The organism is Kribbella sp. NPDC056951, assembly GCF_042674205.1.
Classification (GTDB): domain Bacteria; phylum Actinomycetota; class Actinomycetes; order Propionibacteriales; family Kribbellaceae; genus Kribbella; species Kribbella yunnanensis.
The window spans coordinates 55953-111554 of record NZ_JBHUQZ010000014.1; the positions used below are offsets into that span (position 1 = coordinate 55953).

Sequence of the window (55602 nt, forward strand, 5' to 3'; positions counted from 1 at the left end):
AGGTAGCGGTGTTCGGCCAGCTCCCAGACTGCCTCGATGTCGTTGGGGAGGAAGGCTGGTGGGGCGCCTAGTAGTTGTTCGTACCAGGCGGTTGCGGTGGCGTAGTCGCTGACGGAGATTCCGGCGAACAGGTCCATCGCTGAACGGTAGCGCGTCAGGCGGGGGCGTCGCCGTGGTCGGGGATTTCCAGTTGTACGCCGCCTTGGAGGGCGGACTGGTGGGCGTAAATGCCGGGGAGGGTGTAGCGGGCGGCGACCCAGGCGTTGACGGGTGGGAGGGTCTTGTCGGCTACGGCGCGGACGAAGTCGTCGGCGAGGAAGTGGTGGGAGCCTTCGTGGCCGTTGTGGAGGCCGTCGAATTCGGCGGGGAGGCGGGTGCGGTCGTGGACCGGGGAGAGGCCGGAGCGGAACGCGTCGCGGAGGGCCGGGTCGACGTTCGCCAGGTCCTCGTCATTCAAATCGCCCGCGGAGGTTTCCATCAGGTGGCTGACGTCTTCGACGCCCTGCTTGTTCTGCCAGACGGTGGTGGTGGCGAGCTGCTCGAAGCTGCCCTCGGTACCGAAGACGCGCAGTCGCGACTCACGGATGTGTGAGGGGTAGCCGACGCGGCGCATTTCGTTGGTGCGCATGATGCCGCCGTCAGCGAGTTTGAAGAGGGCGGTCGCGTTCGAGAAGTCGTTGTCGAACTGGCTGATCTCCTTGTCGAAGACGCCGTCGCCGCGGTCGTCCTGGACGCCGATGCAGGACACGTGGGTGGCGTGCTGGCCGGTCACCGACAGGACGTTCCCGACGGCGTGCGTCGGGTAGAGCATGGGCGGGAACGAGGCGGTCTGCTTCCAGTTCTCGCCGCCGCTGTACTGGTACGCGGCATAGAAACCGAGATCCATGTCGTGGACGTAGTCGCCCTCGGCGTAGAACACCCGGCCGAAGTCACCGGCGGCCAGGCGCTGGCGGCAGTACACCGACGACGGGTAGTAGAAGCTGGTCTCACCCATCATGTAGGTCAGGCCGGTCTCCTTGACCAGCTCGATGATGCGCGCGATCTGGTCGGCCTCGATCGCCATCGGCACGGTCGAGTAGACGTGCTTCCCGGCCTCGAGGGCCTTGATCGCCATCTCGCCGTGGAACCAGCGCTGGGTGAAGATCGCGATCGCGTCCACGTCGGACTCGAGCATGTCCTCGAACGACTGGTAGGTGACCGCGACCCCTTGTTTGGCCGCCACCTCCGCCAGCCGGTCCGGCAGGACGTCGGTCAGCCGCACACCGGACACGTCCGGGTGCGCGGACCACAGCCGCAGGAACGAAGGAGCGAACTGGCCGGCGCCGACCACACCGATGCTGATTCCCATACGACTAGGCAATCACACATTTATGTTCCACGGAAGAACATATTCAGACGTTGGAACGTGTGAGCAGGTGTGGGTTGTCGGTGGTGATGCCGTCGACGCCGAGCTCGACCGCCTGCTGCAGGGTGGCGGCGTCGGGAACCGGCCAGGCGGTGACGGACAGCCCGGCGGCGTGGAGTTCGCCGACAAACGCCGAGGTCAGGCCGGTGATCCCACACAACGCCCAGGTCGCCTCGGCTTCTCGAGTCAAAGCCAGTACGTCGGGAGTCGTGCGACCGAAGATCCGCCCGGTCGTCACCCCGGGGAACGCGCGCCGGACCGCCAGCAGGATCTCGGGGTGGAACGAGGTGACGAGCGTACGAGCGGCCAAGTCGGGGTCGGCCCGCAGCGAATCGGCAAGCAGTGGGACGGCAGCAGGCGCTTTAACCTCGGCCTGGAAACGGACCGGCCGGCGATAGCGGCCGATTTCGGGCCGATTGGTGACAACGTCCATCTCGGCCTGGTGCCGATCGACCGCCGAGACCACCTCGTCCCAGGTGGGGACGCGCTGGCCACGCCCGGCGTCGAGCCGGCGGACCTCGGCGTACGTCATGGTTGCGACTTCGCCGGTGCCGTTGGTTGTTCGGTCGACGGTGGCGTCATGGAGGACGACCAGCTGCCCGTCGGCGGTCACGCGGAGGTCGAGTTCGAGCTCGCCGCAGCCCTCCGCGACAGCGCGGCGGAAGGAGCGGAGGGTGTTCTCGGGCTCGGTTCCCAGGGCGCCTCGGTGGCCGGTGATGATCACAGGACCTTCTCCTCGTAGAGGCGGCGGACCTCGTCGCCGATTGCGTCGAGTCGGCGGGCTACCGCACTGAACACCTTGGTGGGCGAAGCGTTGTCGGCGTAGATCTGTTGGAGGCCGGTGTAGATGGCGACGTTCGCGTTGCGGCCGTAGAGGCGGATGGCGTCCTGCTGGCGGGCATTCGCCAACTGAGCGATCGCGACACCATAGTTGGGCTGCTCGGCGATGAGCTTCTGAAGCTCCGGCACCTCACGCGCCGCCTCCACGACCGGGAGGTAGCCGGTCTGGATCGTCCACCAGGCAGCGTTCTCCGGCCGCGCCAGGAAACTCAAGAACACAGCCGCCGCCTGCTTCCGCTCCGCCGAGATGTTGCGCAGCATCCCGATCCCACCACCACCGGTGGCGATCCCGGACGCGACCTCGCCAGGGATGAACCCAGCTCCGACCCGGAATTTTGCCTTGCTGGTCATGCTTTTCAGCCCACCGGTCGACTCCTGGATCGTGGCCACGAGTCCGTTCGCGAAGTCCGTGCTCGGGCTACTCGCCATATAAGCAAACTTCGACGAGTGCACCATCGAACGCTGCCACTCACCAGCCGCCACCGCCCCGGACTCGGCGATCGTCACATCCAACCCACGCGAATACGAACCACCGAACTGCCACACGTTCCCCTGGAACTGCCAGTCCCCATCAACCTTCGCGAACGCCAGCGCCCGCAACGAACGTCCACCCGACTGCACCTTGGCCAACGACGGTCCCCACGACTGCAACTCGCTCCACGTCCGCGGCGCACGATCCGGCAACCCGGCCGCAGCAAACGCATCCCGGTTGTAGTACAGAATCGGCGTACTCCGCGCGAACGGCACACACCAGCTCTGCCCCTTGACGACATACTCACCGAACAGCTTCGGCTGATAGACCGACGAATCCGCGAGGTACGCGTTCAACGGTTCCAGCGCCTCGTTGAGGAAGAACCGTTCCCACGTCACATCCGACAGTACGGCGAGATCGGGCGCCTGCTTGGCGATCAGCGCGGCCGCGACCTTCTGCGCGACATCGTCGTAGCTGCCCTGGAACTGCACTTCGGCGTACACGTCGTCCTGCGATTCGTTGAACTTGGCAACGAGTCCGTCCAGCGCCTTCCCGTTCACACCGCCGTACGGCGACCAGAACACGATCCGCACGCGCCCGGCGTACTGAGGTGGCACTGCCCCGGCCGGTTGCGAGTAGACCGCATCGACCGACCGATAGCCGCAACCGGCCAACGACAAGCCGGCGGCCAGTCCGAGGAATCCCCTGCGTCGCATGGTCATCCCTTCAACGCGCCTTGGGTGATCCCACCGACGATGTACCGCTGGGCGATCAGGAAGATCAGCAGCATCGGCGCGAGGACGAGCAGTGTCCCGGCCATGATCGTCCCCCAGTTGGCCAGCCCTTCCTCGTCCTTGAGGATCAGCAGGCCGACCGGCAGTGTCCGCATCGACGCAGTGTTCGTGACGATCAACGGCCAGACGAAGTTGTTCCACTCCTCGACCGCGGTGATCACCACGACCGTGACGAGCATCGGCCGCGACATCGGCAGCACGACCCGCCACAACGTCCGCAGGTGACCGGCGCCATCGACCGCCGCAGCATCGGTCACCTCGGACGGCAAGGTCAGGAAATGTTGCCGCATCAAGAACGTCGCGAACGCCGACCCGATCCCCGGAATGATCAACCCGGCATAGGTATTGATCCAACCCAACGTTGCCACGGTCAAGTAGTTCGGCAGCAGCGTGACGTGCCCAGGCACCATCATCGCGCCGAGCACCAGGAAGAACAGCACCTTCTTCCCCGGGAACCGCAGATACGCGAACGCGTACGCCGTCAGCACCGCATTGGTCACCTTCAATGCAGTCCCAGCCACCGTGATCACCGTCGAGTTCACAAAGAATCGGTCGAACGGCGCAGCCTTCCACGCCAGCGCGAAGTTCTCCCAGGTGAAGTGATCAGGCCACCACGCAGGCGGCCATTGATAGATCTCGGCCGGCTGCTTGAAGGCCGTCGACACCAGCCAGTACAGCGGTCCGAGAAACACCGCCGCGACTCCGACCAGTACGACGTACTGCAGCGCACGCACCTTCATCGGTAGTGCACCCGCCTCTCCAGCACACGCGCCTGAACGGTGGTGACGACCAGAAGGATGACGAACATGATGATCGACAACGTGGCGGCCCGGCCCGCGTTGAAGGCCTGGAACCCTTCGTTGTAGATCGCCCAACTCAACGTCGTGGTGGCGTCACCCGGCCCGCCGCCGGTCATCACCGCGATCACGTCGAACGCCTGGAAGGTCCCGATCACCGTAGTGATCAACAGAAAGAAGGTGATCGGCGCCAGCAGCGGAAGCTTGATCGCGTGGAACCGCCGCCACGTGCTTGCGCCGTCCATCACCGCCGCCTCGTCGAGCTCCTTCGGCAACCCCTGCAGGCCGGCCAGGTAGATCAGCGCGGCGAAGCCCGCGTTCTTCCACAGGTAGACGATGACGAGTCCGGGCAGGGCGTAGTCAGAGTTGTTCATCCAGTCCGGCCCGCGCAGCAGACCGTAGCCGGGGTCGAAGATGAACAACCAGATGGTCGCCACCGCAGCGCCGGACAGGACATGCGGTGCGAACGCGATCGTCCGAACCGCACCCCGGCCCTTCAGCGGCAGGTTGAACAGGAACGCGAGCGCGAGCCCGATCACCAGACTCCCGGCCACGATCAGTCCGGTGAAGACGACCGTGATCCACAGCGTCCGATGGAACGCCGGATCGGTCAGCGTCCGCCCATAGTTCGCCAGCCCGACGAAGGCCGGCCGGGCCGCAATCATGTTCCAGTCGGTCAGGCTGAGGAACGCGTTGTAGATGATCGGCCAGTACGCGAAGACCGCGATCACCAGGAGATTCGGGGCGACCAGCGCTGCGAACAACCAGTACTCGCGTCGCCGCCGCGACCGCAGACCTACCGGATTCTCTGGCACGCTCCGAAATTATCATTGAAAGACGGTGAGGTAGAGAGAATCTCTGTGATTTTCTAGCCAATTTCACATTAGGCAGTGACCAGCCCTGCAGGATCCGCGCCGGCCAGGTACGCAGCAACAGCCTCCGCGGCGATCGATCCCGCGCGCAAGGCGGTCTGCCGGGTGGCTCCGGCCAGGTGCGGAGTCATCACGACATTAGGTGCGGTGAGCAACCGTGAGCCAGTCGGCAGCGGCTCGACCGGGAAGACGTCGAAGGCAGCTGCCCCCAACTGCCCCGACTCCAGGGCATCCACCGTCGCTTCATAGTCGAGCAGACCGCCACGTGCCGTGTTCACCAGTACGCCGCCGCGCGGCATCCGCGCGATTTCGTCCGCGCCGATCATGCCGCGAGTCTGTTCGGTTAACCGGGCATGCAAACTGACCACGTCCGACCGGCGCAGGAGCTCATCCAGCTCGACGACCTCGATACCGGGCAGGACGCGCGACGGGTCGACGTACGGGTCGGCCACGACCACGTGTGCGCCGAAGGCAAGCATGACCCGAGCGACCCGTTGCCCAATCGCGCCGTACCCGACCAGGCCGACCGTGGCACCATCCAGCTCTCCGCCACATTCGTCGTACGCGTAGAGGTCGCTGCGCCATTCGCCCAGCTCCAGCGTGCGGTGTAGTCGCGGAAGGTTGCGCAAGGCCCCCATCATCAGAGCGACTGCGTGTTCGGCCGCGGCCACGGCGTTGCGTCCAGGCGTGGAGGCAACGGTGATGCCGCGTTTGATCGCGGCCGGCACGTTCACGTTGACCGGACCACCACGGCAGACGACCAAGAAGCGCAGATCCGGCGCAGCATCTAGCACGCGCTCGGTGAACGGACCCATCTGCGTGATCGCCACCTCGACCCCCGGCAGGGCCGCGATCAACTGCTCCTCGGAGTCACTGGCTTCGTCGACCTCCGCCACGGCCGCGTACGGCGTCAGCGGCCACGGCAAGGTGATTTCGCGGAAGTCGAACCGCACGTCCGCCAGCGACTGCAGTGCTGACGAGAGCAGCGAGTTCCGGACGAAGTGGTCGCCGGCGAGCAGAGTGGTGACGGTTCTCATCAAGCTCCTAAAGACGTCGGCGCGGGGTCGGACCAGCGGGCGCGGGCGTTCTCGATCCGGCGCAGATAGTGGGCGTATCCCTCGGCGTAGAACGCGGCCCGGCCGGGATCCGGGTCGACCTGCCGGGTCGACGCGATCCACTCCGGCCCGACCTCGTCGGACGCCGCACGCCGGGCACAGATCACCGCACCACGCGCGGCGACCTGCTCGGCGGCCGTGGTGTGCAGGGGCGCGTTCAGTACGTCGGCCAGGATCTGCGTCCACTCAGCACTTCGCGCGCCTCCCCCGCACACGGTCACCCGGCCGGTCCACCCAGCCGCTTCCAGGCAATGCCGGGCCGCGTAGGCGATCCCCTCGCAGGTTGCCCGGATCAGGTCGGCGGTCGTTGTGGAGAGCGAGAGGCCGTCCAGCGTTCCGCGTGCCCGGGTGTCGACGAACGGCGCACGCTCGCCGGCCTCGGACAGATACGGCAGCACGGTGACGCCTTGAGCGCCGGGCGGACTCTCGGCCAGCAACGCGGGCAGCTGCTCGGTGGTCACGCCGACGAGCGCGAGTACGCGGTCGAGCGCCGCCGTACCGACCATGGCCGGCATCGCGCGCAACCAGGTCCCCGGTGTCCACGTGCCGAGGAACAACCCGGCCGGTTCACCATCCACGGGCAGGTCGCGAGTCACCACCTGGCAGGCGAGCGTCGTACCGACAGTCAGCAGCGCGTCGCCGGGCGCCTCCACCCCAGCCCCAGCCGCAGCGGCTGGAAGATCGTACGGACCCGCGGAAACCCTCGTCCCAGCAGCCATTCCAGTCAACGAATCCCGCAATTCGCCGACTGGTCCGCTCATCGCCACGGGTGCCAGCAGGTGGCGCAACTCCCCCAAACCCGTTGCCGACAAGGCTTCTTCGTCATACGAGCTGGTCCGCGGATCGAGGAACGGCGCCGACGCATCGGACACGTCGGTCGCGCGGACGCCGGTCAGCGCCTGCATCACCACGTCCTTGCAGTACGCCGCAGTCTCGGCGGCCGCGATCACCGCCGGCTCCTCAGCCAGTACGGCGGCCAGCAGCGGACCGGATGCGCCCGGGAACATCCGGTTGCCGGAGCGTCGGAACACGTGGTCGGCGACACCGTCCGTCGTCCACTGCTCGAGGATCCCGCTACTGCGCGCATCCAGCCACGAGATGGCCGGCCGAACGGCAGCTCCCGCGTCGTCAACCAGCCAAAGCCCGTCGCCCTGCGCGGTGATCGCGAGCACGCCCGGCCGAGTTCCCACTGCAGCCGCCAGCTCGCCGACCACCTCGTTGACCGAGGCAACAATCTCTGCAGTCTCGTGCTCGAACCGTCCCACCGACGGGCGAACCAGTCGCGTCGGCCGGGATGCCTCGGCCAGCGGCCGCCCATCCGAGGAGAACGCCACCGCCTTCGTCACTGTGGTGCCGACATCGACTCCGACGTCCATACAAGGTCCCCTCTAGAAGGTGGCGACCTCCACGGTCACACCGTGGTCGCGCAGTGGGCGGATCAGCTCTTCGGGGGTCTTCTCGTCGACCACCACGACATCGAAGTCGCTCAGCGGCGCGAGCCGGTGCAGGGCGGTGCGCTGCAGCTTGGCGTGGTCGACCAGCAGCACCTTGGTCTTCGCGGCCCGCAGCATCGCGCGCTTCACCAGGACGATCTCCTCCTCCTGGTGGAACGCGTGCGTCGGCGAAACCGCCGACACCGAGCAGAACAGCAGGTCGGTGTGCAGCGCCTCGACAGCCTCCGCACACGGCATCCCGCCGAACGAGTCATGCGTCGCCGAATAGATCCCGCCGAGCGCGACCAGGCTGATGTCGCGACGACCGGTCAGCGCGGTGATCGCGGGCAGGAAGTTCGTTGCCACGGTCAACGGTGTGATGTCCTCGAGCAGGTCGACGAGGGCGAGCGCACTGGTCGAGTCGTCGAGCATCACCGACATCCCCGGCTCGATCATCGTCCGGGCGTACCGGGCCAGCGCGGCCTTCTCGGTCTGCGCGGTGTTCAGCCGGTACGCGACATTGCTCTCGAAGACGCTCGTCGGCTGCGCACTCACCCCACCGCGATACTTGCGAACCACCCCTTGCCGTTCGAGCTCGTCCAGATCGCGATGCACCGTCATCACACTCACCCCGAACGCCTCGACCAGATCACTGGCCGACACCGAGCCGTGTTCGACGACGTACGCCGCGATCTCCGCCTGCCGGCGCGCGGGACGACTGAGCTCACCCTCGGGCTCTGTGGTCATGACGGGTTCTCCATTCGTCCTGCGGGAACGTTGTACGACTCGAGTCCCACTGTGCCGTCCTGACGTCGGAAGCGCACGAGCGCCGCGGGACCGAGTGCAGGAAGAAGTCTGCGGTAGTCATTCAAACGGAGGCCGAGCACCCTGCACACCAACAGCCGGATCAGCGTGTTGTGGGCGACCACCAGGACCTTGCTGCCCTCGATCTCGGCGAACGCCTCGGCCACCCGGTCGGCGGCTTCGGCCGGGTCCTCGCCGCCGGGGAAGTGGTCGCGGACGGGGTCGAGCTCGAAGGCCTTGGCCACTGCGGGCGGCAGCTCGGACAGTCGCTTCCCCTCGGCGGATCCGAAGTCGACCTCTCGCAACCGTGCGTCCAGCGTCGGCTCCAAACCGAGCGCTTCGGCGGTCGGGGCGATGGTCTGGCGGGCTCGCAGCATCGGCGAACACCACAACGCGTCAGGCGCGAAGTCGATCGCCCACTCCCGCAACTGCTGGGCTTGCTGCTGGCCGACCTCGTCGATCGGCAAGTCGGACGAACCGGTGTAGCGGTTGCCGTGATGCCAGGCCGTCCGCCCATGCCGGGCCAGCACGATCGTGGTCCTCATCCGCGATACCCCCGCGCATCGAGCTCCGCCACGAAGGCGTCGTACAGGTCGTCGAGGCGGCTCGGTCGCGGCTCGAGGACGCGGTCGACGCGGACCATCCGCCGAGCAGTCTCGGTGACACTGCCCCCAGCGGCCGCGGCAAGGACAGCCATCCCGTACGCCGGGTCTGCGGCCACCGGAAGCTCAACCGGTACGCCGAGGGTGTCGGCGCGGAGCTGGTTCCAATACTCGCTGCGGGTCGCGCCACCGGTTAGCGACACCGTGCGAACCGGGTCGGCCCCGAGCCCGACGAGATGCTCGAAGGCGAGTCGCTCGACGAACGCCACGCCTTGCAGGATCGCGGCGTACCGGTCGAGGTCGCTGTCGATCGCGCCCAACGTGAAACGCTCTGCCTGCGGTGCCACGAAGGGGAAGCGCTCACCCGGCTTCGTCAGCGGGTAGATCACCGCATCGACAGGATGAGGTTTGAACGCATCGAGATCGGCACCCGGCAGGAGTTCGGTCAGTACGCCGGCGCCGCTGCTGGATGCACCGCCGGGAAGCCAGCCGCCATCCGGGTGCAGGTGGCTGTAGACCGCGCCGGTCGGGTCGTCGAGCAGCTTCTCGCTGACGCCTTTGAGGACGAGCGTCGTACCGAGGACGGAGTTCCAGGCGCCCGGAGCCAGTGCACCGGCCGCGATCTGGGCCGCGCAGCCGTCGGTCATTCCGGCGTACACGGGCACACCGGCCGGGGTGCGGCCGAGCTCGGTACCGGGGCGGACGACCTCGGGGAAGATCTCGCTCGGCAGGCCGAGTTTGTCGAAGGCCGCGGTCGGCCAACTGCCGGCGACCAGGTCGTAGCCGGTCTTCAGCGCGTGGCTCGTGTCGGTCGCGACGGGGTGCCCGACGAGATGGGCAGCGACGAAATCAGCACTGTGGATAACTCGTTGATCACTGTCGGCAACCAGGTCGAGGATCTTCGGCAGGGCCCAGGTCGGCTGCATCGAGGTCGCCCAGCGGTCCGGGTCGGCGTCCACGATGTGGACACGACGGGCGGCTGAGCGAGCGTCGTCGTACATCAGCGCAGGTGTGATCGGGCGGCCGGCGCGGTCCGCCAGTAGGAAGGTGCCGGAGGTCGAGCAGATTGCGATGCCCTGCAAGGCCTCTGTGTACGGCGTGATCTCGGCCAGGCACGCGTCGACGGCGTCGAGCCACTGCTGCGGATCCTGCTCGTGGCGGACGCCATCTCGGACGCTGGTCAGCGGCCGCGCCGCGCGGGCGAGGACGTCACCGTCGGGGCCAGCGAGCACGGCCCGCACGCTCTGCGTGCCGAGGTCGATGCCGATCCAGGCCACCCGGGTCCCCCTCCCACTGTTAGGTCAAGTGAGAAGATAACACCGAACGACGTTAAGATGACAGTATGAGTCGGCTCCCGTCCCCACGGGGGCGGACGGGAGCCGGTTCGCCGCCCGCCGACTGCGCCTGTAGTAGGCGGGGCGAACAGCTGGTGATTCAGGCGTGCATCAGAACGAGTGAGGGATCGACGGAGGCCAGCTCCAGGCGGCCCGCATCAACCGATCCGAACGCGCCGAGCGGACCGCTGGCCGGGCGTCCGGTCCAGCTGAGCCAGAAACCCCAGTCATCCGGGGCGTCCGGCCACTCCGGGTCCGGCTCCCAGCCTGGCGGCGGCCGCCAGCTGTCACTGGGCAGCTCGGGCCAATCAGGTGGCGGATTGAATCGGTACACGGGCGGTCCTTCCCAGATTCCCCAGCAAATCTGTGCCGTTGATCCAAACTGTCTGACAGATCAACGACCTGGCGCGCCGAAGGTCACGACTAAATCTTCGTAAAGTTTTCCGGCACAGCCACACATCGAATCACCAGGACCGCGGCACGGCAAGCGATCGCTCACCCTGCGGACTGCACGTGCAGCCGCAGGGTCGGTTGTTGGTTTATCCACAGGCTGTGGGGATATCCACAGAGACAACCGGTTCAGTAACAGACCGTTGCCTAGGGCCTGTTCAGGCGGTCCTTCACGCGGTGGTGGCCGGTGAGCGATTCGGCGAGGGCGAAGCCGAGTGAGCGGTAGGCCTCGAAGTCCCATTCGTCGTAGAACTGGTCGCTGGTGGTCCGCCGCGGGAAGTCTTCATGCCGCTTGGCGTAGACCTCGAGGTCCCAGTCGAGCTGACCCGCGAGCACCGCCTTCACGAAGAAGATCTCCGTCTTGTACGGATCCTCGTTCTTCTTGGCCTCTTCCTCGGTCTGCGGATGGGTCGCGATGCCGTAGACCCAGGCACGATCCGCACGAGCCTTGTTCCCGCGGACCATCGGCGACGGGTCGATGTTGATCTCGATGCCGTGATCCATCCGCGCGGTCGCGATCGCCTCGGCCAGTGCGCTGAACCGGTCCTCGGCGTCGTTCGATGCGTCGATCACGATCACCTGGGCCGGCTTGCGGCGCAGCGCCTCGACCAGACCGAGGTTGTCGTAGTGACCGCCGTCGGTGACGTAGATCCGCCGGTCGTACATCGACGGCGACCCGATCGCCTCGCGCAGCAGCCGGTACGGACCAGGCTTGTCGATGACACTGCCGACGTACCGGCTGAGCTTGGGTGCGAAGCCGGTGACCGGCGGGAACGCGTCCTCCTCGTGGTTGTTCCAGTAGGGGTTGGGCAACCAGACGCCGAGGCGTGCATTCAGTACGGCGAGCAGCAGGCGAATCGGGCGGGTTCGCCCGTTCACGCGGCCGGTCAACGGGCTGAGCGCGGCACCACTCATCGCCATCGCCGCCGGCACCGTCACCTCGCGCAGCAGTACGTCCGCCTCGCGCTCGTAGTCGGCGGTACGGCGACGACCGCCGTCCGGGAGCGACCGGTCGCCGATGATGCCGATGCAGTCCGAGTCGAACACGAACGGCACACAGTCCCGCTGCGTCGGCACAAAGTCCGCGTCTTCAACATTCGCAACGCCCGCAATCACCAGGCGCGGCCCAACCATCTTCGGCTCCGCCACCTTGGGCGCGCCTTCTGCCGGCTGCGCTTCCTGCGCGGGCTCCGGCTCCTGTGGCGGCTCGCTCTTCTTCGGCTCCTCCATCTTTGGCGTCGCCCATTCCGAGTAGCGGAGGCGTTTGTAGTAGTCGATTGCGGCTGCCGAACCGTTGGGCTTGCGCTCGACGAGGAACGCGCGCGACAAGCGCTCGCGGTAGAACGAGTGCAGCGACGTACGGTTCGCATCGGTGAACACCTTGATGCCGACGGCAATCGCCCCGAGGATCACCGCGACACCCCAGTCGCTCGCGAAGTCCTTGTCGGTCGCGTAACCGCCGGTCCAGCGCAGCAGCACGATGGTTGCCGCGAGCACGATGATCGCCGTACCGGCCCAGGGAGCGAGCTTGGTCCGCGCGAAAGCGAGCAGCCGATCCCTGAGCTTGGACGACTCCTTGCCTTCGGTCGCCAACCCGTTCCACACCGAGCGACCGAGACCGATCAGCACCACGACCAACGCACCGAACGACGCGACACCTTGTTTGGTCGGATCCACCAGCGCCAGCAGCTCGGACGGCAATCCGGTATCGCCGGGGAGTTGGCCGACCAGATAAAGCCCGCCTGGTACGCCGAGAAGCAGTACCGCGACCGGAACGCCGTACCGGAGGGAGAAGGTGCTGATCGAGTTCAGCACCTTGCGCACGACGTCAGGCATTCGCGCCCAGCGGTCCCAGACCTTCTCGATCAGGAAGACGGCCGCGCTGATCGCGAGCAGACCGACCGCGAGCGCGAGGAAGTTCCACGATCCGCCGGGCTGCCACTGCACGTCGATCTCGGTGCCTTCGAGCGAGATCACTCCTTGGTTGCCGAGGAACCAGCCGAGGACCCACGCGATCGAACGCAGCACGATGCCGATCAGCAGCAGGTTGACGATGAGTCCGAACAGGACGGACAGACCGGCCAGGAAGATCGCGCGACCGCCTTGCAGCAGGTACCGCGTTTGGCGGCGGAGGCGGGCGAGTTCGGGCGAACCTTGGGCGAAGGGGTCCGGGACGGCACGACGAAGGACGTGGAAGGCGGCCGCTGTGTAGCCGCCGCCGCTCACGCCGATGACGGTGGAAGCCTTGTCGTAGAAGCCTTGTTCGCGCAGGTGTTGCAGCGCGCCCAGGCAGAAGGACGCGGACCGGATGCCACCGCCCGAGCACGTGATCACCAGCTTGCCGGCGTCGGGACTGCCGTTCTGGCTCGGCGAGAACGTGGCCGGCGGCGGTACCTCGACATGGTGCAGCTTCTGCTGGCCGAAGCGGCTGGTCGCGAAGTAGCAGAGCGCGAGGACCAGCCAGCCGACGACGAAGGTCACGTGCATGACCGTGGTGAGCCAGCCGGTCGACAGGTCCGAACAGGCACCGGCGCCGAAGTCCGACCACAGCTTGACGTCCTCGACGACATCCAGGACCGCAGCGAGGAAGACCAGCCACGAACCGACCGCCGCGACCGTCTGCCAGCGCTGGCGATTCAGGAACCGGACGTACTTGTAGCCCCGGTACGCCGCATAGACGTAGGCCATGATGAACGTGCCGTCGACCAGCAAAGACAGTCGACCCGGGATCTCGCAATCGGCGCCGGCCTGGACCGCGTTCCGCATCGGCCATTGCACGACGGCCAGCACGAGCGCGAGCTGCAGCGTCCTGGTGAAGGTTCTGCGTCGCCCGATCTGCTCGATCGTGGCCTCACCCTTGGTACCTTCCGATTCCCCCAACATCGCTCCATGATGACGGGCGGTCACCATCCGCTACCAGGGCTCATCGAGTATCGGCAGGTATCGATCCGGCTACGCGGCGACAGTCGCCGTACTGACCCGGTTCAGGCGAGTGCCCGCGGCAACGGCCTGGTCCAGTACGGCGAGTTGCGCGCAGGCGAGCCGGATCGCCTCGGCCTGGGAGCGGCAACCGGTGGCGTACCAGTAGGGATCGTCGGGCTGACGATCGTCGGCGTCGTCGATGTCGGCGTACCAGGAGTCCTCCCGGTAGTGCACGACCCGCACCTTGAGCTTCATGCGAGCTACGACGCCTGCTGCCGGGCCGTGGTTCCGGAGCCGGCTGTTCGATCCTGGTGTGAACTGTTTACAACGTTGGTAGCGGCATCGTAGAAAGGCCTCTACAACGTTGGCACAGCGGCTCGGAAGAGGTCCTGCCATGAGGTTCGTCCGCCCCATCCTCAGCACGTTGCTCGCCGCCGTCCTGATCGGGACCGTCGTGAGCACCGCACCAGCAGCAGAAGTCCAGGAGGGCTTTGTGGCGCAGTCCCAGACCTTCCGGAACCCGGTGAACCCGTCGGCGGATCCGTCGCTGATGTACTACAACGGCAAGTACTACGTCGCGACCACCCGCGGCGACCGGATCGGCATCTGGTCCTCGGACAGCCTCGCGACGCTGCTGGTCCAGCCCGAGAAGGTGGTCTTCCGCGACAGCGACCCCAGTCGCAACACGCAGATGTGGGCGCCGGCGTTCCGCCACGTCGGGAGCCGTTGGTACATCTACTACACCGCCTCCGACGGCGTGGACGCCAACCACCGCATGTATGTGCTCGAATCGCAGGGCGACGACCCGCTCGGTCCGTACACGTTCAAGGCGAAGATCGCCGACTTCGGTGAGTACGCGATCGACGGTGAGCCGATCACGGTCAACGGCAAGCAGTACTTCGTCTGGACCGGACCCGGCCGCGGTCAGGGCGGACCGGCGCAGCTCTACATCGTGCGAATGAGCAACCCGTGGACGTCCACCGGCTCGCGCGTCGCGATCCCGGCCGACGGCGGTTGCAGCGAGGTCCGCGAAGGACCGACACCCTTGTACGGCAAGGACCGCATCTTCCTGACGTACTCGAGCTGCGACACCGGCAAGCCGGACTACCAGCTGTGGATGAAGAGCCTGGCCAACAACGCCGACCCGATGGTCGCCGCGAACTGGAAGCAGCACCCCGGCCCGATCTTCTCCCGCAACGACTCCACCGGCGTCTGGGGTCCCGGCCACCACTCGTTCTTCAAGTCCCCCGACGGTACCCAGGACTGGATCGCCTACCACGGCAAGAACACCAGCACCTACACCTACGCCTTCCGCACCTCCCGCGCGCAGAAGATCAGCTGGAACGCGGACGGTACGCCGAACCTCGGCAGCCCCCTCGCCGCCGGCGCCACCCAGACCTTGCCCTCCGGCGACCCCGGTTCGGCCAACTACTGGATCAACGACACCCAGACCGGCACCGGCCTCAACCAGGTCGAGTACGCCGGCAACTGGAGCTCCGGATCCGGCTGCGGCAACCAGTGCTTCTGGGGCGACGACCACTGGAGCAGCGACCCGACCGCCTCCGCCACCATCCGCTTCTCCGGCACGAAGGTCGCCCTCCTCAGCGTCGCCGACGCCGGCAACGGCATAGCCGCCATCTCCATCGACGGCGGCCCCGAACAACGCATCGACTACTACAGCTCCATCCGCGTCGGCGAACAACTCACCTACATCAGCCCGACCCTCACCCCAGGCGAGCACACCCTCAAGATCCGAGTCACCGGCGACAAGAACCCGTCCTCCGGCAGCACCGTCATCAGCCTCGACCGCATCGAGGTCTACTGAAACTGGCAAGCTGGTGGGATGCCTCGTGATCGTGCAGAGCTTGAGCGGCTGGTTGCTGCTGGGAAGCGGTTCAAGTACGTGCTGTTCTGGGGGCATGAGCCGGAGCGGGACGGGAGTTTGGGCCCGGGCTGTTTGAGCCAGTGGTGGAAGGCGCCGTTCGTGGTGGACGGCGTCAGGTACGCGACGACCGAGCACTTCATGATGGCCGGCAAGGCGAGGACCTTCGGCGACGAGCAGACACTCGCCGAGATCCTCGCCGCGCCGAGTCCCGCACAGGCCAAGGCCCTTGGCCGCAAGGTGCGGAACTTCGACACGGCGATCTGGGCGGAGCATCGGTTCGACATCGTGGTTGCGGCGAACGCGGCGAAGTTCAGTCAGTACGACGATCTGCGTGCGTACCTGCTCGGGACGAAGGACCGGGTCCTGGTCGAGGCCAGTCCGGTGGATCGGATCTGGGGGATCGGGTTGGCGGCGGACGACGTACGGGCTCAGGAGCCTAGGCAGTGGCGTGGACTCAACCTGTTGGGTTTCGCGTTGATGGCGGTACGGCGGGAGCTGGCGGGCGACACCCCAGGATGAGTCGGTTTGGTTCGGTGGGTGGGGTGCCTGAGAAGATGGCTCGGTGCGGGTGAAGCGGGTGGTACTGGTCGGCGGGTTGCTGCTCGCGACCGCCCTCGGCGTCGCCGGAGGTTATTACGCCGGCGAGCTGACCAAACCGTCGTACCCGATCGCCTCCGGAGTGCCTGCTCCATTGGGCGGAGTCTCGGTCCCACCAACCACTGCGCCACTGCCCCGGAAGACCCCGGTGCCGAACGGCTATGAAGCCCTCTTCCCCGAGGACCTCAAGTTCCACTGGCAGACGTACACCGTCGAGATGCCCGGGCAGCCGTCCGTCACGTTGTCGATACGGGTACCGATCGGGTGGAAGGACTCGGTGACCAAGAAGGGCGAGATCAAGGTCACCGATCCGGAGGGCGTGCGGTGGATCCGGCTGGCGACCGTCTATCCGATCAAGCAGTCCGCGCGGCAGAGACGTGATCAGTTGATCCCCGGCCTGAAGGCCAACGTCTCGTACGAGGACACCTTGAAGCTCGCCGGGCAGTCCGACGACAACATCACCGGCACCGACGGCCAGACCCGGCAGGTGTCGGTGTTGAAGTACTCCTACATTCCGGAGCAGTGGACTCGGCCGGTGCTCGTTCAGTACGTCACCACCCCCGGCCAAGACGGTGCGAACGTCGAGATGTCGATCACCGGACTGCCACAGGACCAAAAGGCACTCGACCGGATCGCCGAAGAGGCAGCGGCATCGGTGACGCCGCAGGACTGAGACAATCTCAGTTGGTACTGGTGGAGTTTCATGGAATTGTTACCCGGCTGATGCAACCTTGAGCCGGAGTCCGCGGTCTTCTCCAGTAGACGGGTTTCTGGGGAGGTGGGGCAGGCATGGCACGTCGGGGGACTGCAGTGCTGGCATCCGGACTGGTGGCGATCATCGCCCTCGGCGGAGCCGGCGGTTATGGCGTGGGCTGGTTGACCGCCCTCGACCGCTCAACCACGGCCACCGGCAAAGCCATGCCCCTAGGCCAGATCAAAGCCGTCACAACCCCAGCCCCAACCCCGACCCCCACACCGGAGCCGGACGATCCGCGCAATCCGATCCCGGACAACAGCAAGCCGCTGCGGACCGGCGATCTGAACTACCGGTCGCGCACCTTCACAGTGCAGGGCACGCTCAAGTCGGAGATCACCCTGGACCTCCCCGACGGTTGGGCCTACATCGCCCAGGATCCGCCGAACAACGCGCGCTTCAACGAGCCTATCGGCAAGCGTTGGGTGCGAGTCGAAGGCGGCTTCCCGCTGACTCGGCCGCCGGCCACCTCGATGGCGATCCGGGTCAAGAAGCTGCTCAAGCTACCCAAGAACCAGCACGTCACGATCCTCTCCCAGATCGACGACGGCCACACGGCCACCCTGACCTACAAGTACGTGCCCGGCCGCGACCTGTCGCCGAATGCGATCTTGCGCTACGGCTTCATCCGCTGGGTAGCGGACGACAGTGGTGACGTCATGGTGGAAATCGCCGTGACTGGGCTTCCGCAGGATGCGGCGGCGTTGCGGGACATCTTGGATCACGCTTCGGAGAGCGTGGAGCGGCGCGACACCCCGCTCGCGCCGTCCTGAGACGCGCGCAGGAACGGTAGGAGGCGGCTCAGCGTCTCGGCCGGGGCTTCTTCGGCCATGAAGTGGCCGGCCTCGACGGTGGTGCCGGTGACGTTGTCGGCCCATTGCCGCCAGATCCCCACCGGGTCGTCGTACCACTCGGCAACAGCCCCCGCCGGGTCCCACACAGCGAGCACGGGACAACTGATCCGCCGTACGCCGCGATCTGCCCGGTCGAGGGCGTCGTCGATCGTCGCGGCAGCGCGGTACTCCTCGCAGATCGCGTGCACCGTCTCCGGGTCCTCGAAATGCCGGATGTATTCCGCCCGCACCTCCGGCGGAAACGCATCACCAGCCGCCCAACTGTCGAGCAGATGGTTGACGAACACGTCGGGCGCCCGGCCGATCAGCGTCTCCGGAATCGGCGCCGGCGCCGCCAGGAACGACCAGACCCAATAGCCGAGGGCGAATTCCTTGTCGGCTCGCTCGAACACGTCCCCGGTCGGTACGACGTCCAGTACCGCGAGGCGGGTGACGACCGCCGGATCGTCGAGCGCCATCCGGTAGGCACACCGCGCGCCACGATCGTGGCCGACGACAGCGAACTCGTCGTACCCGAAGGTCCGCATCAGCTCGACCTGTTGCCGAGCCAGCGCTCGCATCGAGTGCTCACCCGAGGCGGTGCTGTCCCCGAAGCCGCCCAGATCGGTGGCGACCACCATGAACTCGCGGGCCAGCTCCGGGGCGACCCGGTGCCACATCACGTGTGACTGCGGGAATCCGTGCAGGAGCAGGACAGCGGGACCGTGCCCGCCCCGGCGGCCGTGGATGGTGGCGCCGGAGACAGGTACGTCGAACTCTTCGAACCCTTCGAACATTTAAGCCCGGTACCCACCGGGCCGAGGGGTCAGCAGTCGACCGGCCAGATGGTGCGGAAGATGCTGGAGCGCAGCCGGTAGAAGCGGCGGCGGGTGGACTGGATCAGGGCAGGGGACGGGCGGAGCCGTTCCGTGGTGACACGCACAGGGGTTTCCTCGGACAGGTCGAACGACAGGGGCAGGCGCTCATCCCCCCTGTGGCCTCAGCCGGTGAAGTTGACCGAGCCGGCGATTTTGCGGGCCAGCTTGCGGTCGTTGTCCGGTAGCAGAACCTGGATGAGCATCGAGTTGTTGGTCCCCGTCACCACAACTCGTTGGAGGAGCATACCCCTGCCCGGACCGCAATTTTGCCAGACCTGCTCGCTGAACGCGTTGTCACCCTGACCGAACGCAGTCGGTTCTTCCTTGATCTCGCACTGGAAGTTGTCGGTGGTGGTGAGCTTGACCTGGTCGGCCTTGATCCCGGCCAGACCGACGAACACGCCGGCGCTCGAACCCCATTCGCCGGCCTTGCTGATCCGCACGGCCGGGCTCTGCGCCTTGGCGCCCGGCGGCTGCCACGGCTCCTCGGCGACCGACTGCAGCCAGCCTCGGGGCACGCTGAGCCCGATGCCGCTGTAGCTCACGGCAACCAATTCCCGGGCGGACAAGTACCGCTGGCCGAGGAAGCCGGCGCCGCCGCCGATCAGCAGGGCCAGTACGGCGGCAATCACCCAGCGACCGCGTCGCCGCTTACGGGGTTTCGCGGGAGCTGTGGTCTCGCCGAGACCGCTCGCGATGCCGACCGATGCGGCCTCGACCGTCGCCGACTCATCGCCCGCGGCACCGGATCCCGTCGTACCGGCCTTGGATGCGGATGCCGTCGTACTGGACTTGGATTCGCTCTCGACGGTCGCGCTGGTGGCGGATGGGGTGCCCGGCTCGGCGGCCTTGGCTTCGGCTTGGGCCTTCTTGGACTTGGGTTTCTTCTTGCCCGTCTCCGCGGGAGCCGTGGTGGCCAGGGCTGCCGTGGGGTTGGCGACGGTCTCGTCGTCGTCCGCCGCGACTGTTTCGCCGGACTTCACGATGGTGGGCTGGTTGGCGTCGCTGAGGGCGGTGACCTCGCCGTCATCGTCGGAAGCCTCGCCGAGCGTGATGGTGGGGCGGACCTTCGTGAGGATGCCGTGGGTGGTCTCGTCGAGGGCGCCGACGAGCTCGCGGGTGAACGTCGGTACGTCGGGCCAGCGCTTCGTCCGGTCCGGGTCGAGGGCGCGCACGATCGCCGCGTCGACCTGGTCCGGCAGCTCGAAGCCGAGGGTGCTCGGGGGCGGCGGGGCGGTCACCCGGCCGGCGGCGCCCAGGCCGTCCACCTGGTGCGGCGAGCGGCCGGTGAGTGCGGCGTACGCGACGGCTCCCAGCGAGTACTGGTCGGCGCGCTGGTCGAGCCGCTCACCCATCGCCTGCTCAGGGGCGACGTACGACGGGGTGCCGCCGGGGAGCGTGATTCTCGACACCTCGTCGAGGGACTTGCCGAGGCCGAGGTCGGACAGGACCGCGCGCTCGCCGTCGTCGTCGGTGCTGCGGAACAGCACGTTCGCCGGCTTCACGTCGCGGTGCAGCAGGCCGCGCCGGTGCAGCGCCTGGAGCCCGCGGCCGACCTGTACGACGACGTCGACGGCCGCCGCGAGCGGTAGCGGCTCCTTCTTCAGGCGGTCCGCGAGCGTGCCGCGGTCGGCGTACGTGAGCACCAGGAACGGCCTGCCGTCCTCCAGTTCACCCACATCGTGGACCTGGACAACATGCTCGGACTCGACCCGGCGCAGGAACCGGCCCTCCTCGAGGAACCGGCGGCGGACGGTGTCGTCGTGCCCCCAGTTGTCCGCGAGCACCTTGATCGCCACTTCGGCGTCCAGTTGCTCATCGTGAGCGAGCCATACCGTAGCGAAACCGCCTGAGCCCAGGCGTCGGCGCACGACGTAACGGCCTAGTCTGGTTGGGACCCCCATACAAGGCATTATGTAGTACGGAGAGTCCCTGACCGGGGCCGAGACAGTAAAGGCGCAGATGAGCGAGAGCACCAGCCCGACCGACGAGCTCGCCACGCTGGCCGAGCAGGCCCAGGCGGGCGACAAGAACGCGATGGACGACCTGCTCCGGCTGGTCTACCCGCGCGTCCTGCGGATCTGCCGCAGCGTCCTGCCGTATTCGGCGGACGCCGAGGACGCAGCCCAGGAGGCCCTGCTCAACATCGCCACCAAGATCAACTCGTTCTCGGGCCGGAGCAGCTTCTCGACCTGGGTGCACTCGGTCGCGGCCAACTCGGCCCGCTCGACCTACCGCAAGCTGAAGCGCACCGCCCAGGCCGCGCACAACCCCGAGACGATGGAGAAGCCGGACCCCCGGACCACCTCCGTCATCGCCGGCACCCGCCTGGACCTCCTGGAAGCCCTGGAGACGCTCGAACGCGACCGCCCCCAGATGGTCACCCCACTCGTCCTCCGCGACGTCTACGGCCTCTCCTACGAGGAAATCGCCGCCGAGGTCGGCGCCCCGCTGGGCACCGTCAAGTCCCGCATCCACGACGCCCGCGAGGTCGTCCGCCCCCTCCTGCGCCCCAAGGACTGACCCCAGCTCCAACCGCTCGAGCCCCCGGTCCTGAACCGGGGGCTTTTGCGTTCCCGCGATCCGCCGTACTATCTCTACTGAAACAGTCGTGTCAGTAGCGCTGGGGGTGTGCGATGCCCGATCGACTCCGAGTGAGCCGTGCCCTGCGGTGGCGATGGCGGCTGGACGACGCGCGCGAGGTGCTGCGCCGGCACGAGCAGGTCGTCCGACTGCATCTGGCCCGCACCTACAACTGGACGCACTGACGGGCTCCCGTCGGGGCTGTGCTTGTGCTCAGATGGGGGCATGAAGAAGCTCATCAACGACCCTGCCGATGTTGTGAGTGAAGCGCTGGCCGGTATGGCGGCGGCGCATCCGGACCGCTTACGGGTGGACCATGAGAACCGGATCGTTTACCGCAAGGAGGCGCCGCGACCGGGGAAGGTCGGGCTGATCTCCGGGGGTGGATCCGGACACGAGCCGCTGCATGGCGGGTTTGTCGGGCTGGGGATGCTGGATGCGGCGTGTGCGGGTGAGGTGTTCACCTCGCCGGTGCCCGACCAGATGATGGCGGCGACGAAGGCGGTCGACGCGGGGGCCGGCGTACTGCACATCGTGAAGAACTACACCGGCGACGTGATGAACTTCGAGATGGCTGCTGAGCTTGCTGCAGCCGACGCCGGTACCGAGGTGTTGTCCGTGGTGACGAACGACGACGTGGCGGTGCAGGACAGTCTGTACACGGCCGGTCGTCGCGGGGTTGGCGTGACCGTGCTGCTGGAGAAGATCGTCGGCGCGGCGGCCGAGGAGGGGCGTTCGCTGCAGGAGGTTGCGGACCTCGCCCGGAAGGTGAACGACAACGGGCGCAGTATGGGGATGGCGTTGACGTCGTGCACGGTTCCGGCGGCGGGGAAGCCGACGTTCGACCTGGCCGAGAACGAGATGGAGGTCGGCATCGGCATCCACGGCGAGCCCGGCCGCCAACGGTTGCCGCTGGCACCGGCCCGCGAGGTCGCCTCGCTACTCGTCGACCCAGTGGTGTCGGATCTTCCTTATACACAAGGTGATTCGGTCATTGCCTTCGTCAACGGTCTGGGCGGCACGCCGTTACTCGAGCTCTACCTGATGTACAACGAGGTGGCGCAGATCCTCGACCGCGCGGGAATCACCGTGGCCCGCTCGCTGGTCGGCAACTACATCACCTCGCTGGAGATGGCCGGCTGCTCGGTCACCCTGCTGAAGGTCGACGACGAACTGGTCCGCCTCTGGGACGCGCCCGTTAACACCCCCGGCCTACGGTGGGGTTCATGATCGACAAGTTCACCGACTGGCTGCGGGATTCGGCGAAGGTGTTGCACGAGAATGCGGCGTACCTGACTGAACTCGATTCGGCGATCGGGGACGCGGATCACGGGGCCAACATGGATCGTGGGTTCGCGGCCGTGGTCGCCGTACTGGACGAGACTTCGTTCGAATCGGTCGACGAGTTGCTGAAGAAGGCCGGGATGACGCTGGTCAGCAAGGTCGGCGGGGCGAGTGGGCCGCTGTACGGGACGTTTTTCCTGCGCTTCGGTACGGCGCTCGCGGGGGTCGACGTGACGCCGGAAGCGATCGGATCGGCCTTGCGGGCCGGAGTTGACGGCGTACTGGCGCGCGGCAAGGCCGAGCTGGGAGACAAGACCATGTACGACGCGTGGGCGCCGGCCCTCGATGCGTACGACGCTGCGGTCGGGGATGGGCTCGCGGCTGCACTTGCCGCGGCCGCTGAGGCGGCGGCGAAGGGACGGGATGCGACTGTGCCGTTGGAGGCGCGGAAGGGGCGGGCGAGTTACTTGGGCGAGCGGAGTATCGGTCACCAGGATCCGGGCGCGACGAGTACGACGCTGTTGCTCGAGTCGGCCGCGCGGACGCTCGCATGATCGGGATCGTGGTGGTGTCGCACAGTCATGCGCTGGCGACCGCGGCCGTCGGGCTGGCGTCCGAGATGGTTGCTGATAGCAATCAGCCGGTGATCGTCGTGGCGGCCGGGCTGGACGAGACGACGTTCGGTACGGACGCGGTGTCCGTGTCCGAGGCGATCGCGGCGGCGGACTCGGCGGACGGCGTACTGGTTCTGCTGGATCTGGGGAGTGCGGTGCTCAGTGCTGAGCTGGCGCTGGAGTTCATCGATCCTGAGGTCGCTGAGCGGGTCAGATTGACCAGTGCTCCGCTGGTCGAGGGATTGGTGGCGGCGGTCGTGACGGCGGCGACCGGTGCGTCGCTGGACGCGGTCGCTACTGAGGCTGAGCGTGGCCTGCTGGGGAAGCAGGAACACCTCGGTGCCGGACCTGCTCCGGAGACAGCGGCTGCGGTCGAGTCCGGGCAGAGCGTAGAGGTTGTCGTGAGCAACCAGCACGGCCTGCATGCCCGGCCGGCGGCCCGACTCGTCGGGCTGGTGAATGGATTCGACGCCCGGGTCACCGTGACTGACGTAGACACCGGTCACGGGCCGGTCGACGCAGGCAGTCTCAGCATGGTTGCGACGCTGAACGCGATCCGTGGGCACCTACTGCGGTTCGCTGCCGAAGGTCCGGAGGCGGACGAAGCTCTGGCCGCAATCCAGGATCTGGCCACGGAGAACTTCGGGGACGACGAGCCCGCCCGCTTCCCCAAGCGCCTCGGCGCGCCGGTCGAGGGGGACAACGGAGGCTCCGGACTGGACGTCGCGTTCGGTCCGGCCGTGCTTGCCAGCGGCCTCGTCGACGTGAGTGGATATGTTGCCGGTGACAACGAGTCGGCTCGCCTGGACGCAGCAGTCGAGGCGGTCGCCGACGAGCTGCGGAGGCTGCGCGATGCAAGCCCGGACCTCGGTGGGATCTTCGAGGCACAGCTCGCGCTCTTGACGGATCCCCAGCAACTGAAGGAGATTCGCGAGGTCCTGGACCGCGGGGCATCCGCGGTGAATGTCTGGCAGAAGGTTTTCGATCGGCTGGCCCAGCGGTTCGAGGAACTGCACGATGCGTACCAGCGGGAGCGCGCGCAGGACGTGCGGGCGGTGCGTGACCGGGTGCTGCGGCATCTGACGCACACCACGGAGGACAGCCCGATCGAGGTCGAGACCGAGCAGCCCGCCATCCTCGTCGTACCGGAGTTGGACGCGGCCACCGCGGCAACGCTGGACGGCAAGCGATTTGCGGGCGTTGCGGTGCGGGCGGCCGGGGCGACTGGGCACGGCGTGATCGTGGCTCGGTCGCGCGGGATCCCGCTGATCACCGGGATCGGCGATGTGGACGTGCCGGCCGGCGCTGTGGTGGCGTTCGATGCCCGCAAGGGTTCGTTCGAGATCGAGCCCGACGTGGAGCGGGTCCGGGCGACGATCGCGGAGCGCGTGGCCGAGCAGGAGCAAGCGGCCATCGAGGCGGAGTTGCCGGCCGTAACCGTTGACGGCCGCACGGTTGCGGTGCTGGTCAACGTCGGCACGGTGCATGACGCGCTCGCGGTGCGGGGCGCGGACGGATCCGGGCTGGTGCGAACTGAGCTGCTGTTCGGCGAACGTCGTACGGCGCCAACCGTTGCCGAGCAGGTCGAGGCGTTCCGGGCCGTGGCTGCTGCGCTGCCGGGTAAGCCGATCACGATCCGCACGTGGGATGTCGGTGGCGACAAGCCGCTGCCGTTCCTGCCGCAGGACCACGAGGACAACCCGTTCCTCGGTGAGCGCGGGCTACGGGCGTTCCGACGACAACCGGAGTTGCTCCGCGACCAGCTCGAGGCGGTCCGGCAGATCGCGGCTGAGATCCCCGTGCACGTGATGTTCCCGATGGTCACCACGGCCGATGAGGTCGCCTGGGCGCTGGACGAGCTCGGACCGCGCCCGGACGGTCTGAAGGTCGGCATCATGATCGAGGTGCCCGCGGCCGCGCTGCGAGTCGCCACGCTGACCCCAGACCTGGACTTCGTCAGCATCGGCACGAACGACCTCACGCAATACGTGACCGCGACCGACCGGACGAACCCGGCGGTGGCTGCGCTGGCGGACGGGCTGGACCCGGCCGTGCTGCAGCTGGTCGATCACGTCGTCCGCAATGCCGGCGTACCGGTGGGTGTGTGTGGTGACCTGGCCAGCAACCCGCAGGCTGCCGTCATCCTCGCTGCGCTAGGTGTGCACGAGTTGAGTGCTATCGCTCCGCAGGTCCCGCTGGTGAAGGCCAGACTGCGGGAGGCCGACCTCAGACTGATCGACACCGCCGCAGTACTGGCTGCGCGTGATGGGGATCAGGTGCGTGGCCTCCTCTAGTTGCGGAGCCTGTAGTAGCGGAGCTCGACCAGGTTGAAGCCGGACGTGCGCTGGGGCTTGGTGGGGAGCGTGTAGCTCTCCCCAGGCTCCAGGTAGGTCACGTCCGGGTTGTCGAGGTCCAGGTCGACCACCAGGGCCGGGTAGGCGCCGGTGCGCCAGGTGTAGGACTCCCCCGCGTCCGGGGTGACGTGCTGCACCCGTACGTCGTCCTCGTCGACGACCACCTTCGCCGGGACCTCACCGACCTCGTCGAACCCGGCCTCAGCGGTAGCGGCCGCGGTGTACGGCTCACCGGACGCTTCCTCCCCCAGATCCAGCAGCTCGATCAGCCGGTTCAGGTACGGCGCGTCGCCGTCGTTCGTCAGCATGTGAACCGGAGACACCGGCCGGTAGACCGAACCGCCCACCGTCTCGCTCAACTCGCGGGCCGCACTCCCGTCGAGCCAGTCCATGTGACACGGAGAGGTGGACAGACAGAGCACGACGTACGGGTTGTGGTGCAGGTGCCAGCCCTGCGCCTCCTTCGGCGCCAGTGCGACCTCCCACACGCGCACACGGGAGTTCTTCAGCAGCACGCGAGTCCCGATCTCACCGAGTACGACCTCGGTGCCGTCGGGAGCGGTGGCGATGGTACCAGCAGTCATGAGGTCCCTTTTCTGGACTGAGGAATGGAGGGAGCGAAGCGACTGGAATGACGAGGGAAGAAAAGGAGCCAAGACCTCATGACTCGCCGCCCCGGAGGGGTGGCATTTGTACAGTCATGCGGTCTTCTCCTCGATCGAGCGTTCCATGGCTACGCCTGCCAGTACGACGCCGTCCGGCATCGGCAACTCGGCAGGCGCCACTTCGACGAACCCAAAAGCCTTGTACAGCGGCACTCCGGGCAGCGTCGCCATCAGAGCCAGCCGCGTGAACCCCTCTGCCCGCGCTGCGTCGGTACACGCGGTCAGAATCGCCCGGGCCAGTCCCCGACGTGTCCAGTCGCTCCGCACGAACATCGCGCGGATCCGCGCCGGCTCGGTCGCCGGATCCAGCAGTCGCTCGTCGGCACCCGCCGTACTGGCGTTGAACAGCTTGTTCCGCCGGCTCCACCCACCGCACGCCACGATCTCCCCGCCAACCTCGTGCACGTAGTACGTGCCGTCGTCGATGAGCGCGGGATCCAGCGTGGTGATGTGCTCAGCCGCACTGGCCGTCTCAACAGCGTCATGGAACGCCGGAAACAACTCCAGCACCGACGCACGCCCCAACGCCGCCACCGCGGCGCTGTCCTCCCGCACCGCCAACCGCAACACAGGCTCCACGCCCCCAGGCTAATTCACCCTGCGGCGAGCCCAGGACCAGACCAGGAAGTTCCACACCACCGCACCGCCTACAAGCAGCAGGCCGAACACGACATCATCCACGTCGTCATGGCCGTTGATCAGTGCCAACCCCATCAGCCCGAAGAAGACCGACACGATGGACGTGCAGCCTGCGGCCCCCGACCGCCACCCGGGTGCAGGCTTCCCTGCCGACTCCTCGTCCAGCGACGGCGCCGGCAGACCCTCGAAGACGGCACCGAGATCGCGACGCGTGCTCGCGGCGTACAGCAGGTCGGTCCGGCGCTGCAGCTCCGTGATGTCGATCCGCCCGGCTCCAAACTGCTCAGCCAATGCAGTGGAGCACACCTCCCGGTCGCTGTCGCTCAGCAGCATCCTCGACGACGGCACCACGGCAGCCGGACGGCGGCGCCCCCGCTCGGTCGCAGCCGCACCCAGCACCTTCCCCAGCGCGCTCATCGGCGACTCGGCGAACTCACGAACCAGCTTCAGCCGCCCGACCCCACCTTCGGTCAGCTCGTACTCGGTCTCCAGACCGTCCTGTTCCAGGCGGACTACGAACGTTTCCGCGACCAGCTTGTCGAGGGCCGCCCGTACGTCGTTCGCCGGCGCACCCGTTCGCCGTACCAGCTCGGCTTGGTCGAGCGCAGCGTGCTCCAACTGCTCGACCAACGCCTGTTCCAGCGCCGGATTGCCTTGCTGTTGCGGTGGCGTCTCCCCCGCCCAGGTCCAGGTGACCAGCTTCGGCTTCGCCGGCTCTTCTACCGGCGCACGCCGCCACTCCTGCCCAGCACGAGCCTCGGAGTACTCGCGGTGGCCCTTCAGCCGCTTCACGCCGGTCATCGTCAACCTGAAGGTCCCCTGCGGCTGGCGCGCGACGTGCCCACGCGCCACCAGCGGATCAAGCACCAACTGCACAGCCGTCTCCGACACCCCGGCCCGCCTGGCCAGCTCGGCCTGAACCAGCTCAGCCCCCTCCAGATGCGCAAGCACCGCAAACTCCAGCGCCGAGTTCCCCACCCGAACCCCCTCCATAGCCCCAGACCCTCATCCTCCCGCAGGACGAGGGCCCGGCGCTGCCTCACCCGAATGCCAAAAGCTGCAGCGGCTAATTCGTCCTGCGACGAGCCCACGACCGGATCCGTCGCCACGCCGGTACCCGCGGGACCTCGTCCACCGGACGCGGCGGACTGACCGGAGGCAGTTCCTGCTTGGGCCGCCGCTGTTGTTGCAGCGCGACGAACACGAACTTGCCGGCTGCACCGTCCGGCGTTGCCAGGATGCTGCGGATGAACATGAGCCGGCTCCGACCGGCTGGAGTGAGGACGTAGGCGTCCGGCCGGTCATCGTTCAGTCGCACAGCGACGCACTCCCACGCGACCAGAGCGTCCAGAGCCGGCCGCAGGACACCAATCGATGTCTCGGTGCGCTGCGCCAGCTCATCTCTGGTCAAGCTGGAGTGCTCGAGGTGTCTCATCACCGCGTGCTCCACGGCCGCCCGGTTCGCGCTGCTCGTCGGCTGCTCGTCCGCCCTGGTCAGCGCCTCTCCCCTGCGCGCTGCGGCGTGCTTCCAGTCGGCTGCCGCCTGTTCCTCGGAGAAGCCACGGAGCCGCATCAGCCGCGCGGCGCCACGGTGCGTGAGGTGGTAGCTCGTCGGCTCCTGCTCGTCCGGCTTGGCGTCAACCAGCTCGCCGGAAACCAGGTGGTCGAGGAGTCGCTGCACAGCCCTCTCCGAAGAACCGGTCCGGCGGGCCAGTTGCGCGCAGATCAGGTCGGCGTGTTCCAGGTGCGCCAGCACGGCGAGCTCCAGCGCGGTAGTCCCCACCTGGACATTCTCACCCGAACGCTAGGTGCAAGAGTCCTCCGGAGAATGTCGGGCGCAGTGCGGCCTCCACTCGCAGGTACTGCGCTCGGACCGGCGTGAACGTGGTGGTGTTCAGGCGGTCGCGGTCTACCCCGTACGGCGTGGGGTTCGCGACCGGGCGCCAAGTCGAACCGTCGAGCCACAGCACGCGCCAGGACGCCGGGACGCGGCACTGGCCGAAGCCGGTGTCGTCGAACCAGTACGCCGATGCCTGTCGCAGTTCGCGCACCTCTCGCAGGTCGTACTGGATCCACTCGGTGGAACCGCGTCGGTCCCACCAGGTGAAGCGTGGGATGGAGGTGTCGGCGGAGGACGACGGGAGTCGGCCGTCGTCGGGGGCTTCCAGGGAGTCGCCGTCGTAGACGTGTGAGGCGGTGATGCGGGTTCGGCGACGCCACTCTGCGCCGGTGGACGAGACCTGGGGGAAGGAGGTGATGCGGAGGCGGGCGGCGCCCATGGGGATCAGGGTGACTGTTTCGTCCGGCTGGGTGGATCGGGCTGGGCTTGGTTGCAGTCGGCCGACTACGTTCTCGCTGTCGGTCTCCCATTGGGGCATGCGGCGGGCCTTCGTGGTTAGCGCCAGCGGGACACCTGCGGTGGTGAACGGGTCCGCGCCGGGTGTGGGAGTCCGCCGTACGAGGGTGAATCCGGCATCTGGCACCAGACCGTAGTTCCACGGGGAGTCCGGGTGTACGGCGAGCTCGGGCCAGTCCGTCGTACCGCCGATGCGCTCGTAGCGCTCGCTGATCGCCAGTGAGTAGGTCAGCGGGCCGCGGTCAACCGACACCGAGTCCTGGTTGCCGTCCCACTGCCTGGTGCGGACCTGCATCGGTAGCACCAGCTTCACGCGGTCGCCGGAACGCCATGCGCGGTCTAGCTGCATCCAACCACCTTCCGCACGGACTCGGGAGCGCTTGCCGTTAACTGTGACCGAGTACTCGTCTGCCCAGCCAGGGACCCTTAAATACAAGGGGAAACGGGAGGAGCCCTGCACAGTGAGGTTGATGGTGTCACCGAACGGGTAGTCGGTGTCCTGCACGATGCTGACGGTCTCGCCGCCACCCACCTTCGCAGTCACCTTGCTGGCGGCGTAGAGCGAGGCGGCCAGGCCGTTGTCGGTGGTGGCCAGCCACAGCTCCTGGGCGTAGTACGGCCAGCCCATGCCGTAGTTGTGCGGACAGCACCGGTACTGGTGGATGCCGTACTTGTAGGCCAGCATGGCGAACCCGTTCTGGAACTGCCCGTGCTTGATGGTGTCGTCGAGCTCCACGCTGTTCGCGCAGGTGATGTAGTGCATCACCTTCTGCTGTGGGTCGTACGACGCTGTGAGCGAGTTGAACGCCAGCTCTTCGCACCGGTCGGCCCACACGGTCTCACCGGTGAAGCGGGACAGCATCTCGAAGCTGTGCATCAGCTCGACGATGCCGCAGGTCTCGAACCCTTGCCGCGGATCACCGAACCCCGGCCGCGAGTTCTCGTCCCCCGCGAACCCACCGCCCGGGAACTGACCGTACTGCCCCATCACCGTCGCATAGTTCCGGTACGTCGCCGCCCGGTGCTGCTCGTTGCCCGACAAAAGCCAGTACTGCAAGGGCTCTCGGAACCCCTGAGCCAGATTGACGTTGTGCCAGGTCGGAATGCCGTTGACGTAGTCAGCCGAGCCGGAGTGCATCTTGTTGACCAGGTCGAGCAGCCATGACTCACCGGTGCGGTTGTAGAGCCAGTACGCACTGTCGATGTTGTCGCCCCAGCGGAACGCACCCCACGACCGGTTGAACACCTCCGGCGGCTGCGTGTTCTGGAACCGCAGGTACTTCGTCATGAACGGTATGACGCGCTGGTCGCCGGAGTACTCGTACCAGGACCGGACCGCCGCCAGCAACGGCATGCCCGGCCAGAAGTCGGGGCCACCCTGCAGAGAGGTCCGCAACCGGTCCGGACCGAACCAGCCATCTGCTGCCTGCGTCCGGATGATGCCGTCGATCCACCGCTGCGCTCTGGTCAGTACGCCGGCGTCACCGGTGACGTAGCCGAGATCGCCGAAACCGCGGAGCCAGTACGGCAACTCCTCCCAGGCGTCCTTGGCCCGGTCGACCCAGCCGTTGCTGTCGTAGACCAGGAAGTCGGAGATCTCGTCGTACCGGCCGTTCAGGCCGTTGACCTGCAGCTTCAGTTGCTGGGCCAGCCAGCCGCGGGCCTCGATCGCACCCGGCGGCAACTTCTGGAACGGCACCGGTCGCAGCGGCGCCCGCTGCGGAACGTAGTGCCCGCCACGGCCGGCGGGTGGGCCGAGTGGTCGAGCGGCTTCGGCGGTGGACGGTTCGACGGCGCTCACGGCAGCCGCCGCGGCCAGGGTGACACCGAGGAATTCACGACGCGGGAGTCCTTTCGGAACGGTCATGGCAGTCCCTGCTTTCGGGTGATTCGGGGGCGGACGATCACACGAGCACGGAAATACGGCACACGTTTTCCGTCCTGCTAAGGTAACACCATGAAACGCCCGGCGGTACGAATCACGGATGTCGCGGCACTGGCCGGGGTCTCCGCCGGGACGGCCTCGAAGGCCCTCAACAACACCGGCCAGCTCAGCCAGGACACCCGAGAGCGAGTACGCCGTGCTGCGGCTCAGCTCGGCTTCACCCCTGACGTTCGCGGCCGCGCCCTGTCGTCGGGGCGCACGTTCACAGTCGCCCTGCTGACCACCGACAGCTCTGGTCGGTTCAGCATCCCGATCATGCGTGGCGTCGAGGATGTGCTCAGTGCGGGCGAGCTGGCGACCGTGTTGTGCGACACCCGCGATGACCCGCTGCGTGAGCAGAGCTATCTGCGGTCGATGGTCGCACGGGGTGTCGACGGCATCGTCGTGACCGGCCGCCGCACCGAGCCGCGCCCGCCGATCGACGTACCGCTGCCTGTCGTCTATGCGCTGGCTGCGTCGGCCGATCCGGCAGATGCCTCGGTGATCGTCGATGACGCCGCCGGTGCGGCCGCTGTCATCACCCACCTGCGCACTCTCGGCCGCAGCCGGATCGCCCACGTCACCGGTCCTGCGGACCACCGGTCCGCCGTGGAGCGGGCTTACGCGATGAGCAGCAGCACGCTCGTCGGCGAACCGCTCTTCGGCGAGTGGAGTGAGCAGTGGGGTCGGCAGGCCACCGACCTCGTTCTGCGCGCGCATCCGGACGTCGACGCCATCACTTGTGGCAGTGACCAGATCGCCCGCGGGGTGTGCGACCGCCTCCGCGAGCTGGGTCGCGCCGTACCGGGTGAGATCGCCGTCACCGGCTACGACAACTGGCCGGTGATGGCGCTCGCGAGTCGACCCCCGCTGACGTCGGTGGATCTGCGGCTCGAGGAGCTCGGCCGCCGGGCCGCGAACCTCCTCCTGGACGCCATCGCCGGCAACCCGCACCACGGCGTACTGGAACTGCCCGCCCAGCTCGTCCCGCGGGAGTCGACGCTAGGAGCCTGACTGGCCTCGGCGAGCCCAGCGGAACGCGACGGCCGTCCACAGGAGAGCCGGGATGCCGAACACGGCGGCTGCGACCTCGCGGCCGAAGACCAGGAACACGAGTCCGAGCAGGAAGAACGGCGCTGCCAGCCACACTGCGCCGACGAACGCGGCCCAGCGCCAACGTCCCGTCGGCCGGGGTGTCGGCCGATAGAGCGACGGCGTGGGCAGGCCGGCGAAGATCGGCTGCAGGTCGGCATGCGTGACCGCCTCATGCAGCCGGTCCACCCGCAGGTGCAGCTCAGCCTCGTCGAGCCGCCCCACCGCGAACTGCTCAGCAAGCTCGTCCGTGGCGATCCGGCGTTCCTCATCGGTCAGCCGGACGTTGGCCATGCGTCGCCGCGCAGCGACAACGCGCGCCTCCTGTCCGGCCGCCGCCGCCCGACCCATCAGGTCCGCCGGCTTCACCGGGCGCCGCTCCACCATCCCACTCACCTCACACTCTCTCCTTCGAGTGTGCCAGACGATGGGGCAGCGCCAAGTGCACGTAAGGGTCAGGCCAGGGCTGCGGGGAGGGTTGCGGTCCAGACCTCGCGGAGTTCGGTGAGGGGGATCTCGAAGTGGTCTTGGACGTCCAGGGTGTCGCCGGTGATGACGCCGATCTTGGTGTGCGGGAAACGGCGGGCGGTGCACATGTCGGTGAACCGGACCTCTTCGGTCCGCGGTACGGCGACGACCGCGCGGCCGGCGGATTCCGCGAACAGGAACAGGAAGGGGTCCAGGTTGTCGGGCGCCCAGACGCGCGCACCGACACCGCCACGCAGTGCCGACTCGACCAGGGTCTGGGCGACACCGCCGTCGCTGACGTCGTGCGCGGCGTCGATCAGGCCGTCGCGGGACGCGTTGATCAGGATGTCGGCGAGCTGCTGCTCGGCCGCCAGGTCGACGGCGGGCGGACGGCCGCCGAGGTGACCGTGGACGACGTGCGCCCACTCCGAGCCGGACAGCTCCTCGGCGGTCTCGCCGAGCAGGTAGAGCTGGTGGCCCTCCATCTCGCCGGTGAAGCCGATCGGCGTACGGCGGGTGACGTCGTCGATCACACCCAGTACGCCGATGACCGGCGTCGGGAGGATCGCCACGTCACCGGTCTGGTTGTAGAACGACACATTGCCACCGGTGACCGGGATACCGAGCTCCTTGCAGCCGTCGACCAGGCCGCGGATGGCCTCGGTGAACTGCCACATCACGGCCGGGTCCTCAGGGGAACCGAAGTTCAGGCAGTCGCTGACGGCGACCGGGCGGGCGCCGGTGGTGGCGACGTTGCGGAAGGACTCGGCGAGCGCAAGCTTGGCGCCGGTGTACGGGTCCAGCTTGGTGAAGCGGCCGTTGCAGTCGGTCGAGACCGCGACGCCGAGACCGCTGGTCTCGTCGACCCGGATCATCCCGCTGTCCTCGGGCTGCGCGAGCACCGAGTTGCCGAGCACGTACCGGTCGTACTGGTCGGTGACCCAGGACTTGTCGCACAGGTTCGGCGAACCGACCAGCTGCAGCAGGGTGTCCCGCAGCTCGGCCGAGGTCGTTGCACGCGGCAACTTCTCCGCGCCGTCGGCCTGCAGGTCGTCCTGCCAGTCCGGCCGCGCGAACGGCCGGTGGTAGACCGGGCCGTCGTGGGCGACGCTGCGCGGCGGTACGTCGACCACGCGCTCGCCATGCCAGTCGATCTCGAGCTTGCCGGTGCCGGTGACCGCACCGATCACGTCGGCCTGCACGTCCCACTTGGCGCAGATCTTGAGGAACTCCTCGACGTTCTCCGGCGTGACGCAGGCCATCATCCGTTCCTGCGACTCGCTCATCAGGATCTCCTCCGGCGACAGCGAGGCGTCGCGCAACGGGACCTTGTCGAGCTCGATCCGCATCCCACCGTCACCGGCGCTGGCCAGCTCCGAGGTCGCGCAGGACAGCCCGGCGCCGCCGAGGTCCTGGATACCTTCGACCACGTTCGCCTGGAAGAGCTCGAGCGTGCACTCGATCAGCAGCTTCTCCATGAACGGGTCGCCGACCTGGACCGCCGGCCGCTTGGTCGGACCGCCGTCCGCGAAGGTCTCGCTGGCCAGGATCGACACGCCGCCGATTCCGTCGCCACCGGTCTTGGCGCCGTACAGGATCATCTGGTTGCCGACGCCGGTCGCGTTGGCCAGGTGCAGGTCCTCGTGCCGCATCACACCGACACACAGCGCGTTCACCAGCGGGTTGCCGATGTACGTCGGGTCGAAGACGACCTCGCCGCCGATGTTCGGCAGGCCGAGGCTGTTGCCGTAGCCGCCGATCCCGGACACGATCCCCGGGAGCACGCGCTTGGTGTCCGGAGCGTCCAACGGGCCGAAGCGCAGCGGGTCCATCACCGCGACCGGGCGGGCGCCCATCGCGATGATGTCGCGGACGATGCCGCCGACCCCGGTGGCCGCACCCTGGTAGGGCTCGACGTACGACGGGTGGTTGTGCGACTCGACCTTGAAGGTGACCGCGTAGCCCTCGCCGATGTCGATCACGCCGGCGTTCTCACCGATGCCGGCGAGCATCTTGCCGGCCGGGGTCTCCTGCGGGATCTCACCGAACCGCTTGAGGTGCACCTTGGACGACTTGTACGAGCAGTGCTCGCTCCACATCACCGAGTACATCGCCAGCTCGCAACTGGTGGGACGGCGACCCAGGATGTCGCGGATCCGCTGGTACTCGTCCGGCTTCAGACCGAGCTCGGCCCACGGCTGCTCGACGTCCGGGGTGCTCTCGGCGTTGGTGACGGTGTCAGTCGACACTTTTGGACTCCTGCACTAGGTGGGACTCAGGTGAAACGGTACTGGGCTGCTCAGCGGTGATCAGATGCGCCACCAGCAGTGGTGCGGCGAAGCCGGTCATGATCGCGGGCAGTGCGACCCCGGCGTCGTTCAGGAGCATGCCGACCAGGCCACAGGTCGACAGCGCCAGCAGAGTCGGCCGGATCATCGGCAGACTGGTGTAGAAGGACCGGTACGCCGGGAACGGGACCCGCCCGGGGAGCACAGTCGCCAGCATGGCGAGCACCACCCCGACGAGCATCGCCCAGCCGGCCGGACCGTTGAAGAACGCGAGAGCCATCTGCAGCTTGCGGATCAGCACGTCACTGACGTCACCGTCGAGCAACCGCGCGAAGAACGTGCCGAAGTGACTGCGCTCGTCAGCCGGCCGCAGATAGTCGAGGAAGGCAACCGCAGTCACCGCCAGTACGCCGGCCACGCCCACACCGATCAGTGCGCGGAACGTGATGCTGCCGCGCCAGGTGAGCCAGGCCATCAGCAGTACCGCCGGGGTCAGCGCGATGATGCCGCCGAAGTCGGTCCCCCAGCCCGGTCTGCCGTCCACGACGATCGCAGCGCCGCCAATCGCCAGCACAGCAAGGGCTGCTTGCACCCTGCTCTTGTCGATCAGCTTCTGCGCGGCCCAGCCGGCAACGACGAGCGCTGCGACCGCCAGCGTGGCGAAGGTCGAGTTCCCGAAGCCATAGAACCGGCCACCGATCACAGGTCCGTCGGTGAACATGCTGCCGAACTGCAACGGCGTACCGAGCACACCGTCGACCAGGAGGATCGCGTAGGCCGCCAGTGCGATGCCGAGGAACGCGTAGGCCTTCAAGAAGACCTGGGTGAGGACGGCGAACAGCGCGCTGATGCCCAGGACCACGCAGTACAAGGAGAAACCAGGTGCCGGCCAGCGCCACCAGACGGTCGCGGTGGACAGGAAGACCGCGATGAAGAAGCCGCCCTGGGTCAGCAGCGTGAAGTTGAAGGTACGGCGCGCGCGGGGGCTCCGGGTGAACCAGAACCAGGCGAGGGCGAGCAGTTCAGCGACCAGGATGGTCATCGACACCGCAACCAGCATCGGCCGCGGCTGCTCGAACCGCTGGTTCGTGTCCAACCGGTCCTCGATCACCGCAGCCGCATCGGTATGGCGATCGCCGTCGAAGCCGATCGGCGTTCCGTCGAGCGGTCCGGCTGTCTCGGCGCCGGCGGGGTCGACAGTGGGCGCCTCCCGCCCGCGCAGGATCGTCGCGGTGACATCGGTCAGCTGGATCAGACCGGGCCGACGGGTGCTGTCACTCGTCAGCCAGCGCGGACCGTCGTCCGGTGGGAGCTGCATCGCGACCAGCGGCTCCTGGTGGGCGTTGGCCAATTCCTGGGCGACGCCGACGAGCAGTACCCAGCCATCGGCCGCGCGAGCCTGTGCGACCAGCTCTGCAACCTTCCGGCGCGCTTCCTCGCGGCCCTCGCGCGGTGGCATTGCCCCCGCGTCGATGATCGCGTCACGGCACTGGTTGCTCGCCAACCGCTGCTGGTCGAACTGCGGCCACCAGTTGTTGACCGTGCCGTCGGTGCGGGCCAGTGCGACCGCAGCACCCGGGCCGAAGCCGCACATCGGGTACCCGGCCTGGCCGAGCCGACCCAGCGGTGCACCGGTGTGGTGCTGCGCCTGGCGGTCGACGTACGTCTGCCAGTCGGCAATCTTCCCGTCGGTCACTGCAGGCAGTTGGGCACACGGCTGGCCGAGGACACTGCCCCAGGCACGCGTCCCGGCGCTGATGGTCAGCCAGCCGTCGACCGGGCAGGTGTTCGGACCGGCCGACTTTACGGTGATCGAGCCGACGTGCGACTGGTTCACGAGGGCGGTCAGCTCGGGGGACGCCTGTACGTCGTGCCAGGTCAGACCCGGTACGCCGATCACCACGACCTTCGCGATCAAGCTGGTCGGCTGGGCGGACGCCGTACCGGCTCCGGCTCCGGCGCAGGCCAGAAGACCGGCAGTAGCGACAAAGAGGGTGCGGAGCAGGATGCGCCGCAGCCCTGAGCGTTTCATCAGGAGGCGACGACGGCCTTCAGCACCGAGGTGAAGAAGCCCAGGCCGTCCGTAGTCGGTCCGGTGAGAGTCTCGACGGCGTGCTCCGGGTGCGGCATCAGGCCGACCACGTTGCCGCGCTCGTTGCTGATCCCGGCGATGTCGCGGTACGAGCCGTTCGGGTTGCCGAGGTAGCGGGCGACCACCCGGCCCTCACCCTCCAGCCGGTCCAGCGTGGCCTCGTCGGCGACGAACGAACCGTCCTGGTTCTTCAGCACGATGGTGATCTCGTGGTTCGCGTCGTAGTCGCTGGTCCACGCGGTGCGGTTGTTCTCGATCCGCAGGCCCTGGTCCTTGCAGACGAACTTGCGGTGGTGGTTCTTGATCAGCGCACCCGGGAGCAGGTGCGACTCGCACAGCACCTGGAAGCCGTTGCAGATCCCGAGCACCGGGAGACCCTCGCCCGCCTTCTTGATGATGGTCTCCATCACCGGGGCGAACCGGGAGATCGCGCCGGCGCGCAGGTAGTCGCCGTACGAGAAGCCGCCGGGCAGGACGACCGCGTCGACCCCGTGCAGGTCGGCGTCGCCGTGCCAGAGCGCGACCGCCTCGGCACCGGCCACCGCGGCCGCGCGGCGGGCGTCGGCGTCGTCCAGCGAGCCGGGGAAGGTGACGACCCCGATCTTCACTTCTCGTCCTCGACGTGCAGGGTGAAGTCCTCGATCACCGAGTTCGCCAGCAGGGTGTCGGCGGCCCGGCGGATCTCGGCGACCCGTTCCTCGGTCGCCTCACCGTCCAGGGTGATCTCGAACCGCTTTCCCTGCCGGACGTCGGCCACGCCGTCGAAGCCGAGCCGGCCGAACGCGCCGTGCACCGCCTTGCCCTGCGGGTCGAGGATCTCGGGCTTGAGCATGACGTCGACGACAACGCGAGCCACTGACTACTCCAGGTCTCGTTCCGGGGTGACGCCCTGAATCCTACCGACCAGGCGCCGGAATCCCGCATTCGCCGGACTATTCACTCAGTACATACACGCGGTGTATAGTCGTCCGCATGGCAACCGCTGAACTCGTCCTGGGCCTGCTTTCGGCAGGTCCTGCGCACGGGTACGACGTGAAGCGCGGCCACGACAGCTGGTTCCCCGACGGGCGTCCGCTGGCGTTCGGGCAGGTGTACACAACACTGGGCCGGCTGGAGCGGGACGGACTGGTCGAGGTGGTCGAGAAGACCTCCGGCGGCGGTCCGGACCGGACGGTCTACGCGCTCACCGAGAAGGGCCGCCAGCACCTGGCCGACTGGCTGGTCGACCCGGTGCCGCCCGCCTGGGGCAGTGCGGACGAGGTGCTCCGCAAGCTCGTCGCAGCGGTCCGCACCGGCGGTGACGCCGCCGCCTTCCTGGCCCGGCAGCGTGCCAGTCACCTGCGCCGCATCCGCGAGCTGCAGGAGACCCCCGCCGGTCAGGACCCGACCTCCCCGATCGTCCGCGACTACATCGTCGCCCACCTCGATGCCGACCTGCGCTGGCTCGACAGCGCTCTTGACCGCATCGCCCTTGACCGCACTGTTGAGCAGGAGAACTCATGAACGCTCTTGAGCTGACCGACGTCGAGTTCGCGTACCGGCGCAACACCGCCCTGCGCGGCGTCTCGCTGCAGGTCAAGGCCGGGGAGATCGTCGCCATCACCGGTGCCAGCGGTTGCGGCAAGTCCACACTGCTGCACTGCGCGGCCGGCATCTTGAGCCCGGACGCCGGTTCGGTGCGGCTGGACGGTCAAGACCTGGCGACCCTGTCGCCGGACAACCGGGCTGAGCTGCGGCGCACCAAGATCGGAGTCGTGCTGCAGTTCGGCCAGCTGGTTCCGGACCTGCCGCTCATCGACAACGTCGCACTGCCATTGCTGCTCGCCGGACACCAGCGCTCCGAGGCCCACAGCCACGCACGGGAGTGGCTGACCCAGGTAGGCATCCAGGACGAGGCGGACGCCGTACCGTCCGAGCTGTCCGGCGGTCAGACCCAGCGGGCCGCCATCGCCCGGGCGCTCATTACTGGGCCCTCTGTGGTGCTGGCGGACGAGCCGACCGGCAGTCTGGACAGCCGGGCCGGCAAGGAGCTGCTCGACGTCCTCATCAAGACCGCCAAGTACCGCGGCGCGGCTCTGGTGATGGTCACCCACGACAACCTCGTGGCCGCCTCCGCCAACCGTGAGATCCGCCTCCGCGACGGTGTCATCCAGCACGAAGTGGCCCTCTGATGAAAGTCGAGACCCTGCTCCTGCTGGCCCGGTCGCGGACACCCGCGGACCGCAGCCGCACCCGACTGACCGTCGGTGCTCTCGGACTCAGTGGGGCGTTTCTGCTCGGGGCTCTACGGATCGCCCGACTCGGTCAGGGAGAGCTCTCGGCGAGCACCTACAGCAACTACATCGCCGAGCCGGGTCTGCGATCCGGACTCGCCGCGATCCTCGTCCTCCTGGCCGCGCTCACCGCCGGCCTCGCCGTACAGGCCTTGAGACTCGGTACGGCGGCTCGCGAGCGCCGGATGGCCGCTCTCACCCTGGCAGGCGCATCCAGTCGGCAGGTACGGCGGTTGTCGATCACCGACGCGGCCATGGCGGGGTTGGCCGGCGGTCTGGTCGCGGGACCGCTCTATCTGGTCCTCAGCCTGTTCCTGAGCCTGCTGCCCCGAATGGCTCAGGTCCTGCCCCCGGCACAACCGGTGGACCTGCTGACCTGGATCCCGGTGGTCGTGACGATGACCGCGGCCGGTGCGGTGATTGCCGCCGTACTGCATCGGGACGACCTCTTGCCGCGAGCGGAGCACCCGCTCGGCAAGGCGAGTCGCTCGGCCGTCGTCGCCGGGATCGCGCTCATCGTCGTCGCAGTCATCCTGGCGCCGTTCCTCGGGTACGTCGCCACCACGACGCTCGTGGTCGGTCTGGCCTTCGTGCTCTACAACCTGAACCGGGTGTGGATCCGGATCGTCGGTCAGCGACTCACCCGGTCCGGCAATCCGCTGTACCTGCTCACCGGCGCCCGCCTCGTCACCGAGGCTCGTCCCTCGACCCGGATGAGCACTCTGCTGGGCTGCTGCGGGTTCCTGATCGGCATGCTCGCCAACGGCCTGATCGCGGTCGTGGTCATGAAGGAAGAATTCTTCGACAACACCTTCGAGATCACCGGCTTCGCACTGGCCATCTTCGCCCTGCTGCTGGTGACGGCCGTTGCCATGGCCGCACTGATCGTCGGTGTGGCCGATCAGCTGGTCGACCAGCGCCGCCAGCTCGCCTGCCTGACGGCGCTCGGGGTCGACATCCAATTCCTGCGCCGGATGATCACTCGGCAGCTCACCATCGTCGGCGCACCAGCTCTCGCAGTGGGGATGGGACTGGGCATGCTGATCACGCTCGGCCGGGTGGTCGGCGGCTCGATCGTCGGCGACGAGCCCGAGCCGTACTACGGCATCTACCTCGTCGCAGCGGCCGCAGTCATCGCACTCGGCCTGGTCCTCGGCACAGCCGGCGGTGTCCTGGCCGGCTTCGTGCTGCGCAACCAGCTAGAGGACGCCCTCGACCCCGAGAACCTGAGGGCCGCCTGATGAGCCTCTCACTGAGCACCACACTCCTACTGGCCCGCTCCCGCACCCCCGCCGACCGCAGCCGCGTCCGCCTCGCCACCGCGGCCCTATCCTTCAGCGGCGCCCTACTGATCAACGCCATACACATCGGCTCGCTCGGACGTGGCGAGTTCCCCAAGGACCAGTACAGCAACTACGTCGCCGAGTCGGGCCTGCGTCCTGGCCTCAGCGCCGCCCTGGGGATCCTGGCGGTGCTTGCCGGGAGTCTGGCGGTTCAGACGCTGCGTCTCGGCACGGTCGCCCGCGAGCGGCGATTCGCGGCGCTGCACCTGGCCGGTGCGTCCTCGAGCCAGGTACGGCGTCTTTCGACGGCCGACGCGACTCTGGTCGGTCTGGGCGGCGGACTGCTGTCCGGTCCGCTCTATGCCGTCCTCACCGTGCTCTTCGGCGGACTGCCGATGGTGGCTCGAGTCTTTCCGGGCTTCACCTCGTCGGATGTCCCGGTGTGGGTTGCCGTCGCCGTTGCCCTCACCTTGTGCGGTGCGGCGATGGGACGCCTCACCTATCGCGATCCGTCGGCGAGCAGCCCGGCGCCCGCGTTCCCGCTCCGGGCGGGACTGGTCGTTGGCTTGGCCTGTCTGGTGCTCGCAGTGATGACCGTGTCACGGCTCGACTTCTTCACTGCACCCCTGATCCTGATCGGCCTGGCCACGTTGTGGGCGACCCAGATGCCCAGACTGCTCGGACCCGTCGGCCGCCTCCTCAGCCGCTCAAGTGATGCAGCACGACTGCTGGCCGGAGCACGCCTTGTCGCCGACGCTCGGTCTGCCGCACGGATGGGTGGGCTCCTACTCGGCTGCGCCTTCCTGATCGGCGTACTGGCCCAGGTGTCGCTCTACACCGTCATCGACAAGGACGACCCCGCGACCCTGGCGTTCTACTTGGCCGGGTACGGCCTGAGTGCACTCGGCCTGGTCCTGATCTCCGGCATCGCACTGGTGTCCCTGACGGTCGGTGTGGCCGACCAGCTCGTCGACCAGCGCCGACAGCTCGCCTGCCTCACAGCGCTGGGTGTCGACGTCCATTTCTTGCGCCAGGTCGTTCGTGACCAGATCGCCCTCGTGGCGACACCGGCGCTCATGATCGGTAGCTGTCTGGGTCTCGTGGTGGGCCCGGGTGGGTTGATCGGCTTCCATGTCGGCCTGCCCTCGGTGCCGTTCCTGGCAGTCGGTCTGGCCGGCTTGCTGTTGCTGTCCTGGGGCTTCGCCGTTGGCGGTGCTGCTCTGGCCGGCTACCTGCTTCGCAACCAACTGCGGGATGCACTCGATCCCGAGAATCTGAGGGCTGCATGATGGCCACCGTTCCTGTTCCGCTTCCGGTCCGACCGGCACTGCTGCTCGGAGTTCCCAACCGCATCACGCTTATCCGGACCGTGCTCGCCATGGTGATCGCTGCGGTCGCGTTTCAGACCGGTGCGCTGAGCTGGCTGATTGTCGGGTACGCCGCGTACTGGATCGGTGACATCGCCGACGGTGCGGTCGCGCGGTACCGCGACGAGGAGTCCGAGGGCGGTGCGGTCTTCGACATCGTCTGCGATCGGGCGTGCTCGTTCCTGCTGGCCGCTGCGTTCATGGCGACGTTCCCGCTGACCATCGGGCCGCTGGCGATCTTCCTGGTGCAGTTCGGTGTGCTGGACACGATGCTGTCGCTGGCGTTCCTGCTATGGCGCGGAACACTCAGCCCGAACTACTTCTACAAGGTCGACTACCCGATCTGGCTCTGGAACTGGTCCAAGCCGGCCAAGGCCGTCAACACCGCCGCTGTGGTCGTGTCACTCGTGATCGCACACCAGACTGGGGCGCAGTGGCTCCCCTACACGATGGCGATCGCAGCGTGCGTGGTGAAGATCGCCTCGTCGTACCGGCTGATCGCGATCCTCCGTGGCCGGCGAGCCGCCGTACCCAGAGTCTGAAATGTTCGTGATTGCTCAGGCAACAGCGCATAGCCTCGAGATCATGTGGGTGTGGCAGCTGTTGCTGGCGGTCGGCTTCGGGATCGGGTCCGCCATCATCCCGGTGATGAACGCCGAGGCGTATGTCCTCGGCGTCGGCGTCTCCGGTGCCCTTGACCCGGTGGTGGCGGCGATCGGGGTGTCGGTGGGGCAGACCATCGGCAAGGTGGCCATGTTCCTCGCCGTCCGCTACCGCCCCGGCTACGCGGCGCGGAAGTCCAAGGAGCCCAAGCCGGTCGACCTGGACACCCGCTGGGGCCGGTTCGTGCAGTGGAACCGCGACGTCAGCAAGCGCCTCCTGGACGCGATGAGCGACCGCCGCTGGGGCATCCCGGTGACGCTGCTGAGCGCCTCCGTCGGCATCCCACCCCTGTACGGCGTCGCCCTGATCGGCGGCGCCTCTCGGATGGGCGTGGTCACCTTCGGTGTGTCCGTGCTGATCGGCCGCGGCGCCCGCTTCGTGCTGCTCGCGCTCGGTGTCGGCCTCTTCTAAGCGACGAAGGTCCGGCCGGTCAGCTGCTCGTAGGCCCCGATGTACGCCGACCGGGTGCGCTCGATCACCTCGTCGGTCAGCGGCGGCGGCGCCTCACCGGAGTGCCGGTCCCAACCGGACTCATACTGCAGCCAGTCCCGGATGATCTGCTTGTCGTACGACGGCTGCAGCCGCCCCGGCTCCCACTGGTCGGCCGGCCAGAACCGGCTCGAGTCCGGCGTGAGCACCTCATCGGCCAGCACGATCGTCCCGTCCGGCCGCGCCCCGAACTCGAACTTCGTGTCGGCCAGAATGATCCCCCGCTCCTCGGCCATCGCCCGCGCCCGCGTGTAGATGTCCAGCGTCGTCTCCCGCAGCGCCGCAGCCGTCTCCGCACCGACAGTCGCCACGACCGCGTCGTACGAGACGTTCTCGTCGTGCTCGCCGATCTCGGCCTTGGTGGCCGGTGTGAAGATCGCCTCGTCCAGCCGCGACGCCTCAACCAGCCCGGCCGGCAGCGGGATCCCGCAGACCCCACCGGTCGCCTGGTAGTCGAGCAGACCAGAGCCGGTCAGGTACCCACGCGCCACACACTCGACCGGAAACATCTCCAGCTTCTCGCAGATCACCGCCCGCCCGGCCACCACCGCCGGCACATCGGTGGACAGGATGTGATTCGGCACCCCGAGCTGCTCGAACCACCACAAGCTCATCGCCGTGAGCACCTTGCCCTTGTCCGGGATCGGCGTACTCAAAATCCAGTCGAACGCACTCTGCCGGTCACTGGCCACCATCAGCAGCTCACCGGACTCCAGCTCGTACAGGTCACGAACCTTGCCCGAGTGAATGTGCTTCGCACCAGGAATCTCAGGAGCCTGCGGAGGTGTGGTCACACGGCGATTGTTCCATTAGCGCTTTCTGCGCAGTGCTGCAGCACCACGGGCCACTCCGCCGCCCACCCACATCAGTGCGTCTCGCACTCCGATCGCTAGTGGGTTCTCGAGCTGGCCCATCCGGCCGATCTGGCGGGAGCGCTTGACCAGTTGGGTGGCGGCGGGGCGGCGTTCGGCGTCGTACTGGGTCAGGGCGGTGACTAGGTCGGGTGTGGCGGTGAGGTGTTTGGCTAGGGCACCGGCGTCTTCGATGGCGGTGCAGGCGCCTCGGCCCATGTTCGGAGTCATGGCATGGGCGGCGTCGCCGAGCAGGGCGATGCGGCCGGCTGCGAACGGGACGAGGGGTAGTGGCAGGTCGTAGATGTCGTTCTGGAGCGCGGTCCCCGTGCTGGCGAGCAGTGCGGGGATCGGGTCGTGCCAGTTGCCGTACCTGCGGATGACTGCGGCCAGGTCGCCGCCTTGTCCCGCGGGCTGGTTGGCGGTGGCGTACCAGTACGTGCGGCCGTCGATCAGCTGGGCGATTCCGAAGCGCTGAGCCGGTCCCCAGGTCTCACCACCGTCGTCGGCCTGCACGTCGGCAAGACCCCGGTACGCCGTGTAACCCGAGTACTGCGGTCCAGCGTACTGCGGGTAGAGCGCGGTGCGGATCACACTGCGGAGTCCGTCGGCCGCGACGAGCAGGTCTGCTCGGAGTGAGCCGTTGACCAGCACACCGCTGTCGTCCTGGGTCACGGTCTCGACTGTGTAGCCGGTGCGGACTGTTACCGCCGGACCGAACTCCGCAGTGATCAGGTCGTGCAGCTGCGCCCGGTGGATCATCACTGGCAGATCGATGCCGAGGTCGGTCGCCGCCACCACCCAGCGGCCGCTCGGCTTGCGCAGGCCGGTCGGGCCGGACAGCGCTGCCGCCTGATCGATGCCCTTCACCCCGAGGTCGTTGAGTACGGCGGCCGCCCCCGGCCAGACCGAAATCCCCGCGCCGACCTCACCCAGTGCCGCCGCGCGCTCCAGCACCGTGACCTCCCAGCCACAGCGTTGCAGCGCGACGGCCGCAGTCACCCCGCCGATCCCCGCTCCCACCACGATCGCTGTACTCATATTCGGGACTCTACATCTGTAGAGTCTGGCTGGGAAGTGCGAGACTGACCGATGTGACGAAGCAGGTACCGCTGGGGGCGGATCGCCGAGATGCCATCGCCGACGCCGCGATCCGGCTGGTCGCCAGCCGTGGGCTGCGGGGACTCACGCATCGGGCCGTCGACGGCGAAGCCGGGCTGCCGCCGGGCTCCACGTCGTACTACCTACGCACCCGCAGCGCGCTGCTGACCGCATGCGTGAACCGGATGCTCGCCCGCGACGTGGAGACGGTCGGTCCAGCCCAGACCGAGCTGCCGCCGAGCGAACTGGTGGTCGCGATGGTCCTCGGGCTCGCCACCGAGCGGCCTGACGACCTGATTGCGCGGTACGAGTTGTCACTGGAGGCGAGTCGGCAGCCTGAGCTGCGGACCGCGATCGACAGCGGTGGGCGGCAACTGCGCGAGATGCTGGGACAGCTGCTCGCGGCACTCGGCGTACCGGATCCTGAGCGGGCCGCGTGGCCGTTGGCGGCGATGCTGGACGGGCTCTTGTACGACCGCGTCGCCGGGACTGGCTCGACGCTGTCGGAGGCCGACTTCGAGGACGGCGTACGGCGGACTGTTGCCGCCGTACTGGACGGGTTGGTCAGAGACGGTCGGTCACGGTGACCCAGGTGAAGTAGCCGGTTCCGAGCAGTACGCCGATGTGGCCGAGGAGCGAGAGTCCCGCACCGGAGCCCCAGGCGTCACCGCGGGAGTGCTCGGAATGTTTGCCGCCGCTCGGTAGCCAACGGGCCAGAAGCAACAATCCGACCACCGCCAGCAGCCACCAGCCGGCCAGTCCGAGGAGCGCGATCTCACGGCGACCGGTGACCAAGGCAACGATCCAGACCAGCAGGGTGAGCACACCCACGGTGGTGTGAATCCGCAGCAGGGCAGCCGAATACCCGGCGACTCCACTGGATCGGCCGGTGCCGTCGACCACTGCACCCCCGAGCCGGACGCGCGTCAACAGCACGACGACCGCACCGAGCGCGGTCAGGAACCAGGTGACGTTCGACCATTCCACCCCCAGATGCTTACCCCACTCCACACATGTCACACCACCCCTTACCGGGAAACGCCCGGCGAGCTCACACTCGCCGGGCCGGTTTCCGCTATCCGGGCTGACCCTGCGGAACCTGTTGCCCAGGCGGGACTTGCTGACCGGTCCCACCGCCTTGCCCGGCCCCGCCGCCTTGTCCGGTCCCCTGCCCCGGGAACTGCCGGAAGCCGCCACCTGGGCCAGTCGTCGTACCGGTGGAACTTCCGTCCCAGGCGTGCCCCACAGCCATTCCACCGAGGAAGGCGAGCACCGCCACCAGGGATCCGGCTCCGGCCAGCACCTTCCCGTTCGGCCGCGGCGGCTGGTCGGGGAACTGAGGATTCGTCATCAAATGCTCCTAGTTACTGGTTGTGAGGTCGTAGACGGTGGTGCTGCCGACGGTTTGAGCGGTGAAGTTCTCGGATACCCAGGTGGAGATCTCGGACGAGGTGCCGCCCCGACTACCACCGAACCCGGCGCCGGAACTGCCGACGAAGTAATGAACCTTGCCCTGAGCAACCAGTTCCTTGAACTCGGCCAGGCTGGGCGCGGGATCGGTCCCGTTGAACCCGCCGATCGCCATGATCGGCACCTCGGCCGCGATCTGCAGCGGCGCGGCACCGTTCGCGGTCACCGCCGCAGCGGCCCAGGTGTACCCGGTCGATCCCTTCTGCAACAACGCAACCAACTCACTAGACACACTGCTGATCCCGCCCCCACCAAGGAACCCACCGCCACCACGCATACCGCCAGTAGGTGCAGTTCCAGTCGTCGTCCCAGGTTGTGTACCGGTCTGCCCGGGCGGCCCGCCTGGGCGACCACCCATCCCGCCGCGTCCACCCATCCCACCGGCACCTTCCGGCCCGGCGGTCGGGAGCGCACCGGCGTGGGCTGTCGCGATCGTGCTCACCGAGTACGCCGCCGGCCCGGCCAGCGCCGTCACGATCAGCAGCGCTCCCGTGGCCAACCCGACCCTCCGAGCAGTCGCCCGGTTGAGCCCGAGCTCAGGCACCATCAACACCGCCCCGGCCGCGATCGCTCCAGTGATCAATACGACCCACCGCAACCACGGATTCCAGCTCGGCGTCTCGTTCAGCAGCGCGAAACTCCACCCGGCGGTCAGCAAGATCCCACCAGCAAGCGTTGCCCGCGGCAACCATTCGTCCCGCCGCCGCCAAAGCACCATCATCGCCGCACCAACCAGCGCACCAATAGCCGGCGCCAGCGCGATCATGTAGTAGCTGTGGATGATCCCCTGCATGAAGCTGAAGACCAACCCGGTCCCCACCAACCAGCCGCCCCACAGAATCGTGAACGCCCGAGTCCGATCCGTCCGCGGCGCCTTCCCAGCAGCCACGATCAGTACGACGATCGCCAGCAGCGCGGCCGGTAGCAGCCAAGCGATCTGCGACGCGAACTCACCACCGAACAACCGCTGCACCCCAGTCGCACCACCCCAACCGGGATTCCCGGTACCGCCACCAACAGACCCAGTCTCGTTCCCGTTCAGTCGCCCGAGACCGTTGTACCCGAGCGTCAGCTCGAGAATGCTGTTGGTCGACGACCCGCCGATCCACGGCCGCGCCGACGCCGGCACGAGTTCGACGATCGCGATCCACCAGCCGGCACTCACGATCATCGCGACCAGCGCCAACCCGCTGTGCACGATCCGCTTCCCGAGCGCGGACCGGCCGGCCACCAGATACGCCAGCCCGAACGCGGGCAGGATCAGGAAGGCCTGCATCATCTTCGCCAGGAACCCGAACCCGACCAGCGCACCGGCCAGCATCATCCAGCGCGCAGCGTGCTTCTCCGAGTCGATCGCACGAGTGACCGCCCACGCCCCGGCACACAGCAGCATGATCAGCAGCGCATCCGGGTTGTTGAACCGGAACATCAGTACGGCGACCGGCGTCAGCGCGAGGATTCCGCCGGCCAGCAATCCCGCGTTGGCCGAGAACCATCGCCGTACCGAAACGTAGACGAAGCCCACGCTCGCGACGCCCATCAGCGCCTCCGGAACCAGCATGCTCCAGCTGCTGAACCCGAAGATCCGCCCGGAAAGGCCCATTACCCACAACGCGCCCGGCGTCTTGTCGACGGTGATGAAACTCGACGAGTCGAACGCCCCGAAGAACCACGCCTTCCAACTCGTTGACCCGGCCTGGACGGCGGCCGCGTAGTACTCGTTGGCGTAGCCGTTCTTGGACAGCCCCCAGAGGTACGCGATCGCGGTCAGGACCAGCAGCCCGCCGTACAGGACTTTGTCCCGGCTCAGCGTGAGTGGCCTCGCGACCACTCGGGGTCTGGATTCGGTCAGTGTCGCCATGTCAGTTGCTCCTGAGGTTCGAGGGTTGCGGGGAGGGTGGGTGCGTCGTCGTCGAAGACCCAGGTCTGGAAGAGGCTGAAGCGGACGATGGTCGCCGCGAGGTTCGCGAGGGTCAGCACAGTCACCTCGACGCCTTGATGCGGCGCGGTCACCGCGGTGTGCAGCAACCACAGCGAGCACGCGGTCAGACTCCAGCCGATGCCGAAGGTGACGAGACCGCGCAGCTGATGTCGCCATCGACCCTCGACGCCGCGGACTCCGAAGGTGATCCTTCGATTGAGTGCGGTGTTGCCGACCGCGGTGATGAGCAGGGCAAGCACGTTGGCGACCTGCGCCGGCATCCCTTGTCTCAGCACGAGATACAGCAGCGCGTACGCCAGCGTGCTCAGTACGCCGATCGCACAGAACCGCAGAATCCTTGCAGCCAAGGCCGTTCGTGGATCAAGCACCCGAGGACGCCCGTACGTCGCCCGGATCGGCTCGAGGTCGATCCGGCTCCGAGCCAACCGGGCGATCCCGCGCAGATCCTCGCCGACCGTCTTGGCGATCGCGACCCGGGAGTCCAGGTCATCGACCCAGTCGACCGGCACCTCGTGGATCCGAAGCCCGGCGCGCTCGGCCAGCACCAGCAGTTCGGTGTCGAAGAACCAGCTGGTGTCCTCGACATGCGGCAACAACTCGCGAGCTACATCCGCCCGGATCGCCTTGAAACCGCACTGTGCATCGGAGAAGTGCGTACTGAGAGTTGCCCGGAGCAACAAATTGTAGGACCGGCTGATGAACTCCCGCTTCGGCCGCCGAACCACCCGCGACCCGTTCGACAACCGGGTGCCGATGGCAACATCACTGTGCCCGGCGAACAGCGGTGCCACCAACGGCAGCAACGCGTTCAGATTGGTGGACAGATCCACGTCCATATAGGCGAGTACGTCGGCTGTCGACTCCGACCACACCTGCTTGAGCGCACGCCCACGCCCCGGCTGCTCGAGCCGAACCACCCGGACCCCGGGCAGTTCGACCGCCAGCAGCGAGCCGATCTCGTACGTCGCGTCCGTGCTTCCGTTGTCGGCGATGCAGACCTCGGCCGGATACGGAAAGGCGGTGTCCAGGTACTCCCGCAACCGCCGGATGTTCGGGCCGAGGTCGTGTTCCTCGTTCTTGACGGGTACGACGATCTCGACCCGAGGATGACCTGATGTCTGCATGTCACCGATGCTGTCGAGCGAACCTTGGGTGGTCCCTGTGCACGGCTGGCAGTTGGCTGGGAGTCGCGACATGCGCCCACCGCGCGGTGATCAGGCACCCGACTTAAAGTGGCAGCTACTTCCACTTTCTGCCTGGGGGGCACCATGGTCGAGTCCGCCGCACAGCGCTTCGCCCGGATCACGGGGGTCGAGCGCCCGGCGAAACCGAAGGTCCTGATCGAACGCGCCGTCGTACTGGGGGCGAGTATGGCCGGGCTGATGGCGGCCCGGGTGCTGTCCGATCACGCCGACGAGGTGCTGATCATCGAGCGGGACACGACCGGCGACTCCACCGAGCCGCGGCCCGGCGTACCGCAGGGCAGTCAGGTGCACGCGTTGCTTCCGGCCGGGCAGGCGCAGCTGGATCGGTGGTTCCCCGGGTTCACGGCGGAGGCACTGGCCGCTGGGGCGACCAGCCCGCCGCCGGAAGAGAGCCGGACCTACATCAACGGCGCGCTCCGGCCGGGACCGCCGCCGGGCTCGCTCGGCGAGGCGCTCATCAGCACCCGTCCGTTCCTCGAGTCGATGGTCCGGCGTCGTACGCTCGAGATCGGCAACATCCGCCTCGTGCACGGCCGTGCCGACGGCATCGACATCAGTGGTGACCGGGTGACCGCGGCGCGATATCAGCCGGACGGCACCGCTGGACCGGAGTCCGTCATCACCGTGCCCGCCGACCTCGTCGTCGACGCGACCGGCCGTTCGAGCCGGCTGAGCGACTGGCTCGGCGCTGCCGGTTGGCCGCAGCCGACGATGCACCGGATGCCGATCAAGCTCAACTACGCCAGCGCACTGTTCCGGCGCGACCCGAAGATCTCCGAGATCGGCGTCTCGATCGCGCAGAACCAGCCCGGCAGCGGCCGGCCGCTGCGCCAGGGCGGCATCCTCGCGGTCGAGGGCGATCGCTGGCTGGTGCTCGTCGCCGGGTACGCCGACGATCGGCCGACGCGCGATATCGAAGACTTCCGCAAGCGTTGCCGCTCGGACTATCCCACCGAGTTCGCCCAGATCGCCGAGTACGGCGAACTGATCGGCGAGGTGAACACCTACCACCAGGCCGACAGCCGGCGCCGCGACTACCACGCGCTGGAGCGGATCCCGGCCGGCCTGATCGTGGCCGGTGACGCGGTCGCATCCTTCAACCCGATCTACGGACAAGGGATGACGTCGGCGACTCTGCATGCGTCGTGCTTGTCGGCGTACCTGTCCTCGGACCCGGATCTCACGCAGCCGGCCCGCTCGTATTTCGACGACGTCAACGTGGTCGTCGATGTCGCCTGGCAGCTCTCGACGTTGGCCGACCTCGCGCTACCGCACGTCGACGGGCCGTACCCACGCGGCTATCGACTCACGAAGTGGTTCTCGAGCCTGATCTTCGCGGCGACCGCCAAGGACGACGACCTGAACGTCCAGTTCAACCGCGTCACCACGATGCTCGACCACCCGACCGCGCTCGCCCGGCCACAGTTCATCCTGCGAGCGCTGCGATTCGCGTTGCTACCGAGTACGACGTAGCCAGAGCAGCCCGAGAATCGGGAGCACCAGCGGGACAAACCCGTACCCCTGTCCGAAGTGCGACCACACAGTCGCATCCGGGAAGTCCTCCGGTACGGCGTAACTGAACGCACCGACCCCCAGTACGCCGATCAGTTCGATGGCGATCGCGATCGTCGCAACGCGCCGGGAGAACGCGGTGGCCTTGGCCAGCGCGAAGGTCGCGGCGCAGTAGATGATCGCGGCCACCGCCGAGAGCAGGTAGGCGATCGGCGCGTCGGAGAACTGGGTCGCGATCTGGACGCCAGCACGGGCGGTCGCGGCCAGCGCGAACACGCCGTACACGAGCACGAGGATCCGCCCGGGCCCACGCTTGGTCGCGGAAGGATCCGAGGTGGTCGGCGCGCTCATGCGATCCAGATCTCGTGCAGGCGCTGTTCGACGACCGGGATCACCAGGCAGGCGAAGGCGAGCGCGCCCGCACCCCACCGGCTGCTCTCGGCCAGCGCCCACAGCGCACCGAGCGGCAACACCAGCAGCCCGCCGATCAGGTAGCCGACGAAGAACGGTCCGGAGACATCCCGATCCGTGCCGACCAACTGGACGATGCCGACGACGAGCTGCGCGAGCAGGCCGACCTCGACCACCCCCAGTACGCCGAGGACCGGCCAGTCGATCCGCTTGTCCCGGGCAGCCAGGACCGCGGCGTACACCATCGCGAGGAGGCTGAGGCCCACCAGGGCCCAGGTCAGCGGTTCGAACACGGACTAGAGGATGTCACCCGGGTTGTAGGCGGCGGCCTCCGGGTAGCGCTTGGCGAGCTCGTCGATGCGGGCGACGACCGTGCCGACCTGGGCGACGGCCGCGCCGGTGAAGGACAACGGCTCGCCGACGATGCCGACGATCTGGTCCTCGGTCAGGCCGAGCCGGCCGTCCTCGCCGAGGCGGTGGAACAGGTCGTTCGCGGCCAGGCCCTTGCGCAGGTCCAGCGCGGTCGCGACCGCGTGCTCCTTGATGACCTCGTGCGCGGTCTCGCGGCCGATGCCGTTCTTCACGGCGGCCATCAGGACCTTGGTCGTGGTCAGGAACGGCAGGTACCGCTCGAGCTCGCGGCTGACCACGGCCGGGTAGACGCCGAACTCGTCCAGCACGGTCAGGAACGTCTCGAACAAGCCGTCCAGCGCGAAGAACGCGTCCGGCAGGGCAACCCGCCGTACGACGGAACAGAAGACGTCGCCCTCGTTCCACTGGTTGCCGGCCAGCTCACCGGCCATCGACGCGTAGCCGCGGATGATCACGGCCAGCCCGTTGACTCGCTCGCAGGACCGGGTGTTCATCTTGTGCGGCATCGCCGAGGAGCCGACCTGGCCCTCCTTGAAGCCCTCGGTGACCAGCTCGTGCCCGGCCATCAGCCGGATCGTGGTCGCCAGGCTCGACGGGCCGGCGGCGAGCTGCACCAGCGCGGAGACGACGTCGTAGTCCAGCGACCGCGGGTAGACCTGGCCGACGCTGGTCAGCGTGTGGCTGAAGCCGAGGTGCTGGGCGATGTCGCTCTCCAGCTTGTCCAGCTTGGCCGGGTCGCCACCGAACAGGTCGAGCATGTCCTGCGACGTCCCGACCGGCCCCTTGATCCCACGCAGCGGGTACCGCTCGATCAGCTCCTCGAGCCGCGCGATCGCAACCAGCAGCTCATCGGCCGCGGACGCGAACCGCTTGCCGAGCGTGGTCGCCTGCGCGGCCACGTTGTGTGACCGCCCAGTCATCACCAGCGCGGCGTGATCAGCAGCCTTCTGACCAAGTCGTACGGCGGTCGCAACCGCCCGATCGCGGACGAGCTCGAGCCCGGCCCGGATCTGCAACTGCTCGACATTCTCGGTCAGGTCGCGGCTCGTCATGCCCTTGTGGATGTGCTCATGCCCGGCGAGCGCGCTGAACTCCTCGATCCGCGCCTTCACGTCGTGCCGCGTGACCCGCTCCCGAGCAGCGATCGACTCCAGGTCGACCTGGTCAACCACCCGCTCGTAGTCCTCGACCACCCCGTCCGGTACGTCGACGCCCAGCTCCTGCTGCGCCTTCAGTACGGCGAGCCACAGTTGCCGCTCGAGCACGATCTTGTGCTCCGGCGACCACAACCGCGCCATCGACAAACTGGCGTAACGGGAGGCGAGAACATTCGGAATCCGGGGTTTCACAGGCCCATTCTCCCAGATCGGATGACCCCGTCTCCGCCGCACCATGGCAAAGGTGAACAGACTCACGGACTACGAGACCGCCTGGATCCTCGGCGGCGCCGGCCGAGTGGCGCTGACCGTGTTCATCACCATGACCACCGCCGGCCAGTTGGACGTCGCCTACAAGCGCCAACGCGTGAAGGAAGGCGAGGCCCCGCTGGACTCGGTGGACGGCTCCACCGCGGCGTCGGGCGCTGGATCCGCCGCGGGGTCTGTCGGGCTGCGGATCGAGAGCGCTGCGCTCGATCTCCTGCCCGAGTCTGGCCTGCCCGTGTACGAGTTCGTCACGCGGCTGGCGGCCAGCCCGGCGATTCGCGCGCTCGACTCCGCCCTGGAGGCGCGCGGCGTGCGTCGGCCACGGGTTCTCCCCCGGTTCAGTCCGTTGCACCGCGAGTTGCGCGAGCAACCCGCGACCGGCGTACGGCGGGTGGCCGTGCTCGGCGTGGAGGGGATCGAGGACGAGCGGTTGCGCGACATCTTCGAGCACCCGTTGCCCGGCGTACCGAAGTTCGCCGGGGTCAACCCGATCCGCGACAACACGTTCGACGGCACGATCGGGCCACACCCCGACCTCTCCGTGTGGAACTAGACGGTGATCTCGCCGCGAGCGGCCTTCAGCGCGATGTCGGTGCGGTGCTGCGAACCCTTGATCCGGATCTGACCGACCGCCGCATACGCACGCTGACGCGCCTCGTCGAGGTCCTTGCCCGTAGCACTGACCGCGAGCACCCGGCCGCCCGACGTGACGAGTTCCTCGCCGTCGAGCGCCGTACCGGCGTGGAAGACGCGGACGTCGTCACCCTCGGCCTGGTCGACTCCGGTGATCGGGTCCCCGCTGCGTGGGCTGGCGGGGTACTTCTTGGCGGCAACCACGACCGCGACCGCCGAGCCGTTCTTCCAGCTCAGCTTGTCGTACGCGGCCAGCTTGCCAGTGGCGGCCGCGAGCAGCAGACCACCGAGCGGGGTCTTCAGCATCGGCAGCAGGGCCTGGGTTTCCGGGTCACCGAAGCGGCAGTTGAACTCGATCACGCGCAGACCGCGTGACGTCAGCGCGAGACCGGCGTACAGGAGTCCACTGAACGGCGTACCGCGGCGACGCAGCTCGTCGACGGTCGGCTGCAGCACTTTGTCGGTGATCTCGGCAACCAAACCTTCCGGTGCCCAGGGCAACGGTGTGTACGCGCCCATCCCACCAGTGTTCGGGCCTTCGTCGTTGTCACCCAAACGCTTGAAGTCCTGCGCAGGCTGCATCGGCAGCACCGTCGTCCCATCGGTGATCGCGAACAGCGACACCTCAGGACCGTCCAGGAACTCCTCGATCAGCACCTGCTCACAACCGGCCGCATGCGCGAGCGCCTCGTCGCGGTCCGACGTGACCACGACACCCTTGCCCGCTGCGAGCCCGTCGTCCTTCACCACGTACGGCGGTCCGAACGCGTCGATCGCCTCGGCGGCCTGCTCAGGCGTCGTACAGACGTAGGCCCGCCCGGTCGGCACACTCGCAGCGGCCATCACGTCCTTGGCGAACGCCTTCGACCCCTCGATCTCGGCGGCGTCCTTGGACGGCCCGAAGACCGCGATCCCGGCGTCACGCAGCGGATCGGCGAGCCCGGCAACCAGCGGCGCCTCCGGCCCGACAACGACCAGATCCGCACCCATCTCGGTCGCCAGCGCGACAACCGCAGCGTGGTCGGAGACGTCCACCGGCCGGCAGACGATCGTCTGCCCGTCGTACGCCGGGTGCAGTACGGCGATACCGGGGTTACCCGGCGCCGCCACCACCTCTTCGACATCCGCGTCCTGGGCCAATGCCCACACCAGAGCGTGCTCGCGGCCACCCGTACCGATCACCAAGACCTTCACGGGCGCTCAGCCTAGCGTGCCCTGGCCTGTCGAATGCGATCCGGTTCGTTCGTAGACAGGTAAACAAGCCTCACCTGAAGGAGCTGGAACATGACTGAAGTGCTACTGGACGGGCTGGTCATCGGTGAGTCGGCCCGCTGGCACGACGGCCGCCTGTGGTGCGCGAATTGGGGAACGCAGGAAATCCTCGCCGTCGATGCGGACGGTAAGCGCGAGGTGATGGCGCGCGTCGACACCACCCTGCCCTTCTCGATCGACTGGCTACC

General features: G+C 67.7%; 56 protein-coding genes and 1 pseudogene (2 of these 57 running past the window's edge). 21 read left to right on the forward strand and 36 right to left on the reverse strand.

Annotated features, from left to right (window positions below; genetic code table 11):
* From ACFTSF_RS35620 to ACFTSF_RS35685, 14 genes are all read right to left on the reverse strand, one after another.
* Positions 1-137 carry the 5' end (the start) of a VOC family protein gene (locus tag ACFTSF_RS35620; protein ID WP_380159292.1) on the reverse strand. Its footprint begins 202 nt before the window's first position, so the window shows 137 of its 339 coding nt (coding positions 1-137); its start codon is at positions 135-137; the stop codon falls past the left edge of the window.
* A 17-nt stretch (positions 138-154) separates the two neighbouring features.
* On the reverse strand, positions 155-1348 hold the full coding sequence (locus ACFTSF_RS35625; protein ID WP_380159294.1) for a Gfo/Idh/MocA family protein: 1194 nt from the start codon (positions 1346-1348) through the stop codon (positions 155-157).
* Positions 1349-1391: 43 nt separating this feature from the next.
* Complete coding sequence (locus ACFTSF_RS35630) at positions 1392-2129, reverse strand: glycerophosphodiester phosphodiesterase (RefSeq protein ID WP_380159295.1); 738 nt, start codon at positions 2127-2129, stop codon at positions 1392-1394.
* A complete protein-coding gene (locus tag ACFTSF_RS35635) occupies positions 2126-3433 on the reverse strand; it encodes an ABC transporter substrate-binding protein (RefSeq protein WP_380159297.1) in 1308 nt (435 codons plus the stop codon). Before ACFTSF_RS35635 ends, ACFTSF_RS35630 begins: the two co-directional genes overlap by 4 nt.
* A 2-nt stretch (positions 3434-3435) precedes the next feature.
* Positions 3436-4251, reverse strand: a complete 816-nt coding sequence (locus tag ACFTSF_RS35640; protein ID WP_380159299.1) for a carbohydrate ABC transporter permease — start codon at positions 4249-4251, stop codon at positions 3436-3438.
* The gene (locus ACFTSF_RS35645) at positions 4248-5123 is read right to left on the reverse strand and encodes a sugar ABC transporter permease (protein ID WP_344149567.1); all 876 of its coding nucleotides are present in this window, start codon (positions 5121-5123) and stop codon (positions 4248-4250) included. The genes ACFTSF_RS35640 and ACFTSF_RS35645 overlap by 4 nt, the downstream gene beginning before the upstream one ends.
* A gap of 68 nt (positions 5124-5191) precedes the next feature.
* Positions 5192-6217: a 2-hydroxyacid dehydrogenase gene (locus tag ACFTSF_RS35650; protein WP_380159301.1), complete on the reverse strand. Its 1026-nt coding sequence runs from the start codon at positions 6215-6217 to the stop codon at positions 5192-5194.
* A complete protein-coding gene (locus tag ACFTSF_RS35655) occupies positions 6217-7671 on the reverse strand; it encodes an FGGY family carbohydrate kinase (protein WP_380159303.1) in 1455 nt (484 codons plus the stop codon). The genes ACFTSF_RS35650 and ACFTSF_RS35655 overlap by 1 nt, the downstream gene beginning before the upstream one ends.
* A 12-nt stretch (positions 7672-7683) precedes the next feature.
* The gene (locus ACFTSF_RS35660) at positions 7684-8475 is read right to left on the reverse strand and encodes a DeoR/GlpR family DNA-binding transcription regulator (RefSeq protein ID WP_344149563.1); all 792 of its coding nucleotides are present in this window, start codon (positions 8473-8475) and stop codon (positions 7684-7686) included.
* The gene (locus tag ACFTSF_RS35665; protein ID WP_344149561.1) at positions 8472-9077 is read right to left on the reverse strand and encodes a histidine phosphatase family protein; all 606 of its coding nucleotides are present in this window, start codon (positions 9075-9077) and stop codon (positions 8472-8474) included. Before ACFTSF_RS35665 ends, ACFTSF_RS35660 begins: the two co-directional genes overlap by 4 nt.
* Positions 9074-10411, reverse strand: a complete 1338-nt coding sequence (locus ACFTSF_RS35670; protein ID WP_380159306.1) for an FGGY-family carbohydrate kinase — start codon at positions 10409-10411, stop codon at positions 9074-9076. Before ACFTSF_RS35670 ends, ACFTSF_RS35665 begins: the two co-directional genes overlap by 4 nt.
* A 157-nt stretch (positions 10412-10568) precedes the next feature.
* Positions 10569-10802, reverse strand: a complete 234-nt coding sequence (locus ACFTSF_RS35675; protein ID WP_380159308.1) for a hypothetical protein — start codon at positions 10800-10802, stop codon at positions 10569-10571.
* A gap of 263 nt (positions 10803-11065) precedes the next feature.
* Positions 11066-13801 (reverse strand): hypothetical protein, encoded by a 2736-nt coding sequence (locus ACFTSF_RS35680; RefSeq protein ID WP_380159310.1) that lies wholly within the window; start codon positions 13799-13801, stop codon positions 11066-11068.
* Positions 13802-13870: 69 nt separating this feature from the next.
* A complete protein-coding gene (locus ACFTSF_RS35685) occupies positions 13871-14095 on the reverse strand; it encodes a hypothetical protein (RefSeq protein ID WP_380159312.1) in 225 nt (74 codons plus the stop codon).
* A 139-nt stretch (positions 14096-14234) separates the two neighbouring features.
* On the opposite strand from ACFTSF_RS35685, the gene ACFTSF_RS35690 reads away from it, so the two are divergent.
* The 4 genes from ACFTSF_RS35690 (at position 14235) to ACFTSF_RS35705 (ending at position 17849) form a co-directional block, all read left to right on the forward strand.
* A complete protein-coding gene (locus ACFTSF_RS35690; protein ID WP_380159314.1) occupies positions 14235-15665 on the forward strand; it encodes a family 43 glycosylhydrolase in 1431 nt (476 codons plus the stop codon).
* A gap of 18 nt (positions 15666-15683) precedes the next feature.
* Positions 15684-16244, forward strand: coding sequence for an NADAR family protein (locus tag ACFTSF_RS35695; protein WP_380159316.1), 561 nt, complete (start codon positions 15684-15686; stop codon positions 16242-16244).
* 43 nt (positions 16245-16287) lie between these two features.
* Positions 16288-16995 carry a hypothetical protein gene (locus ACFTSF_RS35700; RefSeq protein WP_380159318.1) on the forward strand — a complete coding sequence of 236 codons (708 nt, stop codon included), beginning with the start codon at positions 16288-16290 and terminating at the stop codon, positions 16993-16995.
* A 116-nt stretch (positions 16996-17111) separates the two neighbouring features.
* On the forward strand, positions 17112-17849 hold the full coding sequence (locus ACFTSF_RS35705) for a hypothetical protein (protein ID WP_380159320.1): 738 nt from the start codon (positions 17112-17114) through the stop codon (positions 17847-17849).
* Here the strand turns inward: ACFTSF_RS35705 and ACFTSF_RS35710 are convergent.
* Both ACFTSF_RS35710 and ACFTSF_RS35715 read right to left on the reverse strand, forming a co-directional pair.
* Positions 17798-18706, reverse strand: a complete 909-nt coding sequence (locus ACFTSF_RS35710) for an alpha/beta fold hydrolase (protein ID WP_380159322.1) — start codon at positions 18704-18706, stop codon at positions 17798-17800. The genes ACFTSF_RS35705 and ACFTSF_RS35710 overlap by 52 nt on opposite strands.
* A gap of 203 nt (positions 18707-18909) precedes the next feature.
* Positions 18910-20700 (reverse strand): protein kinase, encoded by a 1791-nt coding sequence (locus ACFTSF_RS35715; protein ID WP_380159324.1) that lies wholly within the window; start codon positions 20698-20700, stop codon positions 18910-18912.
* A gap of 49 nt (positions 20701-20749) precedes the next feature.
* On the opposite strand from ACFTSF_RS35715, the gene ACFTSF_RS35720 reads away from it, so the two are divergent.
* The 6 genes and pseudogenes from ACFTSF_RS35720 to ACFTSF_RS35745 all read left to right on the forward strand — a co-directional run bounded on the left by ACFTSF_RS35720 (position 20750) and on the right by ACFTSF_RS35745 (position 25562).
* Positions 20750-21310, forward strand: a complete 561-nt coding sequence (locus ACFTSF_RS35720) for an RNA polymerase sigma factor (protein ID WP_380159326.1) — start codon at positions 20750-20752, stop codon at positions 21308-21310.
* A 113-nt stretch (positions 21311-21423) separates the two neighbouring features.
* Complete coding sequence (locus ACFTSF_RS35725) at positions 21424-21555, forward strand: hypothetical protein (protein ID WP_344149539.1); 132 nt, start codon at positions 21424-21426, stop codon at positions 21553-21555.
* Between the two features lie 40 nt (positions 21556-21595).
* A complete protein-coding gene (gene dhaK, locus ACFTSF_RS35730; protein ID WP_380159328.1) occupies positions 21596-22600 on the forward strand; it encodes a dihydroxyacetone kinase subunit DhaK in 1005 nt (334 codons plus the stop codon).
* Positions 22597-23208 (forward strand): dihydroxyacetone kinase subunit DhaL, encoded by a 612-nt coding sequence (gene dhaL, locus ACFTSF_RS35735; RefSeq protein ID WP_380159330.1) that lies wholly within the window; start codon positions 22597-22599, stop codon positions 23206-23208. Before dhaK ends, dhaL begins: the two co-directional genes overlap by 4 nt.
* Positions 23205-23606: pseudogene (dhaM, locus tag ACFTSF_RS35740) on the forward strand (dihydroxyacetone kinase phosphoryl donor subunit DhaM); the annotation flags it as partial. The gene dhaL and the pseudogene dhaM, both read left to right, overlap by 4 nt.
* Complete coding sequence (locus ACFTSF_RS35745; RefSeq protein ID WP_380159549.1) at positions 23586-25562, forward strand: HPr family phosphocarrier protein; 1977 nt, start codon at positions 23586-23588, stop codon at positions 25560-25562. The pseudogene dhaM and the gene ACFTSF_RS35745, both read left to right, overlap by 21 nt.
* Here the strand turns inward: ACFTSF_RS35745 and ACFTSF_RS35750 are convergent.
* From ACFTSF_RS35750 to ACFTSF_RS35770, 5 genes are all read right to left on the reverse strand, one after another.
* A complete protein-coding gene (locus tag ACFTSF_RS35750) occupies positions 25559-26206 on the reverse strand; it encodes a hypothetical protein (RefSeq protein WP_380159332.1) in 648 nt (215 codons plus the stop codon). The genes ACFTSF_RS35745 and ACFTSF_RS35750 overlap by 4 nt on opposite strands.
* 114 nt (positions 26207-26320) lie before the next feature.
* Positions 26321-26866, reverse strand: a complete 546-nt coding sequence (locus ACFTSF_RS35755) for a GNAT family N-acetyltransferase (RefSeq protein ID WP_344149531.1) — start codon at positions 26864-26866, stop codon at positions 26321-26323.
* A gap of 9 nt (positions 26867-26875) precedes the next feature.
* Positions 26876-27919 (reverse strand): DUF1707 domain-containing protein, encoded by a 1044-nt coding sequence (locus tag ACFTSF_RS35760; protein ID WP_380159334.1) that lies wholly within the window; start codon positions 27917-27919, stop codon positions 26876-26878.
* 73 nt (positions 27920-27992) lie between these two features.
* Positions 27993-28709: a hypothetical protein gene (locus ACFTSF_RS35765; protein WP_380159336.1), complete on the reverse strand. Its 717-nt coding sequence runs from the start codon at positions 28707-28709 to the stop codon at positions 27993-27995.
* A 10-nt stretch (positions 28710-28719) separates the two neighbouring features.
* Positions 28720-31149, reverse strand: coding sequence for a beta-L-arabinofuranosidase domain-containing protein (locus ACFTSF_RS35770; protein WP_380159338.1), 2430 nt, complete (start codon positions 31147-31149; stop codon positions 28720-28722).
* Positions 31150-31239: 90 nt separating this feature from the next.
* Between ACFTSF_RS35770 and ACFTSF_RS35775 the strand changes: the two genes are divergently transcribed.
* Positions 31240-32220, forward strand: a complete 981-nt coding sequence (locus ACFTSF_RS35775) for a LacI family DNA-binding transcriptional regulator (protein ID WP_380159340.1) — start codon at positions 31240-31242, stop codon at positions 32218-32220.
* Here ACFTSF_RS35775 and ACFTSF_RS35780 read toward each other — a convergent pair.
* From ACFTSF_RS35780 to purS, 5 genes are all read right to left on the reverse strand, one after another.
* A complete protein-coding gene (locus tag ACFTSF_RS35780) occupies positions 32209-32685 on the reverse strand; it encodes a DUF1707 domain-containing protein (RefSeq protein WP_344149521.1) in 477 nt (158 codons plus the stop codon). The two genes, ACFTSF_RS35775 and ACFTSF_RS35780, sit on opposite strands and share 12 nt — an antisense overlap.
* Before the next feature lie 68 nt (positions 32686-32753).
* Positions 32754-35015: a phosphoribosylformylglycinamidine synthase subunit PurL gene (gene purL / locus ACFTSF_RS35785; protein WP_380159342.1), complete on the reverse strand. Its 2262-nt coding sequence runs from the start codon at positions 35013-35015 to the stop codon at positions 32754-32756.
* Positions 35005-37086: a hypothetical protein gene (locus ACFTSF_RS35790; RefSeq protein WP_380159343.1), complete on the reverse strand. Its 2082-nt coding sequence runs from the start codon at positions 37084-37086 to the stop codon at positions 35005-35007. The genes purL and ACFTSF_RS35790 overlap by 11 nt, the downstream gene beginning before the upstream one ends.
* Positions 37086-37754, reverse strand: coding sequence for a phosphoribosylformylglycinamidine synthase subunit PurQ (gene purQ, locus ACFTSF_RS35795; protein ID WP_380159345.1), 669 nt, complete (start codon positions 37752-37754; stop codon positions 37086-37088). The genes ACFTSF_RS35790 and purQ overlap by 1 nt, the downstream gene beginning before the upstream one ends.
* A complete protein-coding gene (purS, locus tag ACFTSF_RS35800; protein WP_380159347.1) occupies positions 37751-38002 on the reverse strand; it encodes a phosphoribosylformylglycinamidine synthase subunit PurS in 252 nt (83 codons plus the stop codon). Before purS ends, purQ begins: the two co-directional genes overlap by 4 nt.
* A 116-nt stretch (positions 38003-38118) precedes the next feature.
* Here purS and ACFTSF_RS35805 point away from each other — a divergent pair, with 116 nt between their 5' ends.
* Genes ACFTSF_RS35805 through ACFTSF_RS35830 form a run of 6 tightly spaced genes read left to right on the forward strand, consistent with a single transcriptional unit; the run spans position 38119 to position 43143 of the window.
* Positions 38119-38649 (forward strand): helix-turn-helix transcriptional regulator, encoded by a 531-nt coding sequence (locus ACFTSF_RS35805; RefSeq protein WP_380159349.1) that lies wholly within the window; start codon positions 38119-38121, stop codon positions 38647-38649.
* Positions 38646-39317, forward strand: coding sequence for an ABC transporter ATP-binding protein (locus tag ACFTSF_RS35810; protein ID WP_380159351.1), 672 nt, complete (start codon positions 38646-38648; stop codon positions 39315-39317). The genes ACFTSF_RS35805 and ACFTSF_RS35810 overlap by 4 nt, the downstream gene beginning before the upstream one ends.
* Positions 39317-40660, forward strand: a complete 1344-nt coding sequence (locus ACFTSF_RS35815) for a hypothetical protein (protein WP_380159353.1) — start codon at positions 39317-39319, stop codon at positions 40658-40660. The genes ACFTSF_RS35810 and ACFTSF_RS35815 overlap by 1 nt, the downstream gene beginning before the upstream one ends.
* Positions 40660-41991 (forward strand): hypothetical protein, encoded by a 1332-nt coding sequence (locus tag ACFTSF_RS35820; protein ID WP_380159355.1) that lies wholly within the window; start codon positions 40660-40662, stop codon positions 41989-41991. The genes ACFTSF_RS35815 and ACFTSF_RS35820 overlap by 1 nt, the downstream gene beginning before the upstream one ends.
* The gene (locus ACFTSF_RS35825; RefSeq protein WP_380159357.1) at positions 41991-42611 is read left to right on the forward strand and encodes a CDP-alcohol phosphatidyltransferase family protein; all 621 of its coding nucleotides are present in this window, start codon (positions 41991-41993) and stop codon (positions 42609-42611) included. Before ACFTSF_RS35820 ends, ACFTSF_RS35825 begins: the two co-directional genes overlap by 1 nt.
* Before the next feature lie 43 nt (positions 42612-42654).
* Positions 42655-43143, forward strand: coding sequence for a hypothetical protein (locus tag ACFTSF_RS35830; protein ID WP_380159358.1), 489 nt, complete (start codon positions 42655-42657; stop codon positions 43141-43143).
* On the opposite strand, the gene ACFTSF_RS35835 is transcribed toward ACFTSF_RS35830, so the two are convergent.
* Both ACFTSF_RS35835 and ACFTSF_RS35840 read right to left on the reverse strand, forming a co-directional pair.
* On the reverse strand, positions 43140-44015 hold the full coding sequence (locus ACFTSF_RS35835; protein WP_380159360.1) for a phosphoribosylaminoimidazolesuccinocarboxamide synthase: 876 nt from the start codon (positions 44013-44015) through the stop codon (positions 43140-43142). The genes ACFTSF_RS35830 and ACFTSF_RS35835 overlap by 4 nt on opposite strands.
* A gap of 15 nt (positions 44016-44030) precedes the next feature.
* A complete protein-coding gene (locus ACFTSF_RS35840) occupies positions 44031-45113 on the reverse strand; it encodes an FAD-dependent monooxygenase (RefSeq protein WP_380159361.1) in 1083 nt (360 codons plus the stop codon).
* A 53-nt stretch (positions 45114-45166) separates the two neighbouring features.
* Between ACFTSF_RS35840 and ACFTSF_RS35845 the strand changes: the two genes are divergently transcribed.
* A complete protein-coding gene (locus tag ACFTSF_RS35845; protein WP_380159363.1) occupies positions 45167-45760 on the forward strand; it encodes a TetR/AcrR family transcriptional regulator in 594 nt (197 codons plus the stop codon).
* Here ACFTSF_RS35845 and ACFTSF_RS35850 read toward each other — a convergent pair.
* The 4 genes from ACFTSF_RS35850 to ACFTSF_RS35865 form a co-directional block, all read right to left on the reverse strand.
* Positions 45738-46160, reverse strand: a complete 423-nt coding sequence (locus ACFTSF_RS35850) for a hypothetical protein (protein ID WP_344149493.1) — start codon at positions 46158-46160, stop codon at positions 45738-45740. The genes ACFTSF_RS35845 and ACFTSF_RS35850 overlap by 23 nt on opposite strands.
* Before the next feature lie 88 nt (positions 46161-46248).
* Entirely contained in the window at positions 46249-46524 is a 276-nt protein-coding gene (locus tag ACFTSF_RS35855; protein ID WP_380159365.1) for a hypothetical protein, read from the reverse strand.
* Between the two features lie 9 nt (positions 46525-46533).
* A complete protein-coding gene (locus tag ACFTSF_RS35860; RefSeq protein ID WP_380159366.1) occupies positions 46534-48504 on the reverse strand; it encodes a glycosyltransferase family 39 protein in 1971 nt (656 codons plus the stop codon).
* The gene (locus ACFTSF_RS35865; RefSeq protein ID WP_344149487.1) at positions 48492-49709 is read right to left on the reverse strand and encodes a bifunctional glycosyltransferase family 2/GtrA family protein; all 1218 of its coding nucleotides are present in this window, start codon (positions 49707-49709) and stop codon (positions 48492-48494) included. Before ACFTSF_RS35865 ends, ACFTSF_RS35860 begins: the two co-directional genes overlap by 13 nt.
* 144 nt (positions 49710-49853) lie before the next feature.
* Here ACFTSF_RS35865 and ACFTSF_RS35870 point away from each other — a divergent pair, with 144 nt between their 5' ends.
* A complete protein-coding gene (locus ACFTSF_RS35870) occupies positions 49854-51263 on the forward strand; it encodes an FAD-dependent oxidoreductase (RefSeq protein ID WP_380159368.1) in 1410 nt (469 codons plus the stop codon).
* Here the strand turns inward: ACFTSF_RS35870 and ACFTSF_RS35875 are convergent.
* Genes ACFTSF_RS35875 through purB form a run of 3 tightly spaced genes read right to left on the reverse strand, consistent with a single transcriptional unit; the run spans position 51246 to position 53479 of the window.
* Positions 51246-51653: a hypothetical protein gene (locus tag ACFTSF_RS35875; protein ID WP_380159370.1), complete on the reverse strand. Its 408-nt coding sequence runs from the start codon at positions 51651-51653 to the stop codon at positions 51246-51248. The genes ACFTSF_RS35870 and ACFTSF_RS35875 overlap by 18 nt on opposite strands.
* Positions 51650-52006: a hypothetical protein gene (locus ACFTSF_RS35880; RefSeq protein WP_380159372.1), complete on the reverse strand. Its 357-nt coding sequence runs from the start codon at positions 52004-52006 to the stop codon at positions 51650-51652. The genes ACFTSF_RS35875 and ACFTSF_RS35880 overlap by 4 nt, the downstream gene beginning before the upstream one ends.
* 3 nt (positions 52007-52009) lie before the next feature.
* Positions 52010-53479, reverse strand: coding sequence for an adenylosuccinate lyase (purB, locus tag ACFTSF_RS35885; protein WP_380159373.1), 1470 nt, complete (start codon positions 53477-53479; stop codon positions 52010-52012).
* A gap of 7 nt (positions 53480-53486) precedes the next feature.
* Between purB and ACFTSF_RS35890 the strand changes: the two genes are divergently transcribed.
* Positions 53487-54062, forward strand: a complete 576-nt coding sequence (locus tag ACFTSF_RS35890) for a hypothetical protein (protein WP_380159375.1) — start codon at positions 53487-53489, stop codon at positions 54060-54062.
* Here ACFTSF_RS35890 and purD read toward each other — a convergent pair.
* Positions 54059-55336 carry a phosphoribosylamine--glycine ligase gene (gene purD, locus ACFTSF_RS35895; RefSeq protein ID WP_380159376.1) on the reverse strand — a complete coding sequence of 426 codons (1278 nt, stop codon included), beginning with the start codon at positions 55334-55336 and terminating at the stop codon, positions 54059-54061. The two genes, ACFTSF_RS35890 and purD, sit on opposite strands and share 4 nt — an antisense overlap.
* Before the next feature lie 90 nt (positions 55337-55426).
* On the opposite strand from purD, the gene ACFTSF_RS35900 reads away from it, so the two are divergent.
* Positions 55427-55602, forward strand: the 5' portion of a protein-coding gene (locus ACFTSF_RS35900; RefSeq protein ID WP_380159378.1) for an SMP-30/gluconolactonase/LRE family protein. The gene runs 706 nt beyond the window's last position; only the first 176 of its 882 coding nucleotides appear in the window; it begins with the start codon at positions 55427-55429; the stop codon falls past the right edge of the window.

Bases quoted from the DNA above. Each gene is read 5' to 3' on its own strand.
- ACFTSF_RS35625 (WP_380159294.1), bottom strand. From the start codon at position 1,348: ATGGGAATCAGCATCGGTGTGGTCGGCGCCGGCCAGTTCGCTCCTTCG.
- ACFTSF_RS35635 (WP_380159297.1), bottom strand. From the start codon at position 3,433: ATGCGACGCAGGGGATTCCTCGGACTGGCCGCCGGCTTGTCGTTGGCC.
- ACFTSF_RS35640 (WP_380159299.1), bottom strand. From the start codon at position 4,251: ATGAAGGTGCGTGCGCTGCAGTACGTCGTACTGGTCGGAGTCGCGGCG.
- ACFTSF_RS35650 (WP_380159301.1), bottom strand. From the start codon at position 6,217: ATGAGAACCGTCACCACTCTGCTCGCCGGCGACCACTTCGTCCGGAAC.
- ACFTSF_RS35655 (WP_380159303.1), bottom strand. From the start codon at position 7,671: ATGGACGTCGGAGTCGATGTCGGCACCACAGTGACGAAGGCGGTGGCG.
- ACFTSF_RS35660 (WP_344149563.1), bottom strand. From the start codon at position 8,475: ATGACCACAGAGCCCGAGGGTGAGCTCAGTCGTCCCGCGCGCCGGCAG.
- ACFTSF_RS35665 (WP_344149561.1), bottom strand. From the start codon at position 9,077: ATGAGGACCACGATCGTGCTGGCCCGGCATGGGCGGACGGCCTGGCAT.
- ACFTSF_RS35680 (WP_380159310.1), bottom strand. From the start codon at position 13,801: ATGTTGGGGGAATCGGAAGGTACCAAGGGTGAGGCCACGATCGAGCAG.
- ACFTSF_RS35685 (WP_380159312.1), bottom strand. From the start codon at position 14,095: ATGAAGCTCAAGGTGCGGGTCGTGCACTACCGGGAGGACTCCTGGTAC.
- ACFTSF_RS35690 (WP_380159314.1), top strand. From the start codon at position 14,235: ATGAGGTTCGTCCGCCCCATCCTCAGCACGTTGCTCGCCGCCGTCCTG.
- ACFTSF_RS35695 (WP_380159316.1), top strand. From the start codon at position 15,684: ATGCCTCGTGATCGTGCAGAGCTTGAGCGGCTGGTTGCTGCTGGGAAG.
- ACFTSF_RS35705 (WP_380159320.1), top strand. From the start codon at position 17,112: ATGGCACGTCGGGGGACTGCAGTGCTGGCATCCGGACTGGTGGCGATC.
- ACFTSF_RS35710 (WP_380159322.1), bottom strand. From the start codon at position 18,706: ATGTTCGAAGGGTTCGAAGAGTTCGACGTACCTGTCTCCGGCGCCACC.
- ACFTSF_RS35715 (WP_380159324.1), bottom strand. From the start codon at position 20,700: ATGCCTTGTATGGGGGTCCCAACCAGACTAGGCCGTTACGTCGTGCGC.
- ACFTSF_RS35720 (WP_380159326.1), top strand. From the start codon at position 20,750: ATGAGCGAGAGCACCAGCCCGACCGACGAGCTCGCCACGCTGGCCGAG.
- ACFTSF_RS35725 (WP_344149539.1), top strand. From the start codon at position 21,424: ATGCCCGATCGACTCCGAGTGAGCCGTGCCCTGCGGTGGCGATGGCGG.
- dhaK (WP_380159328.1), top strand. From the start codon at position 21,596: ATGAAGAAGCTCATCAACGACCCTGCCGATGTTGTGAGTGAAGCGCTG.
- dhaL (WP_380159330.1), top strand. From the start codon at position 22,597: ATGATCGACAAGTTCACCGACTGGCTGCGGGATTCGGCGAAGGTGTTG.
- ACFTSF_RS35750 (WP_380159332.1), bottom strand. From the start codon at position 26,206: ATGACTGCTGGTACCATCGCCACCGCTCCCGACGGCACCGAGGTCGTA.
- ACFTSF_RS35760 (WP_380159334.1), bottom strand. From the start codon at position 27,919: ATGGAGGGGGTTCGGGTGGGGAACTCGGCGCTGGAGTTTGCGGTGCTT.
- ACFTSF_RS35770 (WP_380159338.1), bottom strand. From the start codon at position 31,149: ATGACCGTTCCGAAAGGACTCCCGCGTCGTGAATTCCTCGGTGTCACC.
- ACFTSF_RS35775 (WP_380159340.1), top strand. From the start codon at position 31,240: ATGAAACGCCCGGCGGTACGAATCACGGATGTCGCGGCACTGGCCGGG.
- ACFTSF_RS35780 (WP_344149521.1), bottom strand. From the start codon at position 32,685: ATGGTGGAGCGGCGCCCGGTGAAGCCGGCGGACCTGATGGGTCGGGCG.
- ACFTSF_RS35790 (WP_380159343.1), bottom strand. From the start codon at position 37,086: ATGAAACGCTCAGGGCTGCGGCGCATCCTGCTCCGCACCCTCTTTGTC.
- ACFTSF_RS35805 (WP_380159349.1), top strand. From the start codon at position 38,119: ATGGCAACCGCTGAACTCGTCCTGGGCCTGCTTTCGGCAGGTCCTGCG.
- ACFTSF_RS35810 (WP_380159351.1), top strand. From the start codon at position 38,646: ATGAACGCTCTTGAGCTGACCGACGTCGAGTTCGCGTACCGGCGCAAC.
- ACFTSF_RS35815 (WP_380159353.1), top strand. From the start codon at position 39,317: ATGAAAGTCGAGACCCTGCTCCTGCTGGCCCGGTCGCGGACACCCGCG.
- ACFTSF_RS35820 (WP_380159355.1), top strand. From the start codon at position 40,660: ATGAGCCTCTCACTGAGCACCACACTCCTACTGGCCCGCTCCCGCACC.
- ACFTSF_RS35825 (WP_380159357.1), top strand. From the start codon at position 41,991: ATGGCCACCGTTCCTGTTCCGCTTCCGGTCCGACCGGCACTGCTGCTC.
- ACFTSF_RS35830 (WP_380159358.1), top strand. From the start codon at position 42,655: ATGTGGGTGTGGCAGCTGTTGCTGGCGGTCGGCTTCGGGATCGGGTCC.
- ACFTSF_RS35840 (WP_380159361.1), bottom strand. From the start codon at position 45,113: ATGAGTACAGCGATCGTGGTGGGAGCGGGGATCGGCGGGGTGACTGCG.
- ACFTSF_RS35855 (WP_380159365.1), bottom strand. From the start codon at position 46,524: ATGACGAATCCTCAGTTCCCCGACCAGCCGCCGCGGCCGAACGGGAAG.
- ACFTSF_RS35860 (WP_380159366.1), bottom strand. From the start codon at position 48,504: ATGGCGACACTGACCGAATCCAGACCCCGAGTGGTCGCGAGGCCACTC.
- ACFTSF_RS35865 (WP_344149487.1), bottom strand. From the start codon at position 49,709: ATGCAGACATCAGGTCATCCTCGGGTCGAGATCGTCGTACCCGTCAAG.
- ACFTSF_RS35870 (WP_380159368.1), top strand. From the start codon at position 49,854: ATGGTCGAGTCCGCCGCACAGCGCTTCGCCCGGATCACGGGGGTCGAG.
- ACFTSF_RS35875 (WP_380159370.1), bottom strand. From the start codon at position 51,653: ATGAGCGCGCCGACCACCTCGGATCCTTCCGCGACCAAGCGTGGGCCC.
- purB (WP_380159373.1), bottom strand. From the start codon at position 53,479: ATGGTGCGGCGGAGACGGGGTCATCCGATCTGGGAGAATGGGCCTGTG.